A 56591-nucleotide genomic window follows, 5' to 3' on the forward strand; every position below is an offset into this window, starting at 1 on the left:
CTCCACCTCCTATCGCGCAAGTGTCAGCTTGATGCCCGCAATCCCGCGACGCAGGAAGGGATCGGTGTGGACGTAGAAGAACTGGACGCCCTTCTCCAGCCAATGCGGCAGTTCGTCGGCGGTCGCCAGCGTGCCGGCGATCTTGCCCGCGGCGCGAATCTTGTCGACTGCAACTGCGACTTTCTCCATGACGACAGCAGGGCGCGGCTCGCCGAACGGCGGCGCGGGCGGATAACCCATATTTTGAGAGAGATCGCCGGGACCGATGAAGAAGACGTCGATACCCTCGACTTTCAGCATCTCGTCGAGGTTGCCGATGGCGTCGACTGTCTCGATCATCGCCACCACGAGGCGTTTGTCGTAGTCAGATGGAAGAGCGTAGCGGACGGCATCAACCACGGCGCGAGCCTGCTCCGCCGTGTCCACCATCGGAACCATGATTCCGTCGGCTCCCGCGTTCAGATACCGGATGATGACGGGCCGCTCGTGGGAGTGCGGACGAATGATCGCCGCTCCACCCACGGACCGAACGATCTGGGCGGTCATCCGCACGTCTTCGAAACTCCAGGTACCGTGTTCGCAGTCGACGAACACGGAATCTGCCCCGAGTTCCACCAGACGCGCCGCAAGGCCCGACGACGAATGATGCGGCGTGTACATCGTAATCGCTTCGCCGGCCAAGAGCCGCGAACGCAATCGCGCTCCGTTCATGAAATCCTCCCAGTTATTTTTTCGGCAAATCCGGCGTATCTGCCGGGGCTCCGACCCAACGTGCGGCTTCGATGTCGGCGGAAGTGTCGCGCATGTGTGTCGGGCAGATGTGCAGCTCGGGGATGACCGCGCTCTTGTTGAGGCTGGCGCAAAGCGCAATCGCGCGGGCAACGTCATGGGGATCCATCATGACCGCGCGCTCCTCCTTCAGCGGAGGCCGCGCCCGGTTGTCCATGATCGGCGTGTTCGTCTCTCCCGGCAGGATCGTCGTGGCCCGGACGCCCTGGTTGCGATACGTGTTGTGCAAGAAGGTCATGAAGTTCTTCACACCGGCCTTCGCGGCGCCGTAGGCTGCGCCGCCGAGAAGGTTCGGGTTGACCACGGCCAGAGACGATACCGTGATGATTGTCCCCTCGCCTTTCGCAATCATGTCCGGAAGGACTGCCTGTGTGAGGTTGAACACCGCCGTCAGATTGACGTTGATGGTCGAATTCCATTCGGCCTCGCTGAGGAAGCGCGCGTTCAGGACCTTGCTTGCACTACCCGCATTGTTCACCAGAATGTCAACGAGCCCGATGCTATCCTTGATCCACCGAACGGCATCGAAAATCTCATCCCGGGACTCGATATCAAGGGTCCGCGCCACGGCCTTGCCGTCCCCCTTTTCGATCAGAGCAGCAACCTCCCGTAATGGTTCGAGCCGACGCCCCGTCAGAACGACGGTGGCCCCGTCCTTCGCCAGGAGCAGTGCGGTCTCGCGACCGATCCCCGAGCCGGCCCCTGTTACCAGGGCGATTTTCCCATCCAGAAGTCCCATGTCTGTCCCCTATTCCGCGGCAACTGCAACAGGACCAGAATAGCCGTAAATCTCCTTCGCGGCCTTTGCCGTGACGAGGTTCTCAGAAAGATCCTGCTCGATCAGCTTGGGCGACCGTTCGCTCGCACGACCCCAGCCACCGCCTCCCGGTGTCTCTACCTCGAGCTGCTCACCGGTCTTCAGGACGATCTTCCCCTTCGGGAAGTGCGGTTTGCCCTCCTTCATGACCTTTCCCGCAGATCCGCTCTGACCTTCGACAACGCCGAAGCAGGGATGACGGACCCGCTCGGACGCGAGATAGATGCTCATCGGATTTTTTCCGAGATTGCGCAGGACAACCCGTTGGCCGAGGCCCCCGCGGTGTTTTCCGGCACCGCCTGAATCTGCGATCAGCTCCTTGCGTTCCGTCAGCACGGGAACCGCAACCTCGAACATCTCGATCGCCGTCACCTTGCAGTTCGACGGGAAGCTCAGCGTGTCGAGGCCGTCGAACTCAGAGCGCGCGCCCTGCCCTCCGTGGAAATTCTGGACGGACCCGTACTGGGTGCCGTCATTGCGCTGACCGACACAATTGGCCGCCCAGATCGGCGCACCACCGCTATCACCCATGACCTTGTTCGGCACGACGCCTTCGAGCGCCTTGAAGATGAGCGACGGAATGACGTGCCCGATCAGGTTGCGCGAATTTCCCGCCGTCCACTGCTGCGGATTGAGGATGCTGCCGAGCGGCGCCTCGTCACTGATCGGGACGATGCAGCCTTCGTTGTTCGGCGTTTCGGGATCAAGCAGGCATTTCAGCGCATATACCGAATGGGCATAACGGTAGTTGGTCCGGCAATTGATCGAGTGCAGAACCTGATCGGAGGTGCCTGTGTAGTCGACGTGGACCGAGTCATCGCTGACGATGACCGAAGCCTTCAGTTTCACGTCGACGTCGTATCCATCCAGAAGGACTTCCGCGCTGTATGTACCGTTCGGCCAGTCGCGGATCGCTTTTCGGGTCTGGGCCTCCGAACGGCTATGGATCGCTGCGGCCAAGCCTTCGACGTCATCGAGACCGTACTCCTCCAGGAACTTGACCAGTTCACGGCCCATGACGTTGTTGGCCGCAATCATCGACTCAAGATCGCCTCGTACTTCGGTGGGAAGACGGACGGATGCCTCGATGATTTCAAACACGTCCTGGTTGGGAACACCGGCCTTGAGCAGCTTCACGATCGGGAAACGGATACCTTCGGCAAAGATGTCGCTCGCTTCGGAATGCAGCGGGGCGCCACCGATGTCGGGAAGGTGCGCGATAGAGCCTGCATAGGCGACGACCTTGCCGTTCTTGAAGATCGGCGTGATCATCGTCACGTCAGGAAGATGGCCAGTCCCGATCTCGGGATCGTTGGTTGCCAGCACGTCGCCTTCGTCCAGTGTTTCAACCGGGAATTTCGGCAGAAAATATTTCTGAGCCGCGGCCGGCAGGGAGGTGATGAAGACAGGGATCGACCACGTACATTGCGCCAAGGCACGGCCCTTGCTGTCAAGCAAGACGGTCACGTAGTCGTGGTTTTCACGAACGATCGGAGAAAAGGCCGTCTTGCCGAGGACGTTGTCTGCCTGGTCTGCGATGAAGATCAGGCGATTCCACATCACTTGCAGATTGATCGGGTCGTTGTAATCGGTGGCGGGTTTCGACATCTGGGCACCCCTTAGAGAATGTTGATCACGAGGTTGCCATAGGCATCCACGTGGAAGACACCGCTCGGGCCGACGACCGCGGTTGATTCACGCTGCTCGACGATCGCCGGTCCTTTGACCTCCTGTCCGACCGGGAGCTTGTAATGGTCGTAGACCGCAGTTTCGGTGTAGCTGCCGATCTCCTGGAAGAAGACCTGCCGACTGCCCTTCCTGGCATCGGCAACGACTGCCTCGTGCGGGCGGGTGACTTCGTCCTTTTTACCGCTTGCCCGCAAGCGCCAGGTAATGACTTCCAGCGGAGCGGCAACGGTGCGTCCAAACAGTTCACGGTACAGCTTGAAGAAGCTGTCGCGAAGCTGCCTGAGGAACTCTTCCCCCGACTGATTGCGGTCAGGCAGAACCACGGTGATCTCATGCCCTTGACCGACGTGGCGCATGTCCACCGTATAGCGGTTGGTAATCGTCTCCTTGGCGACGCCGGCTGCCGACACCACCTCGGCGCCCTGCTCCGCCAGATCGTCCAGCAGTTGGTTCATCGCGTCGAGATCCCAGGCATCGACCGCCATCGGATGGCTGACCGAAAGATCGACGGCCACCGGAGCGATCAGCAGCCCGATGGCCGAGCTGACGCCCGCCCCGGTTGGGCAAATCACTTTGCTGATGCCAAGTTTCCGGGCGATACCGTAGGCGTGTACAGGCCCTGCCCCGCCAAACGCCACCATCGGCAACGAGCGGGGATCGACACCTAGGTCGGTCGCATGCATAGCGGCCGCTTTGCTCATGGATTCGTTGACGAGGTCATGAATGCCCCAAGCACAACGCTCAACCGTGACTTCGAGCGAGACTGCGAGTTTCGCCATTGCTTCATGAGCAGCGTCCTTTGAAACCTTGAACGAGCCGCCGACGAAGGATTCGGTGCCCATGTATCCTAGAAGAATGTCTGCGTCGGTGACGGTCGGCTGAGTGCCGCCGCGCTGGTAGGCGGCCGGCCCCGGCATCGCGCCGGCCGAGTGCGGGCCAACATCGAGCAGGCCGAGGGAATTCTTCGCCGCGATAGAGCCACCGCCTGCGCCGATCTCGATCATCTGGATCGACTGGATCTTCAGCGGGAACCCCGAGCCCTTTCGGAAGCGCTGATAGTGCGCGACCTCCAGATCGGTACCGACATTTGGTTCACCATTGGGGATCAGGCAGAGCTTGGCCGTCGTGCCGCCCATATCAAAGGAGAGCACGCTTTTTTCACCGGCCGTGCGGCCGAATTCTGCGGCTGCCACGGCGCCTGCCGCAGGGCCGGACTCGATAAGTCGAACGGGCAGCTCGGCGGCACGGCGGCTCGGCACCAACCCGCCGGACGACGTCATCCAGAGGACCTGACGATCGATGCCCTTCGTGGCAAATTCCCGCTGCAGGTGCGCTACGTGACCTGCCATCTGCGGGCGGGTGTAAGCGTTGACGACAGTCGTCGACGCCCGGTCAAACTCACGCATCTCCGGACACACGTCGGAGGACAGTGACACGAAGATGTCCGGATCTTCCTCCCGAAGGAGCGCTGCAACACGCTGCTCATGCTGCGGGTACTTGTAGGCGTGCAGAAGGCATACGGCGACAGAACGAATGCCTTTTTCCTTCAAGCGCCCGGCGATTTCGCGAACCGTTTCTTCCTTGAGCTCAGTCACTACCGAACCGTCGGCCGCTATACGCTCCTGGGCACCAAAGCTGTTCGAACGCGTCACCAGCGGATCGGGATATTTGATATTGAGGTCGTATAGATCGTAACGCCCCTCGTTGCGGATGCGCAGCATGTCCTGGAAGCCATCGGTGGTGACGAACCCGGTTTCGACACCTTTGCGCTCGAGCACGGCATTGGTAACGACGGTCGTCGCGCCCAGTACCTGCAGGTTTTCGACCGAGATGACATCGGCGAATTTTTCCAGCAGTTCAGAGACGCCTTGTACAACGGCCCTGGCGGGATTTTCCGGCGTGCTCAAGACTTTATGGAGGTGAAGGTCACCCTTGTCGTCCAGGAGCGCGAAATCGGTAAATGTACCGCCGGTATCGAAAGCCAGTTTTGCCATATTTCCCTCGAACGACTTAAACAGCAAATATGCGCTGCAATTCGGGTCCACTGCTTCCGACCCGTTATCTGTCATGAGGTTAGGCGAGGGTGACTTGCATTGGCCAACACAACTACCGTCTGCCGCTATAGAGTTTGCTTATGACGGATTCAGATGGAGCGAATGCCCTGATGGTGGCTGCTCAGGAGTTTGCCGACGATATCCAGAAGTACGGACCGTGCCGCCAGCGCAGGCTCCGACAGCGGCAGATGGTCCGAAACGCAGAGCGAAACGGTGGCGTCGATCACAGGCGTCGTTAGAGGACGCACCTGAGCTCCCCCAAAACTTGAGGTCTCCGTCACCACGGAAGCAGGCAGAATGGTCGACCCTAGACCGTCCAGGACGGCCGCCCCAAGCGCCGGCACCGATTCGACTTCGGATATCACGTCGGGTGTAGAGCGTGCCCGGTTGAGGGCATCGTCGATCAGTCGGCGCAGGAAATGTGACTTGCTCGGGAGAAGGAGCGGCAGCCCGTTGAGGGCCGATAACGGAAGGGGTGTTCCGGGAGCGCCAGGAAGCGCCATCTCCGCCGGCGACACAAGGAACATCTCTTCCCGGAAGAGAGGCTGAAGCGTTACCCCCTTGATGGGATTGGCCGTATAGATCAGCGCCATGTCCATCTTCCCGGTCATGATCAGCTCGCTTAGGATATGCCCGAAACTGTCGTTGATATGGACGATGATCTGCGGAAACTTCGCCTTCATCTCCTTGAGCAGCGGCAGGGAGAGCGCGCTGGAGGAGGAATAGGTGGCAAGCCCGATGGAAACACGGCCTGCAACGGATTTGGCCGACTGGTCGATATCGATCTGCGCCTGATCGATCTGCTTGAGCATGATCTGCGCATGACGGTAGAGGATCAAGCCGGCCTCCGTCGGAGCGATCCCCACATTACTCCGGATCAGAAGCTGGTGCTTGAAATGTGCTTCGAGGGAAGCGATCTGTTGCGAAAGCGCCGGCTGCGCGACACGGAGGATGCTTGCCGCGCGGGAAACGCTTCCCGTGTCGATGATCTTGACGAAGCTTTTGAGTTTCTTGAAATCGACGCTCATGGTTCCAATGCCTTTCCTCGGAACCTAAGGCCAGCAGGAGCGGCTTTGCAACCCCTCCTGCCGGAGGGACCAATGCTACCGCAGCGCCTTTACCGCGCGTTCGATTCTGTCACAGGCTTCCCTGATGACTTCCATCGAAGTGGCGAAGGAAAGACGGAAATAAGGGGATAGCCCGTAGGCAGCTCCCTGCAATGCGGCCACGCCGACGCCATCCAGGAGATAGAGGACGAAGTCGAGATCGGTTTCGATGGTCTTGCCGTCCGGCGTCGTTTTGCCGATTACTCCACCACAATTGGGATAAAGGTAGAAGGCGCCATCCGGAATCACGCATGAGAGGCCAGAGATCGCGTTTAACCGGGCGCAGGCATAGTCGCGGCGTTCCTTGTACACCTGCACGCTTTCGGAAATGAAGTTCTGATCGCTGGCGAGAGCGTAGGCCGCCGCAGCCTGACTGACCGAAGAGGGGCAGGACGACATCTGCGACTGCAGCTTGTTGATAGCGGCCACCAATGGGGCAGGACCGGCTGCATATCCGATGCGCCATCCGGTCATCGCGTAGGACTTGGAAACGCCGTTGGTGAGGAGAACACGCTCCTTGAGCGCCGGAACGGCCGCGACCAGCGTGGTCATCGGCTCGTCCTTGAACCAGACCTGGTCGTAGATATCGTCCGATAGCACCAGCACATGGGGATGACGGAGCAATACCTCGCCCAGCGCTTCGAGTTCGCTGCGGCTGTAGGCGACGCCTGTCGGGTTGGACGGCGCGTTGAGAATGAGCCACATGGTTTTTGGCCTGATCGCAGCCTCCAGTGATTGCGGCGTCAGCTTGAAGCCTGCTTCCTGCGGGCATTCGACGATGACCGGCCTGCCCTCGTTGGCGATCACCATATCGGGATAGGATACCCAGTATGGTGCCGGAATGATCACTTCCGCATCGTTCTCCACGCTCGCCATCAGCGCGAGAAACAATATCTGCTTTGCACCACCGCCAACGCATATTTCATTGTCGGCATAGCCAAGGCCCAGACGCCGCTGGAAGTCGCCAATGATCGCCTTGCGCAGGGCCGGCGTGCCGTTGACAGGCGTATATTTCGTTTCTCCACGGTCGATCGCCGCATGGGCGGCGGCTTTGACGTTATCAGGCGTGTCGAAGTCCGGCTCACCGACGGTGAGATCAACGATGTCGCGCCCGGCAGCTTTCAGTTCGCGGGCGCGAGCGGCGGCGGCCGTGCTTGGCGAAATCTTTATTCTGGACACACGTGATGCAGGCACAAAAGTGCTCATGGAAAGCTCCTTGATTTCAAATTTTAAGCGGCGAAATCGCCGTCAATGGGCGGCTTCGGTCTCGCCCCGCATCTTGCCGGTGAGGAAAAGTTCGCCAAGTTCGTCATGGGTGATGTCTGCTGGCAGTCCATCCCAGATGACTTTTCCAAGCCGCAGGATCACCGCGCGTTGGGCGACTTCCATGGCTTTCTTGGTGTTCTGCTCGACAAGCAGGATGGTCATGCCTGCCGCGTGAAGGCGAAGAAGCTCGTCGAATACGATGCCGATCGCGGCAGGCGAAAGCCCAACCGAGGGTTCGTCAACCAGCAGCACCTTAGGGCGCTGAAGAACCGCCATGGCTACTTCCAGCAACTGTTGCTCACCGCCCGACATGTTGCCGGCAAGCGTCGCGCGACGTTTCTTGAGGATGGGAAAGAGGTCGTAGACGTAGTCCCGGTCCGCCTTCACCTTGGCGTCACGGATCGTATAGGCTGCCATCTGAAGATTTTCGTCGACGGTCATGACCGGGAAGTTGCAGCGGCCCTGGGGTACGAAGGAAATGCCCTCGCCCAGAATGGCCCGCGACTTGTAGCCCGCGATGTTCGTGCCACGCCAATCGATGTCGCCGTGCTTGATGGTCGTCATGCCGTAGAGGGTCTTGAGCAATGTCGACTTGCCCGCCCCGTTCGGGCCCATGAGAGCCAAAAACTGTCCCGCCGGCACATCGAGATCGACGCCGTTGAGAATATCCAGATTGCCATAACCTGCGCGCAGGCCGCGGATCAAAAGGTTCGAACTAGCCTCCAAGATAAGCCTCCCTGACGCGTCGGTCCTGAATGATGTCCTGCGGCAAGCCTTCGACGAGCTTAGCTCCCTGATCGAGCACGATGACACGCTGGCAGATGCTGGTCACGACGTCGATATTGTGCTCGATGACCAGGAAACTCACACCAAGCGACTTGTTTGCATAAAGAATGGTGTCGACGACGCGTTCGATGATCTTCGGATTGATGCCTGCCATCGGCTCATCCAGGAGGATCAGCTTCGGCTCCGGCATCAGCATGGATGCGAACTGGATGAGCTTTTGCTGCCCTCCAGACAGATTGCCTGCCGGTTGGTGGCGGACATCCCAAAGACCCGCCATCTTGATGAGATCCCGGGCTCTTTCCCTGAGGCCTTGGATGCGCTGCCGGGACATCTTTCCGAGGCCGAAAGTGGTGGCGATGGACGGGAACGTGAACATCTGCCCCGCGATGACGAGGTTTTCTTCAACGTCGAGAGCCTTGAAAGTCACCGTCTTCTGAAACGACCGCAACATGCGGCCCTCCCGTGCAATCCGGTTCAACGACCAGCCCGTTATGTCCTGTCCATCTAGGACGATCTTGCCCGTATCCGGTCTGGCAAGGCCAGTGCTGCAGTCGAAGAAGGTTGATTTTCCAGAACCGTTCGGACCGATCAGTCCGGTGATCTCACCTCGGTCAACGTGAATGCTGACATCATTGACAGCCTTCACCGCACCATAGGACTTGCTGAGATTCTTGATCTCGAGAATGGGAAGATGACCTGTCATCTCGCACCGCCGATCGCGTTCCAGAACCGGTTGATGAGCGGCGCGAAACCGTTCTTGAACCAGAAGACCAGAATCAGGAGGCAAAGGCCGTAGGCGATCATGCGCAGTTCGGGCGTGATGCGCAGCGCTTCGGTGAGCCCGACGAAGAGAAGGCTGCCGAATACGGTTCCTGAAATCATACCCGCGCCGCCGCCAAGCACAATGATGAGCATCGTGGTCGAATAGTACATCTGAAAGGTCAGCGGACTGACGACAGACAGGTAATAGGCATAGAGGCAGCCCCCGACTCCCGCGAATACCGCGCTGATCATGAAGACGATCAATTTGTAGTGCCAGGTCGGAACGCCCAAAGACTCGGCCAGGATTTCGTTCTCCCGGATTGCGACCATGTTGCGTCCGGCGGGGGACCTGACGATCGCCCATGCCGCAAGAGTTGCCATGGCTCCGATAATCAAAGCGAGATAGTAGAAATTCGTCGTCCCGCTCAAGGTGAACGACAGCGGACCCAGCTCGAAATAGGGCTTTGGAATACCTGAGAGGCCCATGTCCCCGCGAGTGAGCGAGATCCAGTTCTTGGAAATGGCCTGACCGATAATCACGAAGCCCAGCGTACACATCACGAAGGACGTCGAACGGAGACGCAGGGCCGGGATGCCGAGCGGAAGCGCAATTGCGCCCGTAACAAGGCCGGATGCGATCAGATTGACGTAGAACGATGTCCCGTAGGTGACGGCGAGAAGGCCTGCCGTATAGGCTCCGATGCCGAAAAATGCAGCCTGAGCCAAGGATAGCAGACCGGTATAGCCTACGAGCAGGTTCAGCCCGTGTGCCGGAAGCATAAAGATCAGGGCGATGATCAGAGAGTGGGTTACATAACGGCTCCCGATGAACGGCGCGGCGAGCGCTACGACCACTAGGACTGCGGCGAGTGGAATGCGGTAGTCGCGCCTGCGTGCCTGCTGAGCGGTTTCCGTGAGAGACATGTCGGGTCCTCAGAAGTTTGAGAAAGTTCGGCGGGAGCAGCTCCTAGAAGCGCGCCTGCGTCGAAAAGAGGCCATGCGGTCGCCACATCAGCATCAGGATCAGCGTGGCAAAGCCAACGGTATCGCGGAACTGCAGACCGACGTAGGTAGCGACCAGACTCTCGGCGACGCCGAGGATCATCGCGGCAAAGAATGTGCCGCGGACATTTCCCAACCCACCCATGATGATGATCGGCAGCGTCTTGAAAGTGATCAACTCACCCATGCCGCCATAGACGCTGACATTGACTGGCGCAGTTAAAACACCTGAGAGAGCAGCAAGTGCCGCGCCAAGGATGAACGTCCGAAGCACGACCTGGGGCACATCGATGCCAACGACCCCGCAGCAATCCACATTTTGGGAGACCGCGCGCATGGCCATCCCAAGCCGACTGTAGGTGACCATCAGTTCCAGCCCGACAAAGACCAGAAGACAAACGACCAGGATCAGGATTCTCTGCTGCGCCAGACTGAAACCCAGGATCGAAACCGGCTCGATATAGCCTCCGGCGAAGAACTTGTAGCCTCCGCCGAAGACAAAAATGATGGCATTCTGAAGGATAAGTGCGATGCCAAGTGTCGCGAGCACCCCGGATTCCGCCGGGGCGCCCACCATGCGGCGCATGACCAGTTGCCCGATCACATAGGCGACGACGACAGTCGCCAAGACTCCCACCACGATTGACGCTTCATAGGAGAGACCGAGGTAGTCGATCGCAAACCACGCCCCGAACGTGCCGAGCATGTAATATTCACCGTGAGCAAAGTTGATCGCTCTCAGAACGCCGAAGATCATGGTCATTCCGACAGCGACGATCGCGTAAACGGAACCGGTCACGATCCCATTTACAAACTGCTCGAGAACGGTCGAGAACATGGCAATATCCCTCCCGGCACATTACTTGGCAGGATATTGGATGTCCGCCGTATATGCACCTTTGATGCTCGGCTTGCCGTTCTCTATCTGCAGCAGGATCATCGGCAGACGGGCCTGGTTGTGATCGTCGAAGCTGACGTCGCCAACCGGGCTCTTGTACTTGATCTTCGAAAGTGCGTCGCGAACCTTCTCCTTGTCAGCGCTGCCGGCTTGTTTGACCGCCGCGGCAAGAAGATTGACCGTATCCCAGTGAACATAGGCGTGATTGTTCGGCGCTTCCTTGTAGGTGGTCGTGAACTTCTCGACGAACGCCTTGCTTGCCGGGGAGTCGAATGCCGGGAGCCACGCCGCAGCTTCGACGGCGCCCTCAAGCGCGGACGGGGCAGACTTGATGGTCTTTTCTGTATTAAACTCGCCGTTGCCGATCAGGGTGACCTTGCCAGCCAACCCGAGTTCGATCATCTGCCGCGCGACGATTGGCGTGGTGTCGGCAAGACCATACATGATGATTGCCTGAGCGCCATTGTCGCGGATCTTGGCGAGAACGCTGCGGAAATCGACTTCGCCTTCCTTGTAGTAGTCTTCGCTGAGGATCTGCCCCTTGAAATCAGGCAGATATTTCTTTGTGAAGGTTATGGCGGAGCGGCCATAGTCGCTGTCGACCGAAAGCACCGCGAACTTGGTAAAGCTCCGCTGTTCGGCAGCGTATTTGGCAACGATGAGCGCGCGGTTCTCGTCTGTCGGATAGTTGCGGTAGGTCCATTTGAAACCACCGACACCAGCCTGATAGGTGATCTTCGGGTTCGATGACGCGGCATTTAGCAGTAGTACTTCAGCATCTTCCGCGACGGGTTGCATGGCGAGTGTCACCGAACTGGATACATCGCCGATGATGAAGTCGACGCCATCCTGGTCGATCAGGCGACGCGTGGCCGACACGCCCTCAACCGGAGTTCCCTGGCTGTCTGCGTTGAAGAGCTCGATCTTCATCCCATCGACGCCGCCGGCATCATTGATATCTTTGACCGCAAGCTCAGCACCGCGCATCGAAAACGCACCATAACGCGCATTCGGGCCGCTCATGGGAGCGACGATGCCGAGCTTGATGCTATCGGCGGCCTGCGCGGCGCCAGTCACCAACGGCACCGCGCCAGCGATGGTAAGAATTGCGGTGGAGATGCAAAGCATTCTGCGCGTAATTGTATGTGTCATGTTCCCACTCCGTGTTCGGATGACGTCCGGCTCATGCCGGCCGCAATTGCCGCTTTGGCGGTTCTTTTTGGGCAGCCTTAAAGCTGCTCCTCCTGTCACAGTAGGTTCATGCACCTCCTCTTGGCCAACACAACTCCTTTCTGCCGCTATAGGGTTTCCTTATGGCGACACTGGGTATTGGCAATGCGCTGGAAGCCGAGAGGATTTCGCACGCCTCCCATGCAAGCAAATGCATACTTTTGAGGCATTAGAACGCTTACATACGCGTCAGAGAGTGCCCAAGGAGATATAGATGAAACTTCGTGAGAGAATCAAAAGATTGACCCAAATGCAGCGCGCAATGCGAGAGCTTGCGGCTCTTGATGACCGCGCCCTTGAAGATCTCGGCGTGTCGCGCTCAAGCATTCGTGCGGCTGTAGAAGGCCGTCTGTAGCTGCAAAAGGACCGGTGCTGTTGCCGTGGATAGAACACCAATCCACGGCGAAGCGACCTGATCCTGTGAGACTAAAAAGCAGGCATGATCCGAAAAGACGGTGCCTGAGGTTTTTCCGGACCCGCGGCTGGAAGGCGACGTCGATCTGTGCGCAGAAGGAACCGGTACCATCAGCAAGGACGACCGCTCCCTGCCTGCTGACCGCCTGCCGCTACGCGGATGTAGCTTACCGATGTTCCTGCCGCCAATGCGGATAGGTGACATAGGCGGTAACCGCGCCCTCTTCGTGCGAGCGGATGGTCACCGCTTCACCTTTGGGCATATACACGATCTCGCCAGGCCCAGCTGTCACCGTTCCGGCGTCTGTCACGACCGAAAGCCTACCTTCCAGAACGATCATGACGTCATCGACGGCCATCGTCTCGGATAGGCTCTGGCCGGGCGCGTAGCGTCCATAGCCCACGGTGATCGGTCCGCCGTGCTGCTCGTCCACCAGATTGCCGACAAACACATCTGCCTGTTGGCCGGGGGAACGCTCCAACGACGCGTCGGCGATTGCGAACTTCCGGACCTTCATCGTCTTTCTCCTCTGATACGTGTGGGGTGATGTAGTGCGCGCCTTATCGCAACTAGGCACGTTGCCGGATACTGTCGGGGGTTTTTCCGGTCCAGCTCCTGAAAGCCCGATAAAAGGAGTTGGGCTCATCGAAGCCCAGGAGGAATGAAATCTCCGATGCGGGAAGCGCGGTATTGGCAAGATAGTGGCGTGCCAGAGCTTCCCGCGTCTCCTTCAGAATCTGCTGGAAGCTCGTACCCTCGGCTTCGATGCGGCGCTGGAGAGTGCGCTTGCTTACCGCCAATTTCTTGGCGATAGCCTCCATCGTCGTCAGGCCGCTCGGGATGGCCTCGTGAAGTGCTGCCCTGACACGCTTCGCCACACTCACCGAGGCGTCGAGGTTCGCCAGACGCTGGCGAAGGTCGGGCTCGAATGCCGCCCAAAGCGGCTCGTTCGACGTCAGGAACGGGCGGATCGCATCGGACTTTGTGAACCTGACGACATGGCCGGCGCCGCGGCGGAGTCGAGCGCCCAGGAAATCTTCGTAGGGAGCGATCGGCGACGGCAGATCGGTCGTCGTGACATCTACAGGATGGATTTCTTCGCGAGTGCCTATCCGCGCAAGAGTGACGCAGAACAGCAGTTCCATTGTCACCAGCGACACCGGAGGCGGCGGCCCGGCTTGCCAGGCGAACGTTATCGCCACTGCGTCACGGTCTTCGCGCACCTCCATCTGCATAGGTCCGATGAGCCTTTTGTACTTGGAGACCCGCTGGGCAGCCACGAGTAGATTGGGGCTGCACAAGGCGGCGAACAGGGGCGGAGAAAAGGACTCGCTGCGGACAGCCTGGCAAAGGCGAATAGGAAAGAGCGGGTCGCCCTTCTCCGTTACGACGCTCTCCCAGAGGAGATAATAGTCCTCCGGCACAAGCCGTACCGAAGGCTGGTTTAGCAGATCGTCCGGTAGTCCGGCACGGCGAAGCACATTCGCGGGCACGAGGCCGAGGTCAGCGAGCAAGGTGCGCCAGGTCGTGTCGAGAGCGTAGCTGAGCGTTTGCATGGGAGACCTTAGAATCGATCAGAGCCATGTGTCTATCGCTCCGCGTCAGGAGATAGGGCGGAGCGGTGTGGGATGATCAAAGCCCGAACTGAGCTTTCATGTCGCCGAAAAAGGTCGCGTCGTCGGCCGCAAGCCGGTTGCCGATCAAGTGAACGGCATCTGCGCCTGCCGCATAGCGGAGCTGGTCGGTCCTGTCGGTGGTAGCCCCGTAGATCACTTCGGCCACAAGTTCAGGCTCCGAGGCATTCTCCATCATCGGGCCGAAGAAGCCGAACAACGACTGAACGAGGGGCTGGTATTCGGTAAGGCTCTCATCGTTGCTGAGGTCGAACGAGCGACCGCCGAAGTCGGTCTTGATGCCGCCCGGTTCGATGACCTTGACGGCGATGCCCAGTGGCGCGAGTTCGTACTGCAACGACTCCGACAAGCCCTCCACTGCGAACTTTGTGCCATGGTAGAGCGTACCGAGCGGGAAGGCCATACGCCCACCAATCGACGAGACGTTGACGATGGTGCCGCTGCGGTTTGCGCGGAAGTGAGGGAGCACTGCCTGTGTCGTCGCCAGCAGGCCGAGGACGTTAACGTCGAATTGACGACGGATTTTCTCCAAGGGAGTGGCTTCCAGCGGGCCATAAGCCCCATAGCCTGCGTTGTTCACCAGGGCGTCTATGCGCCCAAACCTTGTGAGACCGGCATCCACCGCGGACAGGATGGAAGAGGCATCCTGAACGTCGAGACGTGTGACCAGCACATTGTCGAGCTGCGTCAGTTCGGTCTCCCGCTCGGGCGTACGCATCGTGGCGATGACATTCCAACCCTTCTCGTGGAAGAGCTTGGCCGTGGCGCGTCCGAGGCCGCTGGAGGTGCCGGTGATGAGGATGGTCTTGATCATGGGGTGCTCCTTCGCTGATGAACCCCAAGATATGGTCAGACCGCATTGTCCGCACTGGCGAGAGATGCCAATCGACTATCAGATCGTGCCAAGCGCTTCAGCAGTCGAGGCATAGGTAATGATCGGTTCGCCGGCAAAATCCTTCACAGTCAAGCCGTCCGTCTGCGCCATCCGATGATCTTTGGGCAGCACCGCCACGATTCCTTCCTGTAGGATATGCTCGGTCTTCAGTAAGCCCGCCGGATTGGTCGGGCGGATGAAGACCGCCGGCACCTTGCTTTTCTGGCAGTTTCGAGTCGCTGCGCCATGCCAAGCACCTGCGCGTCGACAGTCATCGCCGGATATCGTTTTCGAAAGTCCTAAATCACCGGCGGCAGGACATGCAATAGACGAGACCTATGCGGCCTTCGGCAGGGTATATCACGTCAACTGCCATTCCATGCCGGCGGATCGGCGCGAGGTCCGGCAAGGATGTCGTGGTCGGAGATTACGAAGGCCTGTCGAGCGAGCCAGATTTCTTGAAACTGGTCGTCGAGACGCTAGAAGGTTGGCTATTCAGTATCGCTCAATGTGCTTCAAGGGCGCCAAGCCTGTCTCGGCATACAGCTCCCCGGCAAAAAACCGCCATAGCATCCAGATCGAGCTCAACCGCAAGCTCTACATGCACGAGGAGGCCACCGAGACGGTCGCCGGTTGGGGCGAACTGAAGGCCAATCTCGCCAGGCTCGAGAACTCCTGCGCGACTATGTTAAACACAGGAGCTGAGAGATATCACGTGCCATCTGGACAAGGCCCTCAGCCAGACGCGATAGTCCCGGATCTGCACCAAAATCGCTTTCGCTTCTCTGGGATCCATCCCTTGCGGAAACCATCATCCCTCACCCCCTGAACCCGTGAAGGAGCGGGCTCTCGTTAGAACCCCGTCACCCGACAGAGCAAGCAAAGGGCGCTCGACCTTGGATAAGCTCGCAACCAACTTCTTGGCTAAGAATAGCGCGCCTCGCACAGAATTCGTTTGCCGTAGTCTGCCTATAGCGTTGGCGCGTAAAGTACGGCCCTCCCAGTAAGAAGAATCCCGGACGAACCTCGGCTAGAGTAACCGCGAAGTTGATTGGCTTTGCCGCTTGACAATTCATCGTCGCCGACGAGCCCGTTTCGGCGCTCGACGTCTCCATCCAGGCTCAAGTCATCAACCTGCTGCGCGATCTGCAGCAGCGGCTTGGGCTCACGATGCTTTTTATTTCGCATGATTTGGCGGTGGTCGAATATATCTGCGACCGGGTGATCGTGCTCTATCTCGGTCGGATCATGGAAGTCGCACCGAGCGCCGACCTCTACGCCAGGCCGCAGCATCCCTATACACGCGCGCTCCTCTCGGCGATCCCCTCACCTGATCCGGATGCCCGGCGCGACCGGCAGATATTGAAGGGTGACATTCCAAGCCCCGCCAATCCGCCGAGCGGTTGTGTTTTCCGCACCCGCTGTCCGAAAGCGCTGGACGCCTGCGCCAGCACAGTGCCGGAACTGCGCGAAGTGGCGCCGGGACATTTCAAGGCCTGCATTCGGGACGATCTGAATTGAGCGGCAAAAGGAGCATTCGGTGACAGCGAAAAGACGGCATGCGATCGGCGGGAACTGGGCAAGCCTTCTGCTGCCGATCGAGGCCGATGACAGCATAAATTTCGACAAGCTTGGCGAGGAAATCGACATCCTGATCGCAGCCGGCGTCGATGGCATCTATTCGAACGGGACGGCTGGCGAATTCCATAACCAGACTGAAGCGGAATTCGACCGGATCCAGTCCATGCTGGCGGAGCGCTGCGCGAAGGCTGGAATGCCCTTCGTTATCGGCGTGTGCCAGCCGGACGCAATGATCATGCTGGACCGCGTCCGTCGCGCCACCTCGTTCAGGCCTATGGCGATCCAGGTAATCCTTCCGGACTGGTGGCCGCTGGGTGATCTCGAAGCCCTGGATTTCCTGAAGCGGGCATCCGATGCCGCAGACGGAATCCCGTTGATCCTTTACAATCCGCCCCATTCCAAGCGTGTACTGACGCCCAGGGAACTCGCAGACATCTGCGCCCCCTGCCCTGATCTTGTCGGGATCAAGCTCGCCGATGGCGGCGCGGATTGGTATACCGAAGCCCGAGCGCATCTAGAAGAGTTCTCACTCTTCATTCCTGGCCATCATCTGGCGACCGGCATCAAAGAGGGTGTTGCCGCGGGCGCATTCTCGAATGTCGCCTGCCTCAGTCCCCGCGGCGCACAGCGGTGGACTGATCTGATGCGAAATGATCTCGAGGCTGCGTTGGAAGCGGAACGGCTGATCTGCCGCTTTATGGACGAACACATCGTTCCATTCCGCCAGAATGCCGGCTATTCGAATGCCGCACTCGACAAACTGCTGAGCGCTATCGGCAACTGGGGACCGATCGGTACCCGGCTGCGCTGGCCCTATCGCTCGATCGAACCCTCCGAAGCGGCAAGACTGCGGGAGGTCGCCCGCCGGGACCTCGAAGAATTCCTCGTGACCTGAGAATGCCTTGATGGACATGGCGCGGCAGATCTCCCGATCTCCGGCTGGGAGCGGAGCAGGCCGGCCGAAGGTGTTCGCCGGAGTAAACCAAGCGCGGTCAGCGGCCGTTACCCAGTGCCGAGACGTGCTGGAAGAATGTCGAGCATTTTGCTGCAAAATCTAGCCTGCCATTGATGGTGAGAAGATTGGACTATAGACTTACTGTCGCGGCAAGCCGCCGTGCAACCATCAGGAGCTTTCATGCCTACCGGTACTGTCAAATTTTTCAACGAAGACAAGGGGTTTGGCTTCATCACCCCAGAGAATGGCGGGGCGGATGTATTTGTGCATGTCTCTGCTCTTCAGCGAGGTGGATCTTTGAGAGAGGGACAAAAAGTAAGCTACGAACTCGGCCAAGATCGCAAAACCGGCAAGTCGAAAGCTGAAAACGTCAGCCCGCTTTAATCACCGATAGGCGTTTCCTTCACCTTGCCTCGTCCGACTTCATGCTCTTTTTGTGAAGAGGTATAACCATGTGAGAATGCAGCCTGGAGGGCATCGATCTGATGTATCAGACCATGCTCGCCGAGCTGCGACAACACTCACTCGACGCGGCACCCCCCCGACCTCCTTTCCTCCGGCCGGTCGACGCCCGTCACAGGGAGGGATCGCCGCTATTGGTATCTCGACCAGTCTGAGAAAAGAGGCGGACGGACCAGGTGATACTCGGCCGCGCCAATGATCCGGAGATTGCCGGCCGTGTCGCGCGTTCTCCCAGCAGAAAGGACGACCTCCGCGCCCGACGCTGCCTCGTGCCACTTCCCCGCAAGGTGGGGGTGATACCCCCGACAGCATGTCCGGCGACGTCATCAAGGAGTGGGTCCAGCCTGGCTCGATGAAAACTCGGGCAGACCGGCCGGGCTTAATGGCCGGCATAACAACGTTGCCAGGTAGCCGATATCGGATATGCTGTGGGGGCGTCGGATGCCGGGATGATGTGGAAGGCAAAAGACCCATTCATCACAGGCTTTGGGCAGGTCCACCGATAACGAACCAAGCCCATTTTGACCCACAAGAGAAGGCATTCTTCCCACTTTACGTACACCGTTCCCGGTTGAATTCAACTGAGCGATGGAAGGCGGCGAGATATGGTCCTGGAAGCAAGCATTGCAGATATCGACTTTGCGGCGCTCACCTCCGGCCGAACCTACCACCCCTCGCCAACAGCGTGGGAGGATGAGGTCCTCTACTTCCTGATGCTCGACCGCTTCTCCGACGGCAAGGAATGTGATTTTCGCGGCAACGACGGGAGCATTGTCGCAGAAGGCGCGGACGCTTCGACGCGGGCATTCAGCGAGGCGGACCGCGACAATGCCATTTCCACCACAGAAGAAGCCTCAGCCTGGCGTGACGCCGGGGGACGCTGGTGCGGCGGCACGCTCAAAGGTTTGACCGGCAAGATCGGATATCTGAAGCGCCTCGGCGTGACTGCTATCTGGATCAGCCCGGTTTTCAAGCAGGTTGCATTCCAGCAGACCTATCATGGCTACGGAATCCAGAACTTCCTGGATGTGGATCCGCATTTCGGAACCCGCGACGACCTGAAGGATCTGGTTACAGCGGCTCATTTTCTTGGTATCCGAGTCATTCTGGACATTATCCTCAACCATAGCGGCGCAGTCTTTTCCTACGACGCTGATCGTTATCCGACCAGCGAACCAGGCGCGTTTGATCCACGATGGGATGGTGGCTCCTACCGCGTGGCCGGGTTCAACGACCGTCATGGCCAACCGATCATCCCATTCCAGCGCTTGCCGAGAGCTGCGGACGGTGGACCGAGTGACGATGCGATCTGGCCGCGGGATCTGCAAGAGCCAGTGTCCTTCACCGCGCGCGGTCGTATCAGCGGCTGGGACCATTCCCCCGAATATCTGGAAGGAGACTTCTTCGACCTCAAGGACATTCGCCTGGGGGAGGGCCAGATCGATACATATCAACCCTCGCCGGCCTTGAAGGCGCTTTGCGATGTCTACCGGTTTTGGATCGCATTTGCCGATCTCGACGGTTTTCGAGTCGACACTGTCAAACATATGGATCCAGGGGCCGCGCGATATTTCGGGTCCGTGATCCACGAGTTCGCGCAGACGCTCGGTAAAGACAAGTTCTATCTGATTGCCGAGATCGCCGGTGGACGGCCTCACGCCTATACGACGCTAGAGACTACCGGTCTCGATGCGGCCCTAGGAATCGACGATATTCCCGACAAGCTTGAGTGGATACCGAAGGGACGCCGAAATCCTTCCGACTACTTCGACCTCTTCAGGAATTCTATCCTTGTCGGGAAGGGAACACATACCTGGTTTCGTGACAAGGTCGTGACGGTTCTCGATGATCATGACCAAATCCGCAATCAATCCAGAAAGGCACGCTTTGGCGCCACCAATCCACCTGTCTCGCTGGCTCTTGCCGCGCTGACCTTGAATGCCATGACGATTGGGATCCCATGCATATACTACGGTAGCGAACAGCTCTTCGACGGGACTGGCGACAATGACAGATATCTCCGCGAGTGCATGTTTGGCGGGCCGTTCGGGGCGTTTCGAAGCAGAGGGAAACACTTCTTCAAGGAAGATGAATGGCTATACCAGGAGCTTGCCAAGGTCCTGGAGGTGCGGCACCAAAATCTTCCATTGCGCCGCGGCCGTCAGTATCTGCGCGAGATATCCGGCAATGGCGCAGACTTCGGTTTTCCTCGGATGATCGGCGCAGAATTGCGTTCGATCGTGGCATGGTCGCGAATCCTGGACCGATCCGAAGTACTTGTTGCGATCAACACTGATATGACCGAGGACAGAACCGCATCGGTTATCATCGATCATGACCTGCACCAACCGGAGACCGAGATGCGCTGCATCTACTCTACCAACGCCGGGGCAATTGGAACGATGAGCCGTGTCTTTGAAATGCAGGACGGCAAGCGCTTCGTAAGACTGACGCTGCCCGCCGCAGGTGTCTCCATCTTCCGTTAGCCGGCTTCTTCAGGACGCTTTTGCAGGCGGTTGATTCCGCACTCTGCTGAAGAAAAAACGAAGACGGGATCCGTCACCCGAGCATCCTGCTGTCTTTTCACTCGCTCTCTTCACCGAGAAGGCGAATGACGCTCTGCTTCATGTGAAAGTTCATGACCTCGCGTGCCTGCGCGGGATCACCGGCCTTGATTGCTTCGAGAACGCTGCCGTGCTCCTCGACAACGCGTGGCGCCACCTGGTCGGGCGGCCGTTCTTGCAACTTGCGGGTAAACTCCATCGTGAGCTTGATCTGGTTGCGCATCGTGCCGAGCGCGAAGGCGAAATACGGGTTGCGTGTTGCTCGCGCCACGGCCATGTGGAAGGCGAAGTCCGCTTCAAACACACCCTCGCCCGGCATTAGGGTCAGCATCCGCCGATGCGCTTCGTCGATTTCGCGGATGGCTTCGGGATCGCAAAGCCGCGCCGCATCCTCCGCCGCTGCGCATTCCACCACCTGGCGAAACCGCATGCAGCGCTTCATGTCGAACACGGTCTGGATCGACAGACCCTGAATATCTGCGGCAGACGGCACCACATCGGCGCGAGGTTGCACGAAATTGGCCGAACCACGCCGCGAGATGATCCGGCCAGCCTCGCGCATTTTCACCAGCGCCTTTCGCAAAACGGGACGCGAAACGCCGAACTGACGGGCAAGCTCCGCCTCCGGCGGCAGGCGCCCACCGCCTTGCCAGGCCGGCGCCTCGAGCATCGCCTCAAGCCGGGCGAGTACATGCGACGAAAGGTCCTTGAGCGGGCGCGCTTGCTGACTGATCTCATCCATTATCACATCCTACCGTCGGCACTCGGCCTTTCCAATAGGGTCGTCGAATTTACTAATATTTACTGATATTGACAAATTGGTTCGCTTGCGCGACTAATTGAAGTAAGGCGGACGAGTTACGAAATCGCCACCATCAAACCTGAAAAACCGCAAGACCTTGGAAGTGCGGAACATCATAGAGGTCCGGATGCTCATCGAGCCGAATTCGTCGCCGCCCACCGTGAACAGCCATCTCACCCGGCATACGCCGCGCATCGTCTCCGTGCGGGCGATCCCGGTCGCAGGTCAGGATAGTATGTTGCTGAACCTAAGCGGCGCGCATGCCCCCTTCTTCACCCGCAACCTCGCGGTGATCGAAGATGATTCGGGCCATACGGGGATCGGCGAAGTCCCCGGCGGCGAGGCGATCCGCAAGACGATCGACGAAGCCGGCTCGCTTCTCATCGGCCAGACGATCGGTAACTATAACGGCCTGCTCGACCGAGTGCGCACGACTTTCAGCGACCGCGACAGCGGCGGCCGCGGACTGCAGACCTTCGATCTGCGCACAACGATCCATGTGGTGACGGCGCTGGAATCGGCATTGCTCGACCTTCTTGGCCAACATCTCGGCGTGCCGGTGGCGGCGCTTCTCGGCGATGGCCAGCAGCGCGACCGGGTCGAGATGCTCGGTTATCTCTTCTACGTCGGCGACCGCCGCAAGACGGACCTGCCCTATCGTGACGGCAAGGGCGAGACCGATGCCTGGTTGAGGCTGCGCGACGAGGAGGCCCTCACGCCGGAAGCGATCGTCCGGCTCGCCGAGGCAACGCAGGAGCGATACGGTTTTCGCGACTTCAAGCTGAAGGGCGGCGTTTTACGGGGCGACGACGAAATCGAAGCCGTGACGGCAATCGCCCGCCGCTTTCCCGAAGCACGCGTGACGCTCGACCCGAATGGCGCCTGGTCGCTGGAGGAAGCAATCCGGCTCTGTAAGGGGCGCGGCAACGTGCTCGCCTATGCGGAAGACCCCTGCGGCGCGGAACAGGGCTATTCGGGCCGCGAGATCATGGCCGAATTCCGCCGGGCCACCGGCCTGCCGACCGCCACCAACATGGTGGCGACGGACTGGCGCCAGCTCTCGCACGCGATCCAGCTGCACTCGGTCGACATCCCTCTTGCCGACCCGCATTTCTGGACCATGCAGGGCTCCGTTCGCGTCGCACAGGTCTGCCAGACCTTCGGCATGACCTGGGGTTCGCATTCCAACAACCATTTCGACGTTTCGCTCGCGATGTTCACCCATGTGGGCGCAGCCGCCCCCGGACGCGTCACCGCACTCGACACCCATTGGATCTGGCAGGACGGCCAGCGACTGACCCGCGAGCCGCTGAAGATCGAGGACGGGCATATTGCGGTGCCGGACCGGCCAGGTCTCGGCGTCGAACTGGACATGGAGCGTGTCGAGGAAGCACACCAACTTTACCTGAAGCACGGGCTTGGCGCGCGCGACGACGCAACCGCCATGCAGTACCTCGTCAAAGACTGGCGCTTCGACAATAAGCGGCCGTGCCTGGTGCGGTAGCGACCGAATTACAGGCCGCCATGCGCCCGGCGGCAATCATCGGGAAGCGGCGCGAAGGATCATTGAGGAGGATGACCCCATGAAGGCAAGAACACTGCTCGCAATTTCACTTGGTCTCGGCATCGCCCTTGCAGCAGGCGCTGCCAGGGCTTTCCCGGATGGGCCGATCACCATTATCGTACCTTTTCCGCCGGGCGGAGCAACCGACACGACCGCACGGCTCATGGAGCCTCAGATGTCCAAGGTACTGGGAGCGAACATCGTCGTTGAAAACAAGCCAGGCGCGACCGGCGCGATCGGCGCCGGCCTGGTTGCCGATGCCGAGGCCAGCGGCCAGACGCTGCTGGTCGCCTCGCTCGGCACCTTTGCCACCAATCCTTATCTGCAGAAAAAGCTTTCCTACGATCCCATGAAGGACTTCGATCTGCTGACGGTCGCGGTGAGCACGCCCAACGTGCTGGTTGCAACGCCGAAATTCAAGGCGAGCAGCGTGGAGGAACTCGTGGCTGAGATGAAGGCAAAGCCGGAGAGCGTAACCTTTGCAAATTCCGGCACAGGCTCCTCGGACCACCTGACCGCCGCCCTCTTCTGGCAGGCAACCGGCACAAAGGGCGTGCATGTGCCCTACAAGGGAGGCTCCGCGGCACAGGCCGATCTCGTCGGCGGCCACGTTGACGTGTCGTTCCAGAATCTCGGCGCCATCATCAATTTCGTGCAGGCGGGGCAAATGAAGGCATTCGCACAGACTGGCGAGAAGCGCCATCCGCTGCTGCCGAACGTGCCGACGCTCATCGAACTCGGATACGGCAATGTCGTGGTCAGCGCCTGGCAGGGCGTTGCCGCGCCGAAGGGGCTGCCGGCCGAGGTAAAGGCGAAACTCAACCAGGCGATCCAGGCGTCGCTCAAAGACCCCGAGGTCGTCGCGAAATTCAACAAGCTCAGCTTCGACGTCGTAGCCAATTCCAACGAGGAGTTCGGCACCTATCTCGGCAAGGAGATGGCTCGCTGGAAGGATGTCATCGAAAAAGGCAATATCAGCGCGGAATGATCTGGTAATTCACGGACGCCTAAGTCCGTTAGGCGGCTTCCTCGGCATGGGAAGCCGCCCAGGTAGATACATCAGAGCCGCGTCGGCAAGCTGCTGCTACTGCGACCGCGTGATGACCATCGCGTTCAAAGGCGGAGCCGAACCGACTGGAATTGTCAGGCGACCACCAAAGCCGGTGCTAGTGAAGAACCGGGGATCTGTCGGACCTCATCGAGTACAGATGCAAGAGCATGACTCCCTGCTTGAGCAGGAGTTCGGCGGACAATAGATCCCGTGCTGCCAGGTCGCTTCTTATTCCGCGGATCATGCCTGCCACGCATTTCGAGTTGGCGGCGAAACGAATATCACCCAGAATCTCGGCCTCGTCGGCGGCATCCTCGAGAGCGCCAGCAACCGTCTCGAACATGTTGAACCGTTCGCGGAGGTTCATTTCTTCAAGAGTTTTGGGATCTCCGTCCATTTTGTCTCCTTCGCACGCACCGTGGCTCGTAGCGGATAACCGCAACGCACGTTCTGACGTTGAAACGCTGGCGATTGGTAGTTTACATATGGAAATCGTCGAAAAGATAAGCAAGTCATGACCGCAATGCGGCTGATGCATGGTACCCTCGCGAACAGTTGAGATAACTTTCTTCGCGCTTAATTGTTGCAATCTTACTTGGATCTCGGTGTCGACGGAGCGCGCCGACTAGCAAGATCTAGCTCCCGACCCTTGCACGAGACTGATCGGCCGCACAAGAGGATCCGCGTGGCGGTGAACGAAAGCGAGCGAAGAAGCAGAAGAGGGTTCCGCCCAGCATTCCATTGTAGCGCCAGATCCGGCGCTGGCGCCTGTCATTCGGTAGTTTATGGGTGTCACTCTTCGGACGGCTGGTCGGCGATCGCCGCTGCACCGGTTCGCTTGGCGACATCTTGGAACGGATCTGCCAGCGCTGCATCCGGCCTGCTGACAGGATACTTGATACGGGAGGTGCTAGCCGCCAGCTTGTCGGCCCCGTTTTTCTTCAGTAGCGCCCGGAAGTTCGAATGCATTCCGCCATCGATGTAGGCACTGACAGGCATCGACTTGCTCTCCGCCAACGCGGCGTCCACCTTCTGATTTTCGGCGGCGATCTTCGCCATGAGCTGTGAATCCGGCGGCGTCACAGCGGGTGGACAGGCTGCCAGCGGATCGCGAGGCTCGCCACTCTCGAATTCGGTGTTGAACACGTAGCGGCGGCCGCAGACTGAAACTTTCGGCTGCTGCTTTGTGAGTTCGAAGGCGTCGTAACCTTCCTTGAGAGTGCGCCAGAACGGCAAGTTCCGGTCACCTTTATGGAGAGCCATGTTCCCAGGTGTCATGCGAAAGGGATAAGCCTGCACTTGGAAGGTGCCCTGTCCGGACGCGAGCGCCTTGGAGACGACAGAGTAGATCTCGCCGACGCCCTGATCGGTAAGCGCATAGCAGCCTGAGGAGGAACAGGCTCCGTGGACCATAAGTGCTTCCCCTGTGTATCCGAGCGCGGACTCCAGCCTGTTCGGGTAGCCGAGATTGAAGGAGACGTAATACTGGGACTTCGGGTTCAGCATCCCCGCGGACACATGATAGAAGCCTTCGGGAGCCTGACGGTCGCCGTTCTTCGTCTTCGAGCCGAGCTTTCCGGACCACCTGCACATCGGATATGTCTTCAAGAGCGCGTACCGACCGGTCCTGTCGATCTTCCAGACTTCAAGTTCGCTCTCCTGCTTGAAGATCCTGACAAGTACGGGGCTCTCCGCCTTCATGCCCTTATTGGACATCTCAGCCAGGAGCTTGCCTGGTATCTGCGGGGGAGCCTTCGCCACGTCGTCAAGGCCCATCGCCACACAACCGGAGAGCGCTGCGCCGATGACTGCGAGCGCGCCGAAGCGGCGGGCGATGGCAAGGACGCCGCCTCTGGTCGGCATCGGGGGAATGTTGAACAGCGAAGTCATGCGGCGGTACTGATGCCCTGGTAAAATTGGAACTGCGCCCCCTTCAATCTGGGGCAGCCGTTGTTCTCCGTTGAGCTTAACTACACGATCAAGCGACGATGTGCGAGGCCGTTCGTCGATCCGTCGCGTTTCATAAGACGTCTATCAGCTCGCGATTCTCTTCGAGAAAGGAGCGGTCATCTTCCAAACAAGGTCGGATCATCGCCTCAGGGGCAGGGCGGACGGGAACGATTTTGCTCGCGGTCACTTAGAGCTTCATGAACAACATGATCTTGACCACGGCATCGTTTACATTTGCGCTGTGCGGCACCGCAAGCGGTAACGGGCTCACGCCGGAGGCCATCAACGGCGCGCAGCTCTCCACAATCCCTATCGCCAAGCCTGCCGAGCAGATATCAAGGCCCGATCCCGCCATTGTCCTGCTTCAGGTGCTTCTCGATCGAGCGGGATCCTCTCCAGGCGTCATCGACGGGTTTTACGGAGAAAATGTCAGCAAGGCCTTGGCCGGGTTTGAGGCTATCCGGGGCCTTCCGGTCGACGGCAAGCCAGACCCTGAAGTTATTACCCAGCTTCCGCTCGGCGAGCCGGCAATCCAGCCCTACGTGATTTCTCGGGATGATGGCGAAAAACTCGTCAAGCGCATTCCTGAAGACTATGCTGAACAAGCCGAGATGGAACATCTGGGCTTCACAAGCGTCGCCGAGAGGTTGTCCGAGCGTTTCCACATGGACCTCGATCTCCTCAAGGCACTCAACCCGGCTTCCAGATTTTCTGTCGGAGAAACTATTTCGGTCACCATACCGAGCCCCGAGAAAGAAGGAGAGGTCAAGCGGATTGAGGCTCGCAGGCGAGGCGGACAGGTTCTTGCCTTTGCCGAAGATGGGTCAATTCTGGCAGTTTATCCCGCCACCATCGGCAGTGACGAAACCCCTTCTCCATCCGGCAAAAGCAAGGTCAAAGGCGTCGCCCGAATGCCCAGCTATGTCTACAATCCGAAACTGAACTTCCAGCAGGGCAACAACAAGAAGGTCCTGAAGCTCCCTGCCGGTCCAAACAACCCCGTCGGAACCGTTTGGATCGACCTTTCTCAGCCGACCTATGGCATTCATGGCACCCCCGAGCCGTCGCTCATCGACAAAGCCGGTTCTCACGGATGCATTCGGCTGACGAATTGGGATGCTGAGGAGCTGGCAGCGATGGTAAAGCCGGGTGTGGCGGTTGAATTCACCGATTGACGGAGCAAGCAGACCCCGCCAAATGGCGCGCAGCGCCCAAGTACCTGCCTACTCGGCGGCCAAGGCCGCCGCTTCTATTTTCGGAGCCGGACGCGAAAGCCCCAGGTGATCTCTCAGCGTTGAACCTTCATATTCATTGCGAAACAGTCCACGGCGACGCAATTCGGGCACAACGAGCTCGATGAAATCGGACAGTCCCCATGGCAGAACGGGCGGCATCACGTTGAATCCGTCGGCTCCGTAATTGACAAAACGTTCTTCCAGCTCGTCTGCGATCTCTTCCGGTGTGCCTACGATTTGCCAGTGGCCGCGGGCACCAGCCACCCGTTGGTACAGCTGGCGCAATGTCAGGTTCTCTCGTTCGGCAAGCTCGAGAAAGAGAGCTCGGCGGCTCTTGCCACCCTCGGTCTCGGGCAATTGCGAGATCAACGCATCGATCGGCAGCGTCCTGATTTCGTCGACACCCGCAAGATCGGCCAACATATCGAGACCTACAGAAGGCTCGAGCAAGGACTGCAGCTGTTCGAACTTATCCTCCGCCTCTTGCCGGGTCCTTCCCACAACAGGAAATACGCCAGGCAGAATCTTCAGATCTTCAGGCGCGCGACCATATTTCGATAGCCGGCTCTTGAGATCGCTGTAAAAAGCGATGGAACCTGTAAGCGTCTGCTGGGCCGTGAAAACGGCCTCCGCCGTTCTGGCGGCAAGCTCCTTGCCCGGCTCCGACGAACCTGCCTGCACCACCACTGGATGGCCCTGCGGTGGACGCGGAATGTTCAGCGGTCCGCGAACCTTGAAGAAGGCGCCATTGTGGTTGAGGGCCCGAACCCTGTCAGGATGAAAATAGAGCCCGCTTTCCCTGTTCCGCAGGAATGCATCGTCATCCACCGTGTCCCACAGACCTGTGACGGTATCGATGAACTCCTCCGCTCGCCGATAGCGGTCAGCGTGCGCTACGATTGCATCATGGCTGAAGTTGTAAGCGGCGCCGGGATCGGCAGATGTAACGAGGTTCCAGCCGGCCCGGCCAGCCGAAAGGTGATCGAGGGAAGCAAATTGTCTGGCAAGGTTGTAAGGATCGGAAAAACTCGTCGACGCGGTTGCGACCAAACCAATGCGGTTGGTCACGGTCGCAAGCGCCGAAAGAAGCGTGATCGGCTCAAACGGATAGAATCCCGAATGCGCCTTGCGGTTCGCAGCCGCGACATTCTGCACGCGTGCACTCACCCCGTCGGCAAGAAACACCGCATCGAATTTAGCGTCCTCGGCGAGGCGGGCGAACCCCGCGAAGTCGGAGAAACGCGTGCTGTCAGAAGCGCCAGGATGGCGCCAGGCGGCGGCATGATGACCGGTGTATAAAAGAAAAGCCCCAAGACTCAGTTGACCTTCACGTCTGGCCATTTCCATTCCTCTCCAAACCGCTGCCCGGCAAAAATCAGTGCAGACCGAACTCGTTCAACAGCTGCTCCCGGAGCTTGACAAAACCCGCCTCGCTCCGATTTCGCGGCCGCGGAAGATCGACGTCGATCTCACGGGTCCGCCCGCCTTTCTCCTTGCCGAGGATAAGTACCCGGTCAGCCAGATAGACGGCCTCTTCAAGGTCGTGGGTGACCAGGATCATCGTCACCTTTTCCTCCCGCCAGATGCGCGCGAGTTCTTCCTGCATGGTGATCTTGGTCATGGCGTCGAGCGCACCGAAGGGCTCGTCGAGCAGCAGGATCTCGGGTTTCACGGCGAGAGCCCGGGCAATGCCGACGCGCTGGGCCATGCCGCCCGAGAGCTGCGACGGCAGGGCTTCGGTAAATTCGCCCAGGCCGACGAGCTGGACATAATGGCGCGCGCGGGCGCGGGCCTCGGCTTTCTTCAAACCACGATTTTCAAGAGGAAAGGCGACGTTATCGAGCACGGTAAGCCAGGGCAGGAGCCTTGGCTCCTGGAAGATCACGGCGCGATCTTTGCCCACGCCGTGAACTGCCTGCCCGTCGATCAACACCTCGCCTCGATCCGCATCTTCGAGCCCGGCCAGAACCCGCAAAAGCGTTGTCTTGCCGGAACCCGATGCTCCAACGATCGCAAGGCTCTCGCCAGCGCGGATGTGGTTGCTGACCCCCTGGAGCACATTGAGATGGCGGCCGTTGATCGAGTAGGACTTGGAAAGGTTCTTTATCGTCACGTCTCCGCGAGACGTCAGCTCAGCGACAGCCATCGGTCCGCTCCTCAGTTTCCGGCGACGGCGAAATTCGCCGGGTTGTAAAGGATGTCTTCCGCCTTGAGTTGTCCCGGCTTCAGAACGCCGCCACGGGCCAGGATGTCGATCCAGAACTGGAGATCGCGGTTCACGGCCTTGCCCCCTTCACGCACGCCATAGCCCGTGAAGTATTGCGCGATATCCGGATTCTCGTTGCGCGACGCGAGCACCTTGGCGATCACAGCCTTGGTTTCTTCCGGATGCAGGCGGGCGTATTCGAGCGCGGCTTCGGACTTCTCGACAAAAGTCTTTGCCGCCTGAGGATGCTCCTTGATCCAATCGCGACGCAGAACGGCAAAGCCACCGGCGATCTCGCCTAGAACGTCAGTGTCGCCGAAGATCTTCTGGAAAGGTCCGTTCTTCAGGGCTGCGCCTTCGAACGTCTTCTGCCAGTAGCCGAATGCAGCGATATCGACCTGTTTGGAGCGCAGAACCTGTTCGAGCTGCGGACCGGGCACGACGACGAGTTTGGCTGCATTTTCCGGCAGGCCGACCGAATGGAGCGCTTCGCGCACCGTATAATCGAGATGAGCGCCCAGCGTGTTGACGGCGATCGTCTTGCCGGCCAGATCCTTGATCGATTTGATCGGGCTGCCTTCGAGCGTGTAGAAAATGCTCTCGGTCGTCTTGTTGATGCCGTTCGAAGCGTAGGCTGCGACGAAATCATTGCCGCCGGCGATCGAGTTCAGCACGGCGGCAGTAGCAGCGCCACCGACTTCGACGTCGCCCGAAGCCAGGGCAAACAGCGATGCCGGGCCACCCTGCGCATAACCGACATTCTTGAGTGTGATCCCCGTGTCCTTGAAATAGCCGAGCGCATCGGCGAACTCATGGGCTGAAAGTCCACCCTGGCTGGCAAGAAAGCGAATGCTGACCTGCTCGGGTTCTGCTGCTAAAGCGATGCTGGCAGGGGTGGCGGCGAACAAACCGGCGGCGAGCGCGGCCGCCCGGCCGAAAGTACGGCGGGAAATCTGCATAGTGAACTCCATTGGTTGGATTAGTTGAGCTGAAGGGGCCGTAGCCCTTGTGCTTTCAGTCTTTGACCTTGGACCAGCGGCAAAGCCGGGCCTGAAGGGTTTCGAGGATGAAGTTGGCCGACAGACCCAGGAGCGCGAGCAGCAGGATTGCGGCGAACATCAGCGGAATCTGGAAATTGTACTGGGCATTCATCACCTGAAACCCGATGCCCGAATTGGCCCCGATCATCTCCGCGGCGATGAGCAAGAGAAGAGAGGTGGTTGCACTGAGGCGCAAGCCGACAAAGATTTGCGGAAGCGCCGCCGGAAGCACGACCCTGCGGAATACCGTCAGCCGCTTGGCCCCATAGACCCGGGCCATCTCTATCAGCTTCGGGTCCACCTGCTTGACCCCACCGATTGTTGCAAGGAGGATTGGGAACAGTGTTGCCCAAAAGATCACGAAGACCTTGGACGTCTCTCCAAGACCCAGCAGCAGGATGAAGACCGGGTAGAGCGCGAGGGCAGATGTCTGCCGGAACAGCTGCAGGATCGGGTCAAGGCTTCGCTCGATGAAGCGGACCTGGCCCATAAATAGACCAAGGGGGATCCCGAGGCTCACCGCAGCGCCGAATGCGAGACCTGCGCGCCGCAGGCTGATGAGGATATCGCCTGAGAATGTGCCGACCGTAACCCCGTTCCAAAGTGCGACAAGGATGGTATTCAATGGCGGCAGAACCGCAGCATTCGTCCAACCGAGCGATGGCGATATCTGCCAGAGCACGGCGAAGGCAATCAGCAGCGCATAGCGCGACAAGAACCCGCGCACAATCGCCGCGGCTTCCCTAACGGGTCTGCTTTGCCAAAAAGGAATTTGGCCGAAGCCTGGCAGTGCCTGCTGCTCAGTCTCGAGCGTCATGGTGTTACCCTCGTCCTTTATCGATTATTCAGCGGCGTGACGGTAGGCGCTGTGGCGCACCTGCGGGAAAGGCAGACCCAGATTTTCCCGCAGCGTCTTGCCTTCGTAGGCAGTTCGAAACAGTCCGCGGCGTTGCAGCTCGGGGATGACCAGCTCCACGAAATCATTGAGGCCGGTAGGCAGCCAGGGCGGCAGGACGTTGAAGCCATCCGCGGCCTCATTTTCGAACCATTCCTGCAGAGTATCAGCGACTTGAACCGCCGACCCGATGATCGTGAAATGGCCGCGTGCGGAGGCGATCCATTGGTAAAGCTGGCGGATGGAGAAATTGTTCTCGTCCGCAATGCGCCGGATCAGTTCCTGGCGACTCTTCATGCCCTCTGTCGGCGGCGCGGGAGGCAACGGGCCGTCGAGGTCGGATCCCGTGAGGTCCAACTCGCCGCCGGTCAGCGCGTTGATGAGCGCGAGGCCGTCTTCCTCGATGATCAGGCTGGTCAGCCGCTCGTATTTCTCGCGCGCTTCGTCTTCTGTGCGCCCCACGAAGGGCGAAACGCCCGGCATGACAAGCACATGCGACGGATCACGACCGAAGTTGCGGGCACGAGCCTTGATGTCGCGATAGAACTCTTGCGCCGTCTCAAGCTTCTGGTGCGCCGTGAAGATGACTTCGGCGGTCGCTGCCGCAAGGGCACGTCCATCATCTGACTGGCCCGCCTGGACGATGACCGGATGGCCTTGGGGCGAACGAGGAACGTTCAACGGCCCCTCGACCAGGAAATGTTCGCCGCGATGATTGGTACGATGCACCTTGTTGACGTCGAAATAGATGCCCGTCTCGCGATTGCGGATGAAGGCATCGTCGTCAAAACTTTCCCAGAGTTTCTTGACGACCTCGACATGCTCGGCAGCTCGCCGATAGCGCTCCGCATGGGGCTTCTGTCGTTCGAGATTGAAGTTCCTCGCGGCGGCTTCCGTCGCCGTCGTGACGACGTTCCAGCCGGCACGGCCGCTGGAGATCAAGTCAAGCGACGCAAACTTGCGCGCGACGGAATACGGCTCCTCATAGGTCGTGGACGATGTCGCAATGAAGCCGATATGGGTGGTGAAAGGCGCGAGTGCGGAAAACAGGGTCACCGGCTCGAAACCCACCACCCTGGCGTTGCCGCCCTCGATACCGCCGCCGAAGGCGACGGCGAGCCCGTCTGCCAGAAAATAGGCATCGAAAAGGCCACGTTCGGCTGCCTGGACCAGCTCTTTGTGAAATTTGAGATTGACCGCTCCATCGACGGGTTGGTCGGGATGACGCCAGGCAGCGATATGCTGGCCGCCTCCCGGGAGGAATGCACCAAGCTTTATTTGTCTCGTCATGACGGTTCCGTTCCCTCCAAAATCACAGGCCATCGAAATTATCGAACTGCCGTTGCCCATAATTAATGCTATAAAATCGATAAGATTTATAGGTTTTAGTTTCCGCAGTTGACGCCCGCGATTGGCAAAATTTTGCTAAACTTTAGCCACTTGTGAATTTCCTTGGCCCTAATTGGGCGACCATGCCGGCATACCGATAGAAAAATCGTCCGGCAGATCAGCAACCCCGCGGGACCCCGGAGCCGCAATCCCTCCTGTGAACCGCAGCAAAGCGGTAACGTCTCGATGCAGAAACTTACTGCCTCAAGGCCAATCCGCAGGTCCCAATTCGGTCACCAGCCTTAAAGGCGAGAATGCGCTGCCCAGGAGCCTAGGTTAGGCTGAGCGGCATGAACACGGCGGTGCTCTGCGTCCTGTCCGGTTGCTATCAGTGATTTTTCTTCTTTTGTGACCCGAGAAGCTCGGTGATCTCGCGGCGCGTGGTGACGAATTCCGGATCGTCGCGATACCTCGGGCGAGCGTTTCGGATGTTGAAAATCTGCGAGATCCGTCCCGGGCGCGGCTCCATCACAACCACCCTGTCAGAAAGGTAGATCGCCTCTTCTACATCATGCGTTACCATGACGACGGTGCATTTCTCCCGCTCCCAGATCGCCAGCAACTCGTCTTGCAGATGGCTGCGAGTGAGAGAATCGAGCGCCCCCAGCGGCTCGTCCAGGAGGAGCAGCGGAGGGCGTGGCGCAAGGCCGCGGGCGATTGCGGCCCGTTGGGACATACCGCCGGAAAGCTCGTGTGGCAGCGCTTTTTCGAACCCTGTTAGGCCGACGAGATCAATAAGGTATTGGACCCTTTCCCGTTTTTCCACCTCCGAACCGGATACGCTGTGGAGACTGAGCCCGATATTCTTCTCGACGCTGAACCATGGCAGCAGCCGATGGTCCTGGAAAACGATACCGCGCCTAAGGCTCGGCCGATCAATTGCCTCGCCGTCCACTATGATGCGGCCACTGTCCGGCCCGTCGAGGCCGGCCAGAAAGCGCAGCAGCGTAGACTTGCCACAGCCGCTCGGGCCGACAATGCTGATGAACTCGCCAGCTTCGATCGAAAGCGATACGCTGTCGAGCGCATGCACCGTACGGCCCTCGACTCGAAAGGTCTTCGAGACATCCGCAATTTTCACCGAACCGGCATCGAGCTTCTTTGGGGGAGAAAGGGTCAGGCTGTCCGCCATGGTATGAGCCTCCGTGAAAGTCCTATAACGAGCCGGTCAAGGGCTACTCCGATGAGCGCCAGGAAGAGAACGCCAAGAAGGACCTGATCCATGCGAGCGTATTCCCGGGCAGCTGCGAGATACGCGCCGAGGCCATCGCCCATGCCGTTGATGTAACCTGTGCCGATCAGGTATTCCGCCCCGAACGTGCCGAGCCAGGCGATGTTCAGCGACAGTTCGAGGCCCGTTAGGATCGCAGGCACCGCTGCCGGCAAGATGATCTTCGTCAGCGTTGCAAAGCGGGAGAGTTCGAGCGCGCGGCCGACTTCGCGAAAGGGCGCTGGTACATTCTGGCAACCGGCCTGCGCGCCAAGCGCCATGGGGAAAAAGGCCCCGAGCGAAATCAGTGTGACCTTCATGATTTCGCCATTGCCGAACCAGGCGCTGAATAGCGGAATCCAGGCGAACAACGCGATCTGCCGCAGGCTTGAGATGGAAGGATCGAACAGGCCGCGGGCGATTCCGGAAAGTCCGATCAACACCCCGACCACAAGCCCGACCGACGCTCCGATCGTCCAGCCGGTCAGGGCTCTCAGCAATGTTGCAGCCGTAGCGCCTGGAATGGACCCATCCGCGAAGCCCTGATAGGCCGTCACCAGGACTTTGGTTGGTGAGACCAGGATATTGCTGTTGAGGAGGCTGAAGGCATCAAGCACGGCCCAGATGATGATGAGCGCCGCCGGCAGAACCAATGCCCGCCAGATCAGTCCCGCTTGTGAAACCCTGTTGGAAGACGCAGTCATCGATGCCGTCCTCACGCCGCGGCCTTGAACGACCAACCGGTCGTCTGGTGCTGGAATTTCGTCAGACCGTAGTCGAGCGCCCAGCCGACCAGGCCGATGACGATCATGGTGGCGAAGACGACATCGAGCTGGAATGCCTTGCGGCCCCACATCATCAGGTAGCCGAGACCAGCGGCCGACGAGATCATTTCGACGAGGATCAGCACTTTCCAGCCGCGGCTCAGCGCTTGCCGCACGCCGGTAAGAATGGAAGGCAGTATGGAAGGCCAGACGACCAGGCGAACCCGTGCGAACCATGGTAGTTCGAGCGCACGCGCCACATCGTCATACTTGCGCGGCCGAGACCGGATCCCCTCGTAAGCGCCGACCATCAGAGGCAGGAAGCAGGTCTTGGCAATCAGGATGATCTTCAACGCTTCGCCGATACCGAAGAGCAGCATGAAGAAAGGAAGCCAACCCAGCGATGGAACGAGGCAGATCGCCCGGACCGTGGGGGCAACATAGATATCAAGCGGACGGAACAGGCCAAATGCGAGGCCGAAGAGAAGGCCAAGGCCACCTCCAACGGCAAGCCCCGAAGCAACGCGGCCGAGGCTGACGGCAAGCTCGGCCGGCAATTGCCCCGTAATGAGAAGGTCCAACGTAGTTTCATATACGAGCCGCGGATCCGGCAGGATTTGTTCCGCCAGCCACTCCTGCCGTACCGCATAGGACCAGAGAGCCAAAACCAGGAAGGGTATCACAAGCCCGAGCACGGCTTTGCCGGTCCACGACGGCAAGCTCGGGGCGGAAACAATGCCCCGCCAACCTCGACCCGTCGAGCGATCGAAAGCGGTGTCGACCAGTACTGCGTTCTTGAAAGTCACATCTGACATGATCGCTCCTTCCTGTGGCTTCCGCCGGCTCAGAGGTCTGGGTTGATTGGTGAGGTCTCCCCAGCAGGATCAGAACCGCACTGCGTTGCCGTTCCTGTCACGCGGCGTCCAAACATTCTCGTAGCCGAACTCTTTCAGAGCCGTCTTGAGATAGCTCTCGTCGACCCACTCGCTGACGTCGAAAGGCTTGCGGATCAGCTTCTGGCCAACCGCGAACTTGATGCCGGCTTCGACGTTGGCGCGGTAGAAATCGTCGAGCAGCGGGCTTTGGCGATCCTTCAGCACTTGGTCATCATAATCCTTCTCGAAGCTCGAGCGTGGTGAGCCGGTGAGCGACCAGATATCGAAGAGCGCCGAACGGTTCTTCTCGTCGGATGCGAAATAGGATGCCTTGACGAAGTTGTTGACGACTCGTTGGGTGAGAGCCGGATAGGCCCCACGGAAGGCGTCGGTCACCACGAAGGAGCCGAAGTTGCTGCCAGGTGCCGGGCTCCCTTTGGTCGTGTAAAGGACGTTGGCGATGCCCTTTTCGACGAGTTGCAGCACGCTGCTGCCGCCACCCACCACCACATCGACATCGCCGGAGGTGATTGCTGCGATCTGGTCGGCGGTCTGCAGGTCGAAGAATTGCACGTCCTCGGCGGTGAGACCCACCTGAGCCAGCACCAGGGATAGGCCCAGCTCATTGATCGTGCCGCGCGAGGTCGAAACCTTCTTGCCCTTCAAATCCGCCAGCGATCCGATCTTGGCGTCCGGCCGGGCGACGAGATAAATCGGGCTGACGCCATAGGAAGCCACCACCTTCGTCTTCAGACCGGCTCCACGGCCAACGATGTTCGGCAAGCCACCGTAGTAAGCAAAATCGAGCTGGCCATTGGCGAAGGCTTCATTGATCGCTGGGCCGGTTCCACGGGGAAACTGCCATTCGATCGTTATGCCGTCGGCAGCAAATTCCTTCTCCAGCAGTTCCTGCGCCCGCACCACCCCGATCGCACCGGTGCCATAGGGCTTGCCGGCTGCGTTTCCGAAGGATGCGATCCGTATTGCTTTTGGCTTCTCCTCGGCCATTGCCACAGTCGGGTTGACCGCGATTGCAACCAGAGAAAGGGCAGCAGCAAGCATGCCCGCAATTTGTCTTCGGGTCGTCAACATCTCAAATCCTCGATCCGTATTTGCCGGGTCCGACCGATGCAGCCATCGGCCGGAAGACTTCATTATCAGCTGATCTTCTTGCCCTTGGCGTCGCGACTGGCCCAGAAGCCGTTATATCCGAGATCGGCGAGCGCTTTCTTGAGGTAACGATCGTCGATCCAGGCGCTGACGTCGAAGGGCTTGCGGATCAGCTTCTGATCGGTCGAAAACCGGATGCCGGCTTCAAGGTTGGCCTTGTAGAAATCGTCAACAAGGGGATTGTTGCGATCTCTGAGGTCATCGTCCTTGTAGTCTGCGACGAAGGCGGAACGGGGCGCTCCCGTCAATGCCAGAAGGTCGTAGAGTGTCTCGCGGTTTTCTTCCAAAGATGCAAAATGCGCCGCCTCGATGAAGCTCTTGACGACACGCTGGGTGATCTCCGGATATTGCTTGGAGAATCGTTCGATCACGACGAAGGAACCGAAGCTGCTGCCCGGAGCGGGGTTGCTCTTTGTGGTAAACACCACCTGACCCAGGCCTTTTTCGACAAGGTGCAACACGTTGCTGCCACCGCCGATCACGGCGTCGACATCGCCGGAGGAAAAGGCCGCCGTTTGATCAGCCCCCTGCAGATCGAATATCTGAACGTCGCCCGAGGTAAGGCCGACCTCGCCTAGGAACTGCGAAAGCGAAAGCTCGTAGATCGTTCCCCGCTGTACTGCGACCTTCTTTCCTTTCAGGTCGGCTAGTTTCCCGACTTGCGCCGAGGGCCTGACCACCAGATAGGTCGGTGCATTGCCGTTGCCGGCCAGCACCCGTGTCTTCAGTCCTGCACCGCGCCCGACGATGTTCGGCAGGCCACCATAACTTGAAAAATCGAGTTGGCCGTTTGCGAAAGCTTCGTTGATCGCCGGTCCGGTGCCCCGTGGGAACTGCCAGTCGATCCTGATGCCGTCATTGGAGAACTCTTTCTCCAAAAATTGCCGTGCCCGCAGCACACCGACCGGACCGGTCCCATAGGGTTTGCCGGCGGCGTTTCCAGGTCCCGCGATCCGGATCACCTCGGGTTTGGACTGGGCTTTGGCAATAGAGAATGTCGTGGGAAGCGCGGCTGCCGCCGCAGCCAATCCCAGGAAGGTCCTGCGTGTCGTCTGCATGGCCGAATGTCCTGCTGGTTGCCTGGTGGTGGCCGCGTCAGCAGGCGGCCGATCCGATCATCAATGGTGTTCGAGACGTTTCATGACTTCGTGCGTTGGGCGGGGCCTACCGCCTCGAACCCAGCCGATCGACATTCGATAGCTGCCGAATAGATTCTGCGCTTCGAGTTCGGCAACGGTAATGCCCGTCAGTTCCGTAGTCTGCGGCCCAACGTAGAGCGCGTCGTCGGGACAGTAGACCTCGCACATGAAACAGGTCTGGCAATCGTCCTGACGGGCAATCACCGGAATACCGTCGGGCGTGATGTCGAAGACGTTCGTCGGGCAGACGCTCACGCAAATGTTGCAACCGGTGCACCGATCTTCGCTGATCACTTCGATCATGCTGCCAGCTCCTCGAGTTCCGGCGATGGAGCACGTTGCTTTCCGATCCAGACGTCGTCCAAACCCCCACTGGTCGTGTAGTGGAGCTGGTTATCGTCTTTCTTCGGATAATCCTCGCGCTTATGCATGCCGCGCGTCTCGGTGCGCGACAGAGCGCTGTGGTACATCCAGCGCGACGTGGCGAGCATCGCTACGCTTTCACGGGTGCGTTGCGCTTCGCCAAACGAAGCCGCTTGCGCGGTGCGTATGCCAGACCATAGACCATCGAGACGACCGAGCGAGTCCGTCAACCGTTCTCCGCTTCGCAGGTAATTGCGGTCATAGGGATGGACCTCATCCTGCACGGCGCGAGCGAGCGTCGCCGCATCGATCGCGCGTCCCGAGCCATCGGCAACGCCGACACCGCCCGCCCGCACATAGCGCCGACCGCGGCCGCGATATTGCAGGCCATGTTCGCCAGCTGAATGACCGGCCCAGAAGCCGGACGACATCGCCCAGGCCGCATTGTGACTTCCACCGCCTGTAAAGGCGCCGCAGATCAGTTCGCGCGTCGCCGCATCGCCGGCCGCATAAAGGCCAGAGACGGTTGTAGCACAGCCGTTGTCGACGATTCTGAGGCCGCCGGTGCCGCGCACAGTACCTTCCAGCAAGAGCGTTACGGGGAAGCGCTGACGGAATGGATCAATGCCGGCGCGATCAAGCGGCAAGAAGAAGTTCGGTTGGGCATAACGCATTGCCTGCTCGGTTTCGGCATCCGCCTTGTCGAGCTGTGCAAAGACGCGTTGCGTCTGGAGCACTCGGGCCATCACCGAACGACCGCCCTTCGAGGCAGCGCCCGGTATCGGCGTGCCATCCTCGAAGGTGAAGGATGCCCATTCATAAAAGCGCGTCTTGGTAACCGACCCCCCTTCGAGCGCCATGGCATAGGCGGTCGAGAATTCCATGCCGGAAAGCTCGGCGCCCAGTTCCGCGGCGAGCAACAGGCCGTCACCGGTCAGCACATTGCAGCCGAGCGCCTTGCTGAGAAAGGCGCAGCCGCCGGTGGCGATCACCACCGCCCCTGCCCGTACCAGCCAGGTGTCGCCCTTTTGGCGGCGGATGCCAGCCGCACCGGCGACCGCGCCCGTCTCGTCGCGCAGCAATTCGAGTGCCGGGCTGTGATCGAGAATCTTGACGCCTGCCGCCTTGGTACGCTTGCGCATCAGCCGCATGTAATCCGGTCCGTCGAGACTTCTACGGATGGAGTTTCCGTTTTCGTCGTCGCTGAAGGGATATCCCCACTCGGCCAGATGGTTGACGTTTTGATATGTCTGATCGAGCACTCGCCGCATCCAGGCAGGATCAGCGAGCCGTCCGCCGAGATCCCATCGGCTGTTCATAGCCTGGGAACGGCGTACCGGGTCCGGCGGCACGTACCAGACACCCGTGCCAGAAGGCGCAGTTGCTCCGGAGGAACCACAGAAGCCCTTGTCGACCAAGACGACTTTTGCACCCTTGCCCGCAGCTGCGATCGCCGCCCAGGTGCCGGCAGGGCCGCCGCCAATGACGAGAACGTCGGCGTCAAATTCGAGCGAAGCGGAAGGGGCCGCAATATTCGCAGCTGTAGATGGACTCACCATAATCTGTCTCTCCTGGCCGGATTGGACGCCTCTGACGTTAGATCCCCGATATCAGCGACGTTCCCTTCGGGCACGGCTCGCCGATACCTCCCATATTATCTACTAAATCTATAGACAAAAGGAACTTGTGCGCCGGCAAAGTCGGTAGGTGAGAAAAAATTTACCCCTTTCGACATGCATCCTAAAACGATCAGTGGATTTCATGCCCTCGCAGCCGACTACAAGGGAGGAAGGAATCTTCGCCGAAACTGCTGCTGGTGACGCTATAGGTCACGCCGTCTCATCGCGGAAGGGTAATACACCTTTTCTATTGATAAAGGATATTACAGGATAGCTGTTCCTCTCTGAGCTTAAAGTGAGGATGCGATTGCTCGTGGGATTGGAGGGGGTCCTCTAGGTTCTTTGGCGGAATAAGGAGCCTGATGAATGTTTTCCAGTACCGTTGCCAAGACCGTTTTCGGTCTCGCCCTTTCGATCTCCGCACTCGCTGCAACCCAGGCGTCCGCCGATGCAACGCTCGACCGCATCAAGGGTCGCGGCACACTGACCGTTGGGGTGATCCTGTCCGGTGCGCCGTTCGGCTATATCGACCCCAAGACCCAGGCGCAGAAAGGTTTCAACCTCGATATCGCGCAGGCGCTGGCCGATGACCTCGGTGTCAAGCTGGAAACCGTTGCAGTTACGCCGCCGAACCGCGTGCAGTTCCTGCAGCAGGGCAAGGTCGACATCCTCATTGCCAACATGCAGTATACCGAGGACCGCGCAAAGATTCTCGACTACGTGCCGACGCCCTATGACCGCAGCGGTGGCGCCGCTGTCGTGCGAAAGGACAGCGGCCTGAAGGACTGGGCCGACCTGAAGGGCAAGCCGGTCTGTGTTTCGCAAGGCTCCAACTACACGCAGCCTCTGATGGAAGAATATGGCGCGGTGGTGAAGGCGCTTCCAAGCCAGCCGGAATCGCTGCTCGCACTGCAGGGAGGCAATTGTGTTGCAGCCGTGCATGTCGGCGCCACCGTCGGCCTCCTACTGCAGGATAGAGTGGAGGAATGGAAGGACTATGCAATCCCCTTCCCGACCGAGTTGATCCCATCGGATTCGGTAATCTGGCTGCGCAAGGGGGAAAAGGATACCCAGACCGCCTTGGACGCTGGCGTCAAGAAGCTGCACACCTCCGGAAAGCTCCTCGAATTCGCCAAGGCCAACCGGCTCCTAAACACGGAATACCTGCAACAGGCAAACAAGACGCTTTCCGCCAGCAAGTAAGCGGGCGGCATCGGAAGAGCAAATGCAGGACATGAACCTCACCGACCTGTTCGTCAGTCTGACGGACAAGGTCGGCTTGAACTACCAATTCCTGGCGACGGGATACGAGGCGCAGATCTGGCGTGATGGCTTCGTCACCACGCTCTATCTCGTCGTCCTGCTTATCCCGGTCAGCCTGATCTTCGGCCTGCTGTTTGCTGCTTGCCTGACGTCCGGAAGGCTGTGGCTTTCGGCGCCGGTCAGGGCCTTCGTTGAGATCACCCGCAACACCCCGACCCTCGTGCAGCTGATGTTCAGCTTCCTGGTGCTCAATACCTTCGTCTCAAATCTGGTGGGCGGCGCACAGAACAATCCGCTAACGCCTTTCTTCTGGGTGGTCGCGGTGGTCGGCCTGCATATAGCAGCTCTGCATGCGGAGGCGATCCGCGCCGGTATCGAGGCAGTGCCGGCGTCGACGGTGGAAGCGGCACGCGGCATCGGCTTCAACCAGTTGCAGATCCTGCGATACGTCGAGGTTCCGCTGGCCTTTCGGGCTTCTTTACCGGCGATCGTCAACAATCTGATCAATCTCGTAAAGCTGACGACGGTCGGGAATGCGATTGCGGTGAGTGAGATCACCTATGCTTCGATCATGGTTTGGACGCAGCGCGACAACGTCGTCGAACTGATGATCGTCATCCTTGCCTTCTTCAGCCTCATCAATTTGATCGTCGCTCGCGTCGGTCTGTGGGTGGAGCGCAAGCTTGCTGTTCCGGGGTATGGCTTGTGACGACCGCAACACTTCTTGAACCGCGAAAGCGCAGTGATCTTCTACGCACCGTCGGTTTTGTGGCGCTGCCGCTCGTTATCCTCGTCTGGTCGTTCATCGACCTCACGCTTGGACGGGAGTTGGTGGAGTGGATACCTTATCTCGCCTCCGGTTTTGCGATGAACATCGTCATCAGCCTGTCGGCGATGGCGCTGGGTACCATGGTGGGCGCCATCTTCGGGATCCTGGAACTCGCGCCGTATCGATTGGTACGCTATCCGGTCGTTGCCTACGTGCAGATCTTTCGCAATGCGCCGCATCTCGTGCTGATTTTCGCCACGACCTACATCTTTCCCTTCGAAATCGTCATCTTCGGCAACTACCTGCCGTTCCCCGATTGGGTGAAGGCGGTGATCGGCCTCGCTATTCCAGCCAGCGCCTATGTGGCCGAGATTACTCGCGGCGCCATCCTCTCCATTGCGACCGCACAGTGGGAGGCGGCGAAGGGCTTGGGCTTTTCGCGCGGGCAGGCAATGCGCTGGATCATCCTGCCGCAATGCCTGCGGCGCTCGCTGCCGCCATGGATGAACGTCGCCGCCTCGATCACCATGGGCACCGCGCTCGCATCCCTGGTGGGTGTGCATGAACTCTTGCATGCGGCCACCGATGCCAGCACCGCCGTGCGCCGGCTCGATTTCACGATCATCGCCTATCTCGTGGTCATGGCCGCCTTCTTCATGCTCTGCTACCCGATCGCCCGCTTGACCCGCCGCCTTGAACGGCGCTTCAACGCGGCCTAAGGATTTTCAAGATGAACACATTTGCCAACAACGCGATCGTCCGGCTGGAAGACGTACACTTGTCCTTTGGTCAGACGGAGGTGCTGAAGGGGATTGACCTGACCGTCAACAAGGGCGATGCGGTTTCCATCATCGGCCCGTCCGGCTCCGGCAAATCAACCATCCTACGCTGCATCAATGCGCTGGTCGCACCCCAGAGCGGCCGCATCACCGTCGGCGGCACCCGTGTTGACCAGCTGACCAAAGAGAGCGAGCGCATTGCACTTCGCAAGCGCGTCGGCATCGTATTCCAGCAATACAACCTTTTCCCGCATCTGACGGTGCTCGACAACATCGTGCTGGCGCCGACCCGCATTCTCGGCGTTGACCGGCGCGAGGCGGAAAAGCTGGCCCGCCACCTGCTGGAGAAGGTTCGGCTTGTCGAAAAGGCCAACGCCTATCCCGGCCAGTTGTCCGGCGGGCAGCAACAGCGCGTTGCAATCGCCCGCGCGCTGGCGATGAAGCCGGAACTCGTCCTGTTCGACGAGGTAACCTCGGCGCTTGACCCGGAGACCGTCGGCGAAGTCTTGTGGGTGATCCGCGATCTCGTTCGAGATGGCATGACCAGCATTCTCGTGACCCATGAAATGCGTTTTGCCGAGGAGATCAGCGACACTGTCGTCTTTACCGAAAACGGCCGCGTCGTCGACCGGGGCTCGCCCGAGCAGATCTTCCGCAATCCGGACAATCCCCGTGTGCGTCAGTTCGTCAGCGGGCTTTCCGGGCATAATGCAATGCGCGACGGGGAAGGCATCTAGGAGTCGGCCATGATGAGCACAGCCGCACCGCTCACCACCGCATTCGCAGAGGCGATCATCGGCTCGGACCCGAGACGGGACCTCGCCGCTATGGAAGCGGCGCGCACCGCCGTTATCGACTTTCTCGCCTGCGCGATCGCCGGCGCTCGCGACCGCACGACCGGCATCCTGGCCGCTGCGGTCGGCGCCGTCCTCCCCGGTGATGCCATCTTGATCGGCAGCGCTCGCCGCACCGACCCGCTGGTCGCGGCCGTGGTCAACGGCTATGCCGGCCATGTACTCGACTACGACGATGTGCATGCCAGCGTGCGCGGCCATCCAACTACGGTGATCGTCCCGGCGCTTCTTGCGCTGTCGGCCGAGCGACAGTTCTCGGCGGAAACACTGCTAGCCTCCTATGTCGTCGGGCTGGAGGCAATGGCACGGCTCGGTCTCTCGCTCGGCTCAAAGCACTACGAGAACGGTTTCCATGCGACCGCAACGCTCGGTACAATTGGTGCAGCGGCGGCGATCTGCCATCTGACAGGAGCCTCGGTGCAGGAAACGGCTGTCGCCCTTGGCGTTGCGGCAACGCAATCTTCGGGCTTGAGGTTGCAGTTCGGCTATGACGTAAAACCCTACCATGCCGGCATGGTAGCACGTTCCGGGCTGTTGTCGGCCCGGCTGGCAACCGCAGGCTTCGGCGGTGCGCCGGACTTTCTCGACAATCCTGTGGGTTTCCATTCCGCCTATTCCTTCGGCGCGGAGCGGCCATCGGCTGTGACCGACAACTGGGGCGGACCGTGGCAGATCGTGGCGCCGGGGCTGACGTTGAAGGCCTATCCCTGCTGCACCGCCAGCCACCCGGTAGCCTCCCTGGGTATCGATCTCAACCGTGAAGGCCTTCGCGCTGACGCGATCGAAACCATCACCTTCACTTATCCGCCCGGCGCCGATGCCGCGCTGGTGGTGAGCAAGCCGACAAACGGCATCGAGGCGCGGTTCAGCCCGGAATACGTATTCGCTGCAGCCCTTATCGATGGCGCCCTGCGGCTTGACCATTTTGATGATCAGCCGGTGCAACCGGCCCTGATGGCGCTTGCCGAGCGCGCCAGCCGGCGACATGACCAGAACGCAGCCAGGATGTCCAGCGATCCCAATACCCGCTTCGTGATCCTCGACATCACGCTCAAAGACGGCGGCACGATCACCCGCCGCTTCGATGGACTGCCCGGACTGACCGATCCGCTCGAAAAGTTCCGCAACGCGACCGCCGAAGATTCTGCCTTTACCGATATTCCTTCGCTCGTCCGCAGCATGAGCAGTCGTGCTGACCTTCACCGATTGGTGGCGCTTCTCAGCCAGGACGCTATCAAAAACCACATTTAACGAAAGACTTTGCCATGAGTGCTACGAGGCAGATCCATCTCGGCCTGTTCCTACAGGGGGCAGGCCACCACGTATCCGGCTGGCGGCATCCGCATGCCGAAGCTGGCAGCGAGAATTTTGACCTCCTTCGCCGGGTCTCGCAGATTGCCGAGGCAGCAAAGTTCGACATGGTCTTCCTGGCGGACGGGCTAACGAGCGGTATCGATGCGCATCCTTCGACGATCGCCCGTTTCGAGCCGCTGACGCTACTTTCGGCACTGGCACTGGTGACGAACAGGATCGGCCTCGCCGCCACCGCATCGACAACCTATGGAGAGCCCTATCATACCGCGCGCGCCTTTTCTTCGATCGATCATCTGAGCCACGGCCGCGCCGCCTGGAACATCGTCACAACCTCCTACGCCCGCACGGCCAATAATTTTTCGACGTCGCATCCGGAGCATGACGAGCGTTACGCGGTCGCGGAAGAGTTCGTGGACGTTGTGCGTGGGCTGTGGGACAGCTGGGACGACGATGCCTTCGTCAAGGACAAGCAGAGCGGCGTGTATGCCGACCCAAGCAAGGTCCACATGCTCGACCATAAGGGCAAATATTTCTCGGTGAAGGGGCCGCTCAACATTCCGCGTTCGCCGCAGGGTCATCCGATCCTGATCCAGGCCGGTTCATCCGGGCCTGGCCAGGATCTCGCCGCACGAACGGCCGACGTCGTCTTCACCGCCCAGCAGAGCTTCGAAGAAGCGCAGGCTTTCTACAAGAGCCTCAAGGAACGGGTGATGCGTTTCGGTCGCCAGCCGGACGACGTCGCTGTCATGCCGGGCTTCCTGCCGGTGATCGGCCGTACGGCGAAGGAAGCCGGAGAAAAGCTCGCCGAACTGGACCAATGGACGGATCTCAAGAGCGCCATGCCGCTGCTCGAAGAACGTATCGGCCACAGCCTTACCGATTATGATCCCGACGGCCCGTTGCCGGACCTGCCGATCTCCGATCAGCTACGCAGCCGTGCCGAACTCTTGACGGCTCTTGCCCGACGGGAGACCCTGACCATACGCCAGTTGGCGCTGCGGGTCGCGGCGGGCCGTGGCCACCACATCGTGCTCGGAACGCCCACTCAGATTGCTGACCGCATGCAACAGTGGTTTGAAGGCCGCGCTGCCGACGGCTTCAACGTCATGCCGCCCTTCTTTCCCGAGGGGCTGGAGGACTTTACTCAGCTGGTGGTCCCGATCCTGCAGGAACGTGGCCTGTTCCGCGCAGACTACAGTGGTTCGACACTGCGCGACCACCTCGGACTTGCCAGACCCGCTCTGGTCCGCGCGGCTCCATGAGATAGCCGTTCGACGGGTGTCGGTGCGGATTGGAATGAGGCGGGAGCTCACTCGCGGGGTATTCGGTCTTATGCATCAGTTCCGAAAAGGTGGGGGGCACCCTAGTTCTGGCGGAAGACGTCGACGGCCGGGGCGGAACTCCTTGCACTCGCCACGATCGGTGAAACGGCGGCCTCCATGCTTTCCGGCGTGGTGCCGGTGACGACGACGCCGAGCAGGGGCGCGGCAATACCCGCCGCCTTCAGCTTCGGCATGTCATCTGCGACAAACCGCTTCTGGCTCGGCGCGATCACAGGAATACCCGCCTTCGTGGTGATATCCCCGTATCGCACGAGATCTGCCCCGTTGAGCGACTTGCCGTAATCCGCAAAGGAAGCAACCGACGCTTCCATCATCGCGCCGGGAATGGCGATGATCCTTGCCAAGTCCTCGTCCGTACTCTTTTCGCCAAGCGCCGGCATCGGCCTTAGCTTTGACTGCAGCAGATGCGGCTGCATATCGCTGAAATAGATGTTGAACCCCTCGAAGCCGAGATCGGCGAGTGCATCCATCTCTTGCGCGCTCGGCACCTTTTCCTGGCCGGCCATGACCAGCAGCGGTACGCCAAGCGCGGCAAGCTTCTCGAAGAAAGGCCGTTCTTCGGCGAAACTGCCAAAAGTCGTGCCGGTGGCGCGGTGATAGGCGTTGAGATGCACCTTGATCGCGGAGGCCCCTGCTTCGATCGCCGCCTTCGCGAGATCGAGATCGTGGCAGGCGAGCGAAACGATGACCGGGAATTCGCCACCCCGCAGCGCTTTGGTGAGTTTAGTCTCGGGATAGATCGGCATGTAAGGCCTCAGTTGAGACACTGGCCGCCATCGGCCGCAAAGAGGTGGATACTGGCAAGGTCCGGGCGTACGCGGATCGTAGCGCCCGGCGAGAGCGACACGCGCTCGCGAAAGACACCGGTGACCTGCGTTTCACCGAGCTTCATCGTTACCTGCGTCTCCGAGCCCATCGGCTCGACGAGGATGATTTCCGCCGGTACTCCGTTATCGTCCAAAACAAAGTGTTCGGGACGGATGCCGTAAACCGCCTTGCGGTCGCGGAATTCGTGAACAGCTTCCGGCAGCGGCAACATGATACCTGGCGCGGAAAATCCTTCCGAGGTAATCGTACCCGGCAGAAAGTTCATCGCTGGCGAGCCGATGAAGCCGGCCACAAACTGGTTGACGGGTCGATCGTAAAGATCGAGCGGCGCGCCGATCTGCTCCACCTTTCCGCCACTCAGAACCACGATTTTGTCGGCCATTGTCATCGCCTCCACCTGGTCGTGGGTCACGTAGACGGTCGTCGTCTTCAGCTTCTGGTGCAGGCTCTTGATCTCGCCACGCATGACGACGCGCAGTTTCGCATCGAGGTTAGACAAAGGCTCGTCGAACAGAAACACCTGCGGATCGCGAACAATGGCACGACCCATCGCCACGCGCTGGCGCTGGCCGCCGGAAAGCTGACGCGGATAACGGTCGAGCAGATGCGCGAGACCAAGGATATCCGCGGCCCATTTCACCCGTTCGGCGATCTCCGCCTTGCTGGTGCCGCGATGCTCCAGCGAGAAGCCCATATTGGTGGCGACCGTCATATGCGGATAAAGCGCATAGTTCTGGAAGACCATCGCGATGTCGCGATCCTTGGGATCGAGATCGTTGACCACCCGGCCACCGATTTTGATATCGCCGCCGGTGATCGTCTCCAGCCCGGCGATCATTCTAAGTAGCGTGGACTTGCCGCAGCCGGACGGGCCGACCAGGACGACGAACTCGCCGTCGCGGATTTCAAGATCGACGCCGTGGATGATGTCGACGGCACCATAGCTCTTGCGGACGTCAGAAAGGGTAACTTCAGCCATCAATAGGATTTCCGGTTCTTCAGCCCTTGAGGCCTGTATGCGCGAGCCCTTCGACGAATTGCTTCTGCGCGATGATGAAAACGATGAGGACCGGGAGCGCCGTCAGCGTCGCGGCAGCGAGCTGGATGTTCCACATCGGCCCGCCATAGGCGTCGGTATATTGGGTCAGCGCCTGCGGCAGCGTGAATTTTTCCGCACTCGAGAGAAACACGATCGGTTCGAGGAACAGGTTCCAGGAATGCAGGAAGGTAAAGATCGCCACCGACGCCAGAGCCGGCTTTGCGAGCGGCAGGGCAATCTTGCGGAAGATCTTGAAGCGCCCGAGGCCGTCCACGCGCGCCGCCTCTTCCAGTTCGGTCGGCAGCGTTACGAAAAACTGCCGCATGACGAAGGTGGCGAAGACGCTCGGCGCCCCGAAGATCGGCACCAGGATCAGCGGCCAATGGGTATTCACCATGCCGGCCTTCAGGAACATCTGGAAGAGCGGCACGATCGTCACTTCCGATGGGATCAACAGGCCGAGCAGCACGATCATGAAGATCGTATTGGCGAAGGGAAAGCGAATGCGCGCAAAAGCGTAGCCGGCCATCGAAGACACGATCATCGTACCGATTGTCACGACCGCGGCGATATAGGCCGAATTCCAGTATTGCTGCACAAACGGCTGCAGTTCGAAAACCTTGCTGTAAGTCGTCCAGTCGTAGTTCTGCGGCACTAGTTGCGGCGGAAAAGCGAAGATGTCGCTGATCGGCTTCACCGAGGACGTCACCATCCACCATGTCGGAAAGACGAAGGGAATGAGCAACACGCACATAAGCCCGTAGAGGGAGGTTTTCATGCGCGGGGAAAGTTCAGCTTTCATAGAAGACAATCCTCTTGCGCATCTGCCACTGGGCGAAGGTCAAGACGGCGACGATCACGAAGAGCAGGATCGACAGCGTCGAGCCGTAACCAAAGAAATGAAACTGGAAGGCCTGCTGGTAGAGGTAATAGACCAGCACCGTCGTCGAGAGCCCCGGACCGCCCTGGGTCAGGACGGCGATCTGCGCGAAGACCTGTAGGGACCCAACGATGGTGATGATCGAGGTGAGCAAGATGGTCGGGCTGATCAGCGGCAGCGTGATGCGGCGGAACTGCTTGAAACGCGGCGCGCCGTCGATGCGGGCTGCTTCATAGAGTTCGTTCGGCACGCCCTGCAGCGCCGCCAGGAACAGGATCATGTTGAGGCCGACATTCTTGAAGACCTGCACGACGATGACCGAGATCATCGCGGTTGTTTCCTCACGCAGCCAGTTCGGCCCTTCGATCCCGAAGACCTGCAGCAGACCGTTGATACCGCCATTCTTCTGCAGCAGAAATCCCCAGACGATAGTCCAGGCAACCAGCGATACGACGACCGGCGAGAAGAACAGCGTGCGGAAGATCGTAATGCCCGCGAGCTTCTGGTTCAAAAGCACCGCAAGCAGCAGCGCCAGCGACAGGTTGAAGACGACGAGCCCGGAAGAAAAGATGGCGGTAGCGCCCAGCACTTCGAGGAGGTTGGTATCCTCGATCAGCATCCGGTAGTTCTGCGCGCCCGTATAGGTGAAGGTATTGGCCAGCACGTTCCATTCGTGCAGCGAATACCAGAACACTAGCCCGAGCGGGATCAGCACGAAAATACTGATACCGATCAGTTGCGGGGCGATGAAGAGGACCCCTGCGAGGCTGTCGCGCCGCGCAATCGTCCAGAACGGCGATGAGGAGCGGCCTTCCGGAATTGCGTGATCCTGCGCGACAACCATCTGTTTTATACCTTTAGCGCTTCAAGAACGGGCCGATCTGGCCGCAGATCTTCTGGAGCGTACCTGGGATATCCGCATCCGGACGCCAGACGGCATCAAGACCGGAACGAACCGCCTGCTGGATCTGCGCAAAGCCCGTGTGACCGGGGATGACCTTGCCGGTGGCGATGCCGGAGATAACCACCTTGTCGATCTGCTCCTGGCTCAGAAGCGGGTTGGTCTTCTTCAAGACTTCAGCGTTCAGCAGCGACTTTCGGGCTGAAGGGAAGAACTGGCTGAGCTTGGCCGAGTTTTCCGGGTTCGTCATATAGGCGACGAATTCAGCCGCCGTCTTGGCGTTCTTGCCGGCCTGCATGACGCCGATGCCGGCCTGACCGATCAGCGAGTATTCGCCGGCAGGTCCCTTCGGCAGCGGCACGAGATCCCACGAGAAGGGTTTGTCTTTCGGCAGCAACGAGGCGCGGCTGATCTGCGTGATGGTCATGGCCGCATTGCCGGCGAAAAAGTCGACGTTCTCGCCTGGACCCGGGATCGCCTTCTTCTTGAAGATTGCCTCATGGATGAAGGTCAGCGCATCCACCATCGGCTTTTCGGTCATCGTGCAGGTCTTGCCGTCGGCGCTCCACGGCGAGGCGCCCCATCCGTTCCAGACGGAGGCGAGGTTCTGCCAGATCTGGTAATTGAAGTCGCGGACGATCAAGCCGCCCTTGCCGCTCTGGCCGACTGCGGAAGCAGTGGCGATGGCATTGTCCCAGGTCCACTGGCCGGCGGCGATCAGCTCGGCAGGCGTCTTGGCGCCGGCGGCCTTGATGGCATCGTTGTTGACGAACATCGCGAACGGCGAGGTGGAGAACGGATAGGCGTAGAGCTTGCCGTCCTTCGACCAACGCTCGGCAGCCGTCGCGCTCAGTTCCTCCAGATTATAGCCCTTGGCGGCCTTCAGCGTATCGGTAAGCGGATAAAGCGCGCCGGAATTGACGAAGTCATAGGCTGCCGTCTCGAAGATCCAGGCCATATCAGGCGCATTGCCGCCGGCGATCTGGGTGGTGAGCGCCGTGGTATAAGTGTCGAACGGCAGCGACTCATAGGTCACCTTGACGTTCGGACGGTCCTTGGTGAAGCCCGCGGCGATCTCGTTGAAGAGCTTCAAATGCGCCTCGTTGGCGCTCCAGATGGTCATGCGCAGGTTGACAGCGTCCTGCGCCAGGGCGATGCCGCCCCAGCCGAGCGGCATGGCGATCGCCATGGCGACCACCGCCGATTTCAGTGTTCTGTGGTAATTCATTCCCGTTCCTCCTCCAAAGATGGGTTTAATCAATAGGCCGCGATGTCGGGCCAGCGGATTTCAATACCTTCACGCATGAGCTCTCTCTGGAAGTCATGGAGATGCCCATCATCTTCCTGCACTTGGCTGGGCTTCAGCCCCTTCTCTAGGCAATACGCCGCGAGCATGCCCGCCACTTCGCCGACATTCCATTCGACCGGATGCAGGCGGTAGCAGCCATTGGTGATGTGGGTGGTGCCGATATTCTTACCGGCAGCGATGACATTCTTCATCCGCTGCGGCAGCAGCGACCCGAGCGGAATCTCGAACGGGCAGGACGGCACGTCGATATAGTTGTCGCCGCCGGTCGAGGGGTGCAGGTCGATGCGGTACATGCCGATGCCGATGCTGTCACGGTAGTTCAACGCGCCCTTGTCACCGCGTACCGAATAGGACAGATCCTGCTCGACGATGCGGGTGACCGGCTTGATGCGGCGGCTTTCGCGGATATAGGGCGCCATAGCGAGACCATGTTCGGTGCCGGTGATATCGCCGCGAAGGCGCAGCCCGCGATAGCCCTGCCCGCCGTCGACGCGCGGCGCTTCCGTCTGCAGCCAATAGAAGACCGAATAGGAAAGATCTGCGGCACCCTTCAGGTGCCGGCTCTTTTCCTCCTCGGAAACATCGATGATCGTGCCGTCCATGTAGTCGATCATCGGCCAGTTCACAAAGCAGATGTCGGACTGATAGAAGCCCGGCTGGAAGTTACCCCGTGCCGCGATGCGACGGAAGAGCCAGAGGTTTTCGTCGCCGCCGCCCTTGCGCTGATCTGCATCGACAGCCAACGGATCGTCGTCGACATTCGGCGTGAACGAGCGCGTGGTGAATTCCAGCGTGCGCGGATGCGGCGCGGTGAAGCCGAGCAGCGGCCCGCCCCAGAAATGCGGCTGGTACTTGCGCCAGTAGTCATAGTTTTCCGGCTTGTCGATCGTCTGGTCGCCGTCCACGCAATCGACGGCGAAACAGACAGACACCGCCTGCACATTGTCCGGCTGCGCTTCGGAAGGTGCGCTCGGCTCACCGGTATCGGACTGTGCCTCGAAGCCCTTTACATACTCCGTACCGGTCATCGGCAGGAGATCGCCCAATTCCGTGGCGTCGAGAATATAATCAGCGGAGATGACGATCTCCCCGCCCGTGTCGCGGTGTCGGACGGTGACGGAGCGAACCGTGTCGCCCCCGACATCGGCCGCGACCGGGCGATAGGGCTGCAGAACCTTAAGGCGGCCCGCGCCACGGTATGGCATCAGCATCGCTTCCATCACCGCCAGACTAACGCGCGGCTCGGCGCAGATGCGGCTGACCCATCCACCACCAGGATTGAGGTCGCCCCAGGCCCGGGCGCCTTCGGTCAGTGGATAGTTGTCCCGGTAATACTGACGAATGCCGTTGCGCAGCTTCCGATAGGAGCGCGTGATACCGAACTGCTCGACCCAAGTGTGCTCGTCAGAGGGCACAGCCTGACTGGTCAACTGACCGCCGATCCAGTCGAATTCCTCGGTCATGATGACTTTTTTGCCCGCCCGGCACGCGCCGAGTGCCGCCGCCACGCCGCCAAGGCCGCCACCCACCACCAGAATGTCTGCTCGCATGTCTTTCACGTGTCTAAATCCGTTTCTTTGCAGGCCCGAGCGTTTCGCCCTCAACCGGTTCACAGGACAAAAGAATCTGTTCGACGGGTGTTGCCCCCTCGATGCGGCGCACCAGCATGGCGGTCGCCTCGCGACCCATCTCTTCGCGAGGGATATTGAAGGAGGTGAACTGGACGTGGCTGCGTTCGGCCCGAACATGGCTGCCGAGAACCACTGAGGAAAAATCCTCGGGCAGTGACAAGCCTCGTTCGCGAGCCGCCGCCTCGACACGCACTGCATCCGCCAGTTCGACAAAGAAAACTGCCGTCGCCCCGCTTGCGACAATCGCTTCAAGGGCTTCACCGGCCGGCTGGCCGACTTCGTTAATATGGAAGACCAACTCGGCGCCCTCGGTGACAGCCTGGGAGAAACCACGCCAGCGGTCGACGACGGATTCGGCCGATCCGTTGGGGCCGACATAGGCCAGTTTCTCATGGCCAAACGCCCTCGCCTTTTCGACCAAAGCCCGAGTCCCGTTCGTATAATCGCCGCCGACGTAAGGAACGGGTCCGCCAGCGTCCTCACGTCGGCCGATCGCCACGAAGGGATAATCGCCTGAAACCAGCCGCTTCAGTTCGGCGCGGTCAAATTCGCGGCCGAGCACGAGGCAACCGTCGGCGATCCGAAGCCGATTGCCATCGGCGAAGATTTTGCGCTCTCTCCCGACGCCCGCGCCGGTCAGCAGCAGGAGGTCGTAGTTCTGCGCCTGCGCCTGCTCTTCGATGCCGAGCAGGAAGGGCGTAAAGAAATCTGCCTGCTCGCTTGGAAAAGCTGGTTCATAAGTGAAGACGCCGAGGATGCGGTTAAGGCCTTTGGCCATGCGCCGAGCGATCGGATCGGCCACATAACCCGTTGTGCGGATAACGTGCTGCACACGCTCCCGGGTCTCTTGCGGAATACGCGCCAGAGCCGTCGGAGCGCCATTCAGCACGAGCGAAACGGTTGCCTGACTGACGCCGGCCAGTTTGGCAATGTCGTGCTGCGTCAAGCGCTTATGGCCTGCCACGGGTAATCCTCCTGACCTCCCCTTGACTGCTAATGCGTATTAGCAGCTAATACGTATAAACAGGATTAAACGGCCTGATGTCAAGCAGGAATTTGAGGGCGTGATGACGATGTATGGTGATCATTTGAAATCGCGAGGAATTTCCGGCGTCCGAGTGTTCGGCGACAGCATCACCGCAGGCTTCAATGCCACCCAGCCGGACCTTGCCTGGCCTGCGCTCTTTGCAGCGGCGGTCGGAGGCTTGCCGATCCGCAATCAGGCAATTCCCGGCACGGTGCTGCAGGGCTCGTGTCTGGCGGATGGAAAGCCGAGACCGGACAACGGCATCGGTCGCTTCGAAAATGCACTTCTTGACGCGCCCCACTGCGACGCGATCCTGATCCTCTATGGCTACAACGATGCCCGATATACGGCTGCGCCGGACACGATGAACCTCCGGAATTTCACGGGCGACTATGCAAACATGCTAGAACGACTGATCGAGGCCGGACACGCGGAACGGCTTGCAATCGGCAGTCCACCCTATATTCCGGATGCAGGTTTTTTGGTCGGCAGCGCCGGCTTTACGGGCCAGACGCGGAACGGTTTCGAAAGCTATGTCGAAGTCGTGCATATGCTGGCGCGGCGCTTCTCGCTCTTCTACGCCCCTGTCTACGAAACCATAAAAGCTTGCGGTGACGGCGCCTTGGCCTCGGCCGATCTAATCCATCCGAATGACGCCGGACATCGTGCGATCTTCGGTGCTTTTATGGAGGCGGATCGTTCATAGGGCTTCAAACCAAAGTCGGCACTCGGCCTCTTCGCCCTGTCGAGCCAGCCGGCCGCGCAGTTTACACCAACGCGAAATAAGGATAACACATATCCTTAATCTTAGAGCATCGAACGATGGAATACTTCTTATGATCCTGAAGAGCCAAGTCGAATGGGCGCTTCATTGTTGCGCCATTCTGTCGGGCCTGCCCGAGGGGCGCTATCTGTCGACCAAGGCGCTCGCCGAGCTGCATGGCTTGCCCAAGGAATATCTCTCCAAGGCGCTGCAGAGCCTGTCGCAGGCGGGTCTCGTACTTACGACGCTCGGCCCCTCGGGAGGATATCGACTGGCAAAGGCGCCAAGCGAGCTGACATTCCTTGAAATCGTCGAGGCAGTGGAGGGCAGCGGCCGGACCTTCGTCTGCAATAATATCCGTGCCAACAACCCGTGCCGACCACAGGGTTATTGCGAAAGCGGCCCCTGCGCGATCGCACGCATCATGTGGGAGGCAGACGAGGCTTGGCGTGCCAAGCTGCGCAGCGTGACGCTTGCCGATCTCGGAGAGATCCTGGCACAGGACATCCCTGCAGATATCTGGAACGGCACATTCGAATGGGTTCTAAAGCGGGCGGGATGAGTAGGCCCGTTCTGGCGTCGCGGTGCTTTTGTCAGCCTTCGCAGGCGGGGTGTAAAGATAGCTCTGGGGCGGCAGGGCAAATTCGAGGCCGTTCGCTTCGCAATGCTGATGAACCACGTCGATCACCTCGTTTCTGGCTGGCGTGCGATTAGCCGGGCTCGTCACCCGAAACTGCAACTCGGCTTCGATCGCTATCGCATCGATCGCCTTGAGGGCGACGATCGGGGCGGGATCCTGAACGATGTTCTGGCAGTTTTGCAAAGCCGTTTTCATCACGCCCTCCACCAGAGCCGGTCGATGCGATGCTGCGATCCGCATCACCAGGATGATCATATGGGTTTCGTCTGGACGCGTGAGATTGGTTAGTCCAACTTTCGCGAGAGTGCTGTTGGGGATAACCATGACGTTGTGGGCGGGGGTGAGAATCTGGGTGGAGCGCCAGTTGTTCTCCACCACGCGGCCTTCTGTTCCATCGCCGAGCTGGATCCAGTCGCCGATGGTAAAAGGTCTTCCCAGCGTCAGCGCTATCCCCGAGAACAGGTCGCCGAGCGTGTTCTGAAGTGCGAGACCCAGAATGATGGCAATGACGCCTGAGGTCGCAACGAGTGTGCCGATCGGCGCGCCGAAGACGAAGCCGATAATCGAGAGGGTCACCCCCAGATAGACCACGGCAACGATGAGGTCCTGAAGGAGCCGCGCCTCAACCGGCCTGCCGTCGAGGACGATGTAGATGCGTACGAAACCAATGGTCGCCCAGGCAAGATGCACCCACCAGAGAACGCGTGCCGACGTGCCGAGAAAGTTCCTCCCTTGGGCGACCTCTGCCGCATCGATACTGTGCGGCATGATACCGCTGAAAGCCAGCACGGCGGTCATGGCCGAGAAAAAGACGATCTGCACAATCAGCCGGGCAGTCGGCCTTCCGCGACCTTGAAGGTGCCAGACGATAATACCGGCCACTCCCAGCAGGTTTACCAGGACAAGCGCAATCAAAGAGTGATCAGACAGCATGGCAGTGCCTCAAGTCCCGGCTTGGCAAAAACAGTCACCAGGGCCGGATGCGTGATCGCATCCGGCCCTGCGGCGGCTCGTTCGAAATACGTCCCAAATGCTACTCACTTGCGTGCCGATGTGGCAAACCATTCCTCGAAACCGATACGGCCAAGGTGCGGA

At 59.7% G+C, this 56591-nt stretch carries 55 protein-coding genes and 1 pseudogene (1 of these 56 running past the window's edge); 17 read left to right on the top strand and 39 right to left on the bottom strand.

Annotated features, from left to right (window positions below; translation table 11 throughout):
- Window positions 1-9: 9 nt before the first annotated feature.
- The 11 genes from C5L13_RS21345 to C5L13_RS21395 form a co-directional block, all read right to left on the bottom strand.
- Window positions 10-711 (bottom strand): HpcH/HpaI aldolase family protein, encoded by a 702-nt coding sequence (locus C5L13_RS21345; RefSeq protein WP_105385287.1) that lies wholly within the window; start codon window positions 709-711, stop codon window positions 10-12.
- Window positions 712-724: 13 nt separating this feature from the next.
- Window positions 725-1528, bottom strand: coding sequence for an SDR family oxidoreductase (locus C5L13_RS21350; RefSeq protein ID WP_105385288.1), 804 nt, complete (start codon window positions 1526-1528; stop codon window positions 725-727).
- Between the two features lie 9 nt (window positions 1529-1537).
- The gene (locus tag C5L13_RS21355) at window positions 1538-3214 is read right to left on the bottom strand and encodes a hydantoinase B/oxoprolinase family protein (protein ID WP_105385289.1); all 1677 of its coding nucleotides are present in this window, start codon (window positions 3212-3214) and stop codon (window positions 1538-1540) included.
- Between the two features lie 11 nt (window positions 3215-3225).
- The gene (locus tag C5L13_RS21360; RefSeq protein ID WP_105385290.1) at window positions 3226-5289 is read right to left on the bottom strand and encodes a hydantoinase/oxoprolinase family protein; all 2064 of its coding nucleotides are present in this window, start codon (window positions 5287-5289) and stop codon (window positions 3226-3228) included.
- Window positions 5290-5438: 149 nt separating this feature from the next.
- On the bottom strand, window positions 5439-6377 hold the full coding sequence (nac, locus tag C5L13_RS21365; protein WP_105385291.1) for a nitrogen assimilation transcriptional regulator NAC: 939 nt from the start codon (window positions 6375-6377) through the stop codon (window positions 5439-5441).
- A gap of 75 nt (window positions 6378-6452) precedes the next feature.
- Window positions 6453-7661 (bottom strand): aspartate transaminase, encoded by a 1209-nt coding sequence (locus C5L13_RS21370; RefSeq protein WP_105385292.1) that lies wholly within the window; start codon window positions 7659-7661, stop codon window positions 6453-6455.
- Window positions 7662-7703: 42 nt separating this feature from the next.
- Entirely contained in the window at window positions 7704-8447 is a 744-nt protein-coding gene (locus C5L13_RS21375) for a branched-chain amino acid ABC transporter ATP-binding protein (RefSeq protein WP_105385293.1), read from the bottom strand.
- Window positions 8437-9210 carry an ABC transporter ATP-binding protein gene (locus C5L13_RS21380; RefSeq protein ID WP_105385294.1) on the bottom strand — a complete coding sequence of 258 codons (774 nt, stop codon included), beginning with the start codon at window positions 9208-9210 and terminating at the stop codon, window positions 8437-8439. The genes C5L13_RS21375 and C5L13_RS21380 overlap by 11 nt, the downstream gene beginning before the upstream one ends.
- Window positions 9207-10193 carry a branched-chain amino acid ABC transporter permease gene (locus C5L13_RS21385; RefSeq protein WP_105385295.1) on the bottom strand — a complete coding sequence of 329 codons (987 nt, stop codon included), beginning with the start codon at window positions 10191-10193 and terminating at the stop codon, window positions 9207-9209. Before C5L13_RS21385 ends, C5L13_RS21380 begins: the two co-directional genes overlap by 4 nt.
- Before the next feature lie 43 nt (window positions 10194-10236).
- Window positions 10237-11109, bottom strand: a complete 873-nt coding sequence (locus C5L13_RS21390) for a branched-chain amino acid ABC transporter permease (protein ID WP_105385296.1) — start codon at window positions 11107-11109, stop codon at window positions 10237-10239.
- Window positions 11110-11130: 21 nt separating this feature from the next.
- A complete protein-coding gene (locus C5L13_RS21395) occupies window positions 11131-12321 on the bottom strand; it encodes an ABC transporter substrate-binding protein (RefSeq protein ID WP_105385297.1) in 1191 nt (396 codons plus the stop codon).
- A gap of 292 nt (window positions 12322-12613) precedes the next feature.
- On the opposite strand from C5L13_RS21395, the gene C5L13_RS21400 reads away from it, so the two are divergent.
- Window positions 12614-12754 (top strand): DUF1127 domain-containing protein, encoded by a 141-nt coding sequence (locus C5L13_RS21400; RefSeq protein WP_105385298.1) that lies wholly within the window; start codon window positions 12614-12616, stop codon window positions 12752-12754.
- A 226-nt stretch (window positions 12755-12980) separates the two neighbouring features.
- On the opposite strand, the gene C5L13_RS21405 is transcribed toward C5L13_RS21400, so the two are convergent.
- From C5L13_RS21405 to C5L13_RS21420, 4 genes are all read right to left on the bottom strand, one after another.
- Window positions 12981-13331: an AraC family ligand binding domain-containing protein gene (locus C5L13_RS21405; protein ID WP_105385299.1), complete on the bottom strand. Its 351-nt coding sequence runs from the start codon at window positions 13329-13331 to the stop codon at window positions 12981-12983.
- Between the two features lie 52 nt (window positions 13332-13383).
- Entirely contained in the window at window positions 13384-14370 is a 987-nt protein-coding gene (locus tag C5L13_RS21410) for an AraC family transcriptional regulator (RefSeq protein ID WP_105385300.1), read from the bottom strand.
- Between the two features lie 76 nt (window positions 14371-14446).
- Window positions 14447-15262 (bottom strand): SDR family oxidoreductase, encoded by an 816-nt coding sequence (locus tag C5L13_RS21415; protein WP_105385301.1) that lies wholly within the window; start codon window positions 15260-15262, stop codon window positions 14447-14449.
- A gap of 78 nt (window positions 15263-15340) precedes the next feature.
- Window positions 15341-15535, bottom strand: a complete 195-nt coding sequence (locus C5L13_RS21420; protein WP_105385302.1) for a type 2 periplasmic-binding domain-containing protein — start codon at window positions 15533-15535, stop codon at window positions 15341-15343.
- A gap of 166 nt (window positions 15536-15701) precedes the next feature.
- Here C5L13_RS21420 and C5L13_RS29640 point away from each other — a divergent pair, with 166 nt between their 5' ends.
- The 5 genes and pseudogenes from C5L13_RS29640 to C5L13_RS21445 all read left to right on the top strand — a co-directional run bounded on the left by C5L13_RS29640 (window position 15702) and on the right by C5L13_RS21445 (window position 20806).
- The gene (locus tag C5L13_RS29640) at window positions 15702-16151 is read left to right on the top strand and encodes an N-formylglutamate amidohydrolase (protein WP_407070459.1); all 450 of its coding nucleotides are present in this window, start codon (window positions 15702-15704) and stop codon (window positions 16149-16151) included.
- Between the two features lie 239 nt (window positions 16152-16390).
- A pseudogene (locus C5L13_RS21430) lies at window positions 16391-16843 on the top strand (oligopeptide/dipeptide ABC transporter ATP-binding protein); the annotation flags it as partial.
- 19 nt (window positions 16844-16862) lie between these two features.
- Entirely contained in the window at window positions 16863-17798 is a 936-nt protein-coding gene (locus C5L13_RS21435) for a dihydrodipicolinate synthase family protein (protein WP_105385304.1), read from the top strand.
- Between the two features lie 240 nt (window positions 17799-18038).
- On the top strand, window positions 18039-18242 hold the full coding sequence (locus C5L13_RS21440; protein WP_105385305.1) for a cold-shock protein: 204 nt from the start codon (window positions 18039-18041) through the stop codon (window positions 18240-18242).
- A 683-nt stretch (window positions 18243-18925) separates the two neighbouring features.
- The gene (locus C5L13_RS21445) at window positions 18926-20806 is read left to right on the top strand and encodes an alpha-amylase family glycosyl hydrolase (protein WP_105385306.1); all 1881 of its coding nucleotides are present in this window, start codon (window positions 18926-18928) and stop codon (window positions 20804-20806) included.
- A 97-nt stretch (window positions 20807-20903) separates the two neighbouring features.
- On the opposite strand, the gene C5L13_RS21450 is transcribed toward C5L13_RS21445, so the two are convergent.
- A complete protein-coding gene (locus C5L13_RS21450) occupies window positions 20904-21626 on the bottom strand; it encodes a FadR/GntR family transcriptional regulator (protein ID WP_105385307.1) in 723 nt (240 codons plus the stop codon).
- A gap of 187 nt (window positions 21627-21813) precedes the next feature.
- On the opposite strand from C5L13_RS21450, the gene gudD reads away from it, so the two are divergent.
- Entirely contained in the window at window positions 21814-23190 is a 1377-nt protein-coding gene (gene gudD, locus C5L13_RS21455; protein WP_105385308.1) for a glucarate dehydratase, read from the top strand.
- 79 nt (window positions 23191-23269) lie between these two features.
- The gene (locus C5L13_RS21460) at window positions 23270-24238 is read left to right on the top strand and encodes a Bug family tripartite tricarboxylate transporter substrate binding protein (RefSeq protein WP_105385309.1); all 969 of its coding nucleotides are present in this window, start codon (window positions 23270-23272) and stop codon (window positions 24236-24238) included.
- A 178-nt stretch (window positions 24239-24416) separates the two neighbouring features.
- Here the strand turns inward: C5L13_RS21460 and C5L13_RS21465 are convergent, their stop codons facing one another.
- Together C5L13_RS21465 and C5L13_RS21470 are read right to left on the bottom strand one after the other, a co-directional pair.
- Window positions 24417-24698 (bottom strand): hypothetical protein, encoded by a 282-nt coding sequence (locus tag C5L13_RS21465; protein WP_105385310.1) that lies wholly within the window; start codon window positions 24696-24698, stop codon window positions 24417-24419.
- Window positions 24699-25093: 395 nt separating this feature from the next.
- Window positions 25094-26164, bottom strand: coding sequence for a L,D-transpeptidase family protein (locus C5L13_RS21470; RefSeq protein WP_105385471.1), 1071 nt, complete (start codon window positions 26162-26164; stop codon window positions 25094-25096).
- A gap of 284 nt (window positions 26165-26448) precedes the next feature.
- Between C5L13_RS21470 and C5L13_RS21475 the strand changes: the two genes are divergently transcribed.
- A complete protein-coding gene (locus C5L13_RS21475) occupies window positions 26449-27426 on the top strand; it encodes a L,D-transpeptidase family protein (protein WP_105385311.1) in 978 nt (325 codons plus the stop codon).
- A 48-nt stretch (window positions 27427-27474) separates the two neighbouring features.
- Here C5L13_RS21475 and C5L13_RS21480 read toward each other — a convergent pair whose 3' ends face one another.
- The 12 genes from C5L13_RS21480 to C5L13_RS21535 form a co-directional block, all read right to left on the bottom strand.
- On the bottom strand, window positions 27475-28827 hold the full coding sequence (locus tag C5L13_RS21480) for an LLM class flavin-dependent oxidoreductase (protein WP_105385472.1): 1353 nt from the start codon (window positions 28825-28827) through the stop codon (window positions 27475-27477).
- Between the two features lie 34 nt (window positions 28828-28861).
- Window positions 28862-29632, bottom strand: a complete 771-nt coding sequence (locus C5L13_RS21485) for an ABC transporter ATP-binding protein (RefSeq protein WP_105385312.1) — start codon at window positions 29630-29632, stop codon at window positions 28862-28864.
- A gap of 11 nt (window positions 29633-29643) precedes the next feature.
- Window positions 29644-30651: an ABC transporter substrate-binding protein gene (locus C5L13_RS21490; protein ID WP_105385313.1), complete on the bottom strand. Its 1008-nt coding sequence runs from the start codon at window positions 30649-30651 to the stop codon at window positions 29644-29646.
- Window positions 30652-30706: 55 nt separating this feature from the next.
- Window positions 30707-31549, bottom strand: coding sequence for an ABC transporter permease (locus C5L13_RS21495; RefSeq protein WP_105385314.1), 843 nt, complete (start codon window positions 31547-31549; stop codon window positions 30707-30709).
- Window positions 31550-31573: 24 nt separating this feature from the next.
- A complete protein-coding gene (locus C5L13_RS21500; protein ID WP_105385315.1) occupies window positions 31574-32917 on the bottom strand; it encodes an LLM class flavin-dependent oxidoreductase in 1344 nt (447 codons plus the stop codon).
- Window positions 32918-33344: 427 nt separating this feature from the next.
- Window positions 33345-34148 carry an ABC transporter ATP-binding protein gene (locus C5L13_RS21505; RefSeq protein ID WP_105385316.1) on the bottom strand — a complete coding sequence of 268 codons (804 nt, stop codon included), beginning with the start codon at window positions 34146-34148 and terminating at the stop codon, window positions 33345-33347.
- Window positions 34133-34930 (bottom strand): ABC transporter permease, encoded by a 798-nt coding sequence (locus tag C5L13_RS21510; protein ID WP_105385317.1) that lies wholly within the window; start codon window positions 34928-34930, stop codon window positions 34133-34135. Before C5L13_RS21510 ends, C5L13_RS21505 begins: the two co-directional genes overlap by 16 nt.
- A gap of 11 nt (window positions 34931-34941) precedes the next feature.
- On the bottom strand, window positions 34942-35805 hold the full coding sequence (locus C5L13_RS21515; protein ID WP_105385318.1) for an ABC transporter permease: 864 nt from the start codon (window positions 35803-35805) through the stop codon (window positions 34942-34944).
- A 69-nt stretch (window positions 35806-35874) separates the two neighbouring features.
- Window positions 35875-36957: an ABC transporter substrate-binding protein gene (locus C5L13_RS21520; RefSeq protein ID WP_158693503.1), complete on the bottom strand. Its 1083-nt coding sequence runs from the start codon at window positions 36955-36957 to the stop codon at window positions 35875-35877.
- 65 nt (window positions 36958-37022) lie between these two features.
- Entirely contained in the window at window positions 37023-38093 is a 1071-nt protein-coding gene (locus C5L13_RS21525; protein ID WP_105385320.1) for an ABC transporter substrate-binding protein, read from the bottom strand.
- 60 nt (window positions 38094-38153) lie between these two features.
- Window positions 38154-38477, bottom strand: a complete 324-nt coding sequence (locus tag C5L13_RS21530; protein WP_105385321.1) for a 4Fe-4S dicluster domain-containing protein — start codon at window positions 38475-38477, stop codon at window positions 38154-38156.
- Window positions 38474-40096: an FAD-dependent oxidoreductase gene (locus tag C5L13_RS21535; protein ID WP_205836869.1), complete on the bottom strand. Its 1623-nt coding sequence runs from the start codon at window positions 40094-40096 to the stop codon at window positions 38474-38476. The genes C5L13_RS21530 and C5L13_RS21535 overlap by 4 nt, the downstream gene beginning before the upstream one ends.
- Before the next feature lie 426 nt (window positions 40097-40522).
- Here C5L13_RS21535 and C5L13_RS21540 point away from each other — a divergent pair, with 426 nt between their 5' ends.
- Genes C5L13_RS21540 through C5L13_RS21565 form a run of 6 tightly spaced genes read left to right on the top strand, consistent with a single transcriptional unit; the run spans window position 40523 to window position 46397 of the window.
- A complete protein-coding gene (locus C5L13_RS21540; RefSeq protein WP_105385322.1) occupies window positions 40523-41359 on the top strand; it encodes a transporter substrate-binding domain-containing protein in 837 nt (278 codons plus the stop codon).
- A gap of 22 nt (window positions 41360-41381) precedes the next feature.
- Window positions 41382-42128 (top strand): amino acid ABC transporter permease, encoded by a 747-nt coding sequence (locus C5L13_RS21545; RefSeq protein WP_105385323.1) that lies wholly within the window; start codon window positions 41382-41384, stop codon window positions 42126-42128.
- On the top strand, window positions 42125-42907 hold the full coding sequence (locus C5L13_RS21550) for an amino acid ABC transporter permease (protein WP_105385324.1): 783 nt from the start codon (window positions 42125-42127) through the stop codon (window positions 42905-42907). The genes C5L13_RS21545 and C5L13_RS21550 overlap by 4 nt, the downstream gene beginning before the upstream one ends.
- Before the next feature lie 11 nt (window positions 42908-42918).
- Entirely contained in the window at window positions 42919-43704 is a 786-nt protein-coding gene (locus C5L13_RS21555; RefSeq protein ID WP_105385325.1) for an amino acid ABC transporter ATP-binding protein, read from the top strand.
- A 9-nt stretch (window positions 43705-43713) separates the two neighbouring features.
- Complete coding sequence (locus C5L13_RS21560) at window positions 43714-45072, top strand: MmgE/PrpD family protein (RefSeq protein WP_105385326.1); 1359 nt, start codon at window positions 43714-43716, stop codon at window positions 45070-45072.
- 14 nt (window positions 45073-45086) lie between these two features.
- On the top strand, window positions 45087-46397 hold the full coding sequence (locus C5L13_RS21565) for an LLM class flavin-dependent oxidoreductase (RefSeq protein WP_105385327.1): 1311 nt from the start codon (window positions 45087-45089) through the stop codon (window positions 46395-46397).
- Window positions 46398-46498: 101 nt separating this feature from the next.
- Here C5L13_RS21565 and C5L13_RS21570 read toward each other — a convergent pair whose 3' ends face one another.
- The 7 genes from C5L13_RS21570 to C5L13_RS21600 form a co-directional block, all read right to left on the bottom strand.
- On the bottom strand, window positions 46499-47224 hold the full coding sequence (locus C5L13_RS21570; protein ID WP_105385328.1) for a hypothetical protein: 726 nt from the start codon (window positions 47222-47224) through the stop codon (window positions 46499-46501).
- 8 nt (window positions 47225-47232) lie between these two features.
- The gene (locus C5L13_RS21575) at window positions 47233-48285 is read right to left on the bottom strand and encodes an ABC transporter ATP-binding protein (protein ID WP_105385329.1); all 1053 of its coding nucleotides are present in this window, start codon (window positions 48283-48285) and stop codon (window positions 47233-47235) included.
- Window positions 48286-48304: 19 nt separating this feature from the next.
- Window positions 48305-49147 carry a carbohydrate ABC transporter permease gene (locus tag C5L13_RS21580; RefSeq protein ID WP_105385330.1) on the bottom strand — a complete coding sequence of 281 codons (843 nt, stop codon included), beginning with the start codon at window positions 49145-49147 and terminating at the stop codon, window positions 48305-48307.
- The gene (locus C5L13_RS21585; protein WP_105385331.1) at window positions 49137-50069 is read right to left on the bottom strand and encodes a carbohydrate ABC transporter permease; all 933 of its coding nucleotides are present in this window, start codon (window positions 50067-50069) and stop codon (window positions 49137-49139) included. Before C5L13_RS21585 ends, C5L13_RS21580 begins: the two co-directional genes overlap by 11 nt.
- 13 nt (window positions 50070-50082) lie before the next feature.
- On the bottom strand, window positions 50083-51315 hold the full coding sequence (locus C5L13_RS21590) for an ABC transporter substrate-binding protein (protein ID WP_407070460.1): 1233 nt from the start codon (window positions 51313-51315) through the stop codon (window positions 50083-50085).
- Between the two features lie 68 nt (window positions 51316-51383).
- Window positions 51384-52985, bottom strand: a complete 1602-nt coding sequence (locus tag C5L13_RS21595; RefSeq protein ID WP_105385333.1) for an FAD-dependent oxidoreductase — start codon at window positions 52983-52985, stop codon at window positions 51384-51386.
- 13 nt (window positions 52986-52998) lie between these two features.
- Window positions 52999-54030 (bottom strand): LacI family DNA-binding transcriptional regulator, encoded by a 1032-nt coding sequence (locus tag C5L13_RS21600; protein ID WP_105385334.1) that lies wholly within the window; start codon window positions 54028-54030, stop codon window positions 52999-53001.
- Between the two features lie 103 nt (window positions 54031-54133).
- On the opposite strand from C5L13_RS21600, the gene C5L13_RS21605 reads away from it, so the two are divergent.
- Both C5L13_RS21605 and C5L13_RS21610 read left to right on the top strand, forming a co-directional pair.
- Window positions 54134-54799 carry an SGNH/GDSL hydrolase family protein gene (locus C5L13_RS21605; RefSeq protein ID WP_245571426.1) on the top strand — a complete coding sequence of 222 codons (666 nt, stop codon included), beginning with the start codon at window positions 54134-54136 and terminating at the stop codon, window positions 54797-54799.
- A gap of 130 nt (window positions 54800-54929) precedes the next feature.
- Window positions 54930-55418: an RrF2 family transcriptional regulator gene (locus tag C5L13_RS21610; protein ID WP_105385335.1), complete on the top strand. Its 489-nt coding sequence runs from the start codon at window positions 54930-54932 to the stop codon at window positions 55416-55418.
- Here C5L13_RS21610 and C5L13_RS21615 read toward each other — a convergent pair.
- Both C5L13_RS21615 and C5L13_RS21620 read right to left on the bottom strand, forming a co-directional pair.
- Window positions 55401-56429, bottom strand: coding sequence for a mechanosensitive ion channel family protein (locus C5L13_RS21615; protein ID WP_105385336.1), 1029 nt, complete (start codon window positions 56427-56429; stop codon window positions 55401-55403). The two genes, C5L13_RS21610 and C5L13_RS21615, sit on opposite strands and share 18 nt — an antisense overlap.
- A gap of 104 nt (window positions 56430-56533) precedes the next feature.
- On the bottom strand, window positions 56534-56591 hold the 3' end of the coding sequence (locus C5L13_RS21620) for an SDR family oxidoreductase (protein ID WP_105385337.1). Its footprint extends 695 nt past the window's final position; only the last 58 of its 753 coding nucleotides appear in the window; its start codon lies beyond the right edge, outside the window; it ends in the stop codon at window positions 56534-56536.

The organism is Neorhizobium alkalisoli, from assembly GCF_002968635.1.
GTDB classification, from domain to species: Bacteria; Pseudomonadota; Alphaproteobacteria; order Rhizobiales; family Rhizobiaceae; genus Neorhizobium; species Neorhizobium alkalisoli.

Excerpts from the sequence above, each read along its gene's own strand:
- C5L13_RS21345 (WP_105385287.1), bottom strand. The coding sequence starts at position 711 with ATGAACGGAGCGCGATTGCGTTCGCGGCTCTTGGCCGGCGAAGCGATT.
- C5L13_RS21350 (WP_105385288.1), bottom strand. The coding sequence starts at position 1,528 with ATGGGACTTCTGGATGGGAAAATCGCCCTGGTAACAGGGGCCGGCTCG.
- C5L13_RS21355 (WP_105385289.1), bottom strand. The coding sequence starts at position 3,214 with ATGTCGAAACCCGCCACCGATTACAACGACCCGATCAATCTGCAAGTG.
- C5L13_RS21360 (WP_105385290.1), bottom strand. The coding sequence starts at position 5,289 with ATGGCAAAACTGGCTTTCGATACCGGCGGTACATTTACCGATTTCGCG.
- nac (WP_105385291.1), bottom strand. The coding sequence starts at position 6,377 with ATGAGCGTCGATTTCAAGAAACTCAAAAGCTTCGTCAAGATCATCGAC.
- C5L13_RS21370 (WP_105385292.1), bottom strand. The coding sequence starts at position 7,661 with ATGAGCACTTTTGTGCCTGCATCACGTGTGTCCAGAATAAAGATTTCG.
- C5L13_RS21380 (WP_105385294.1), bottom strand. The coding sequence starts at position 9,210 with ATGACAGGTCATCTTCCCATTCTCGAGATCAAGAATCTCAGCAAGTCC.
- C5L13_RS21385 (WP_105385295.1), bottom strand. The coding sequence starts at position 10,193 with ATGTCTCTCACGGAAACCGCTCAGCAGGCACGCAGGCGCGACTACCGC.
- C5L13_RS21390 (WP_105385296.1), bottom strand. The coding sequence starts at position 11,109 with ATGTTCTCGACCGTTCTCGAGCAGTTTGTAAATGGGATCGTGACCGGT.
- C5L13_RS21395 (WP_105385297.1), bottom strand. The coding sequence starts at position 12,321 with ATGACACATACAATTACGCGCAGAATGCTTTGCATCTCCACCGCAATT.
- C5L13_RS21400 (WP_105385298.1), top strand. The coding sequence starts at position 12,614 with ATGAAACTTCGTGAGAGAATCAAAAGATTGACCCAAATGCAGCGCGCA.
- C5L13_RS21405 (WP_105385299.1), bottom strand. The coding sequence starts at position 13,331 with ATGAAGGTCCGGAAGTTCGCAATCGCCGACGCGTCGTTGGAGCGTTCC.
- C5L13_RS21410 (WP_105385300.1), bottom strand. The coding sequence starts at position 14,370 with ATGCAAACGCTCAGCTACGCTCTCGACACGACCTGGCGCACCTTGCTC.
- C5L13_RS21415 (WP_105385301.1), bottom strand. The coding sequence starts at position 15,262 with ATGATCAAGACCATCCTCATCACCGGCACCTCCAGCGGCCTCGGACGC.
- C5L13_RS29640 (WP_407070459.1), top strand. The coding sequence starts at position 15,702 with ATGCCGGCGGATCGGCGCGAGGTCCGGCAAGGATGTCGTGGTCGGAGA.
- C5L13_RS21440 (WP_105385305.1), top strand. The coding sequence starts at position 18,039 with ATGCCTACCGGTACTGTCAAATTTTTCAACGAAGACAAGGGGTTTGGC.
- C5L13_RS21445 (WP_105385306.1), top strand. The coding sequence starts at position 18,926 with ATGGTCCTGGAAGCAAGCATTGCAGATATCGACTTTGCGGCGCTCACC.
- C5L13_RS21450 (WP_105385307.1), bottom strand. The coding sequence starts at position 21,626 with ATGGATGAGATCAGTCAGCAAGCGCGCCCGCTCAAGGACCTTTCGTCG.
- gudD (WP_105385308.1), top strand. The coding sequence starts at position 21,814 with ATGCTCATCGAGCCGAATTCGTCGCCGCCCACCGTGAACAGCCATCTC.
- C5L13_RS21460 (WP_105385309.1), top strand. The coding sequence starts at position 23,270 with ATGAAGGCAAGAACACTGCTCGCAATTTCACTTGGTCTCGGCATCGCC.
- C5L13_RS21465 (WP_105385310.1), bottom strand. The coding sequence starts at position 24,698 with ATGGACGGAGATCCCAAAACTCTTGAAGAAATGAACCTCCGCGAACGG.
- C5L13_RS21470 (WP_105385471.1), bottom strand. The coding sequence starts at position 26,164 with ATGCCGACCAGAGGCGGCGTCCTTGCCATCGCCCGCCGCTTCGGCGCG.
- C5L13_RS21475 (WP_105385311.1), top strand. The coding sequence starts at position 26,449 with ATGAACAACATGATCTTGACCACGGCATCGTTTACATTTGCGCTGTGC.
- C5L13_RS21480 (WP_105385472.1), bottom strand. The coding sequence starts at position 28,827 with ATGGCCAGACGTGAAGGTCAACTGAGTCTTGGGGCTTTTCTTTTATAC.
- C5L13_RS21485 (WP_105385312.1), bottom strand. The coding sequence starts at position 29,632 with ATGGCTGTCGCTGAGCTGACGTCTCGCGGAGACGTGACGATAAAGAAC.
- C5L13_RS21490 (WP_105385313.1), bottom strand. The coding sequence starts at position 30,651 with ATGCAGATTTCCCGCCGTACTTTCGGCCGGGCGGCCGCGCTCGCCGCC.
- C5L13_RS21495 (WP_105385314.1), bottom strand. The coding sequence starts at position 31,549 with ATGACGCTCGAGACTGAGCAGCAGGCACTGCCAGGCTTCGGCCAAATT.
- C5L13_RS21500 (WP_105385315.1), bottom strand. The coding sequence starts at position 32,917 with ATGACGAGACAAATAAAGCTTGGTGCATTCCTCCCGGGAGGCGGCCAG.
- C5L13_RS21505 (WP_105385316.1), bottom strand. The coding sequence starts at position 34,148 with ATGGCGGACAGCCTGACCCTTTCTCCCCCAAAGAAGCTCGATGCCGGT.
- C5L13_RS21510 (WP_105385317.1), bottom strand. The coding sequence starts at position 34,930 with ATGACTGCGTCTTCCAACAGGGTTTCACAAGCGGGACTGATCTGGCGG.
- C5L13_RS21515 (WP_105385318.1), bottom strand. The coding sequence starts at position 35,805 with ATGTCAGATGTGACTTTCAAGAACGCAGTACTGGTCGACACCGCTTTC.
- C5L13_RS21520 (WP_158693503.1), bottom strand. The coding sequence starts at position 36,957 with ATGTTGACGACCCGAAGACAAATTGCGGGCATGCTTGCTGCTGCCCTT.
- C5L13_RS21525 (WP_105385320.1), bottom strand. The coding sequence starts at position 38,093 with ATGCAGACGACACGCAGGACCTTCCTGGGATTGGCTGCGGCGGCAGCC.
- C5L13_RS21530 (WP_105385321.1), bottom strand. The coding sequence starts at position 38,477 with ATGATCGAAGTGATCAGCGAAGATCGGTGCACCGGTTGCAACATTTGC.
- C5L13_RS21535 (WP_205836869.1), bottom strand. The coding sequence starts at position 40,096 with ATGGTGAGTCCATCTACAGCTGCGAATATTGCGGCCCCTTCCGCTTCG.
- C5L13_RS21540 (WP_105385322.1), top strand. The coding sequence starts at position 40,523 with ATGTTTTCCAGTACCGTTGCCAAGACCGTTTTCGGTCTCGCCCTTTCG.
- C5L13_RS21545 (WP_105385323.1), top strand. The coding sequence starts at position 41,382 with ATGCAGGACATGAACCTCACCGACCTGTTCGTCAGTCTGACGGACAAG.
- C5L13_RS21555 (WP_105385325.1), top strand. The coding sequence starts at position 42,919 with ATGAACACATTTGCCAACAACGCGATCGTCCGGCTGGAAGACGTACAC.
- C5L13_RS21560 (WP_105385326.1), top strand. The coding sequence starts at position 43,714 with ATGATGAGCACAGCCGCACCGCTCACCACCGCATTCGCAGAGGCGATC.
- C5L13_RS21565 (WP_105385327.1), top strand. The coding sequence starts at position 45,087 with ATGAGTGCTACGAGGCAGATCCATCTCGGCCTGTTCCTACAGGGGGCA.
- C5L13_RS21570 (WP_105385328.1), bottom strand. The coding sequence starts at position 47,224 with ATGCCGATCTATCCCGAGACTAAACTCACCAAAGCGCTGCGGGGTGGC.
- C5L13_RS21575 (WP_105385329.1), bottom strand. The coding sequence starts at position 48,285 with ATGGCTGAAGTTACCCTTTCTGACGTCCGCAAGAGCTATGGTGCCGTC.
- C5L13_RS21580 (WP_105385330.1), bottom strand. The coding sequence starts at position 49,147 with ATGAAAGCTGAACTTTCCCCGCGCATGAAAACCTCCCTCTACGGGCTT.
- C5L13_RS21585 (WP_105385331.1), bottom strand. The coding sequence starts at position 50,069 with ATGGTTGTCGCGCAGGATCACGCAATTCCGGAAGGCCGCTCCTCATCG.
- C5L13_RS21590 (WP_407070460.1), bottom strand. The coding sequence starts at position 51,315 with ATGGCGATCGCCATGCCGCTCGGCTGGGGCGGCATCGCCCTGGCGCAG.
- C5L13_RS21595 (WP_105385333.1), bottom strand. The coding sequence starts at position 52,985 with ATGCGAGCAGACATTCTGGTGGTGGGTGGCGGCCTTGGCGGCGTGGCG.
- C5L13_RS21605 (WP_245571426.1), top strand. The coding sequence starts at position 54,134 with ATGACGATGTATGGTGATCATTTGAAATCGCGAGGAATTTCCGGCGTC.
- C5L13_RS21610 (WP_105385335.1), top strand. The coding sequence starts at position 54,930 with ATGATCCTGAAGAGCCAAGTCGAATGGGCGCTTCATTGTTGCGCCATT.
- C5L13_RS21615 (WP_105385336.1), bottom strand. The coding sequence starts at position 56,429 with ATGCTGTCTGATCACTCTTTGATTGCGCTTGTCCTGGTAAACCTGCTG.